General features: G+C 75.4%; 50 protein-coding genes and 1 pseudogene (1 of these 51 running past the window's edge). 33 read left to right on the top strand and 18 right to left on the bottom strand.

Translation table 11 applies throughout. The features are described from left to right. Positions 1–44: the 3' end of a DUF1918 domain-containing protein gene (locus LFA75_RS21920; RefSeq protein ID WP_225235702.1), read on the top strand. Its footprint begins 190 nt before the window's first position; only the last 44 of its 234 coding nucleotides appear in the window; its start codon lies off the left edge, out of view; its stop codon occupies positions 42–44. Positions 45–115: 71 nt separating this feature from the next. Here the strand turns inward: LFA75_RS21920 and LFA75_RS21915 are convergent, their stop codons facing one another. Further along, complete coding sequence (locus LFA75_RS21915) at positions 116–658, bottom strand: universal stress protein (RefSeq protein WP_225235701.1); 543 nt, start codon at positions 656–658, stop codon at positions 116–118. 300 nt (positions 659–958) lie between these two features. Between LFA75_RS21915 and LFA75_RS21910 the strand changes: the two genes are divergently transcribed. Further along, positions 959–2,512, top strand: a complete 1,554-nt coding sequence (locus LFA75_RS21910) for a P-type ATPase (RefSeq protein WP_455428486.1) — start codon at positions 959–961, stop codon at positions 2,510–2,512. A gap of 153 nt (positions 2,513–2,665) precedes the next feature. Beyond that, positions 2,666–4,432: a cation-translocating P-type ATPase gene (locus tag LFA75_RS21905; protein WP_225235699.1), complete on the top strand. Its 1,767-nt coding sequence runs from the start codon at positions 2,666–2,668 to the stop codon at positions 4,430–4,432. 54 nt (positions 4,433–4,486) lie between these two features. Here the strand turns inward: LFA75_RS21905 and LFA75_RS21900 are convergent, their stop codons facing one another. Further along, positions 4,487–6,115 (bottom strand): DUF4389 domain-containing protein, encoded by a 1,629-nt coding sequence (locus tag LFA75_RS21900; RefSeq protein ID WP_225235698.1) that lies wholly within the window; start codon positions 6,113–6,115, stop codon positions 4,487–4,489. 208 nt (positions 6,116–6,323) lie between these two features. Here LFA75_RS21900 and LFA75_RS21895 point away from each other — a divergent pair, with 208 nt between their 5' ends. The 3 genes from LFA75_RS21895 (at position 6,324) to LFA75_RS21885 (ending at position 9,290) form a co-directional block, all read left to right on the top strand. Next, on the top strand, positions 6,324–6,683 hold the full coding sequence (locus tag LFA75_RS21895; protein WP_225235697.1) for a hypothetical protein: 360 nt from the start codon (positions 6,324–6,326) through the stop codon (positions 6,681–6,683). 91 nt (positions 6,684–6,774) lie between these two features. Then, positions 6,775–7,695, top strand: a complete 921-nt coding sequence (locus LFA75_RS21890; protein WP_225235696.1) for an ABC transporter ATP-binding protein — start codon at positions 6,775–6,777, stop codon at positions 7,693–7,695. Beyond that, entirely contained in the window at positions 7,692–9,290 is a 1,599-nt protein-coding gene (locus tag LFA75_RS21885) for an ABC transporter permease (RefSeq protein ID WP_225235695.1), read from the top strand. Before LFA75_RS21890 ends, LFA75_RS21885 begins: the two co-directional genes overlap by 4 nt. Before the next feature lie 18 nt (positions 9,291–9,308). Here LFA75_RS21885 and LFA75_RS21880 read toward each other — a convergent pair whose 3' ends face one another. Together LFA75_RS21880 and LFA75_RS21875 are read right to left on the bottom strand one after the other, a co-directional pair. Further along, on the bottom strand, positions 9,309–9,623 hold the full coding sequence (locus LFA75_RS21880; protein WP_225235694.1) for a hypothetical protein: 315 nt from the start codon (positions 9,621–9,623) through the stop codon (positions 9,309–9,311). Between the two features lie 132 nt (positions 9,624–9,755). Continuing rightward, a complete protein-coding gene (locus tag LFA75_RS21875; RefSeq protein ID WP_225235693.1) occupies positions 9,756–10,784 on the bottom strand; it encodes a universal stress protein in 1,029 nt (342 codons plus the stop codon). Positions 10,785–10,929: 145 nt separating this feature from the next. On the opposite strand from LFA75_RS21875, the gene LFA75_RS21870 reads away from it, so the two are divergent. Beyond that, positions 10,930–12,675, top strand: a complete 1,746-nt coding sequence (locus LFA75_RS21870; protein ID WP_225235692.1) for a sensor histidine kinase — start codon at positions 10,930–10,932, stop codon at positions 12,673–12,675. 366 nt (positions 12,676–13,041) lie between these two features. Here LFA75_RS21870 and LFA75_RS21865 read toward each other — a convergent pair whose 3' ends face one another. From LFA75_RS21865 to LFA75_RS21850, 4 genes are all read right to left on the bottom strand, one after another. After that, positions 13,042–13,524: an Hsp20/alpha crystallin family protein gene (locus LFA75_RS21865; RefSeq protein ID WP_225235691.1), complete on the bottom strand. Its 483-nt coding sequence runs from the start codon at positions 13,522–13,524 to the stop codon at positions 13,042–13,044. Between the two features lie 206 nt (positions 13,525–13,730). Continuing rightward, a complete protein-coding gene (locus LFA75_RS21860) occupies positions 13,731–14,741 on the bottom strand; it encodes a zinc-dependent alcohol dehydrogenase (protein ID WP_225235690.1) in 1,011 nt (336 codons plus the stop codon). A 53-nt stretch (positions 14,742–14,794) separates the two neighbouring features. Continuing rightward, positions 14,795–15,025 carry an SHOCT domain-containing protein gene (locus LFA75_RS21855; RefSeq protein WP_225235689.1) on the bottom strand — a complete coding sequence of 77 codons (231 nt, stop codon included), beginning with the start codon at positions 15,023–15,025 and terminating at the stop codon, positions 14,795–14,797. A 228-nt stretch (positions 15,026–15,253) separates the two neighbouring features. Next, entirely contained in the window at positions 15,254–16,045 is a 792-nt protein-coding gene (locus tag LFA75_RS21850) for an ABC transporter transmembrane domain-containing protein (RefSeq protein ID WP_225235688.1), read from the bottom strand. A 231-nt stretch (positions 16,046–16,276) separates the two neighbouring features. On the opposite strand from LFA75_RS21850, the gene LFA75_RS21845 reads away from it, so the two are divergent. The 10 genes from LFA75_RS21845 (at position 16,277) to LFA75_RS21800 (ending at position 25,435) form a co-directional block, all read left to right on the top strand. Then, positions 16,277–16,930 carry a CBS domain-containing protein gene (locus LFA75_RS21845; protein WP_225235687.1) on the top strand — a complete coding sequence of 218 codons (654 nt, stop codon included), beginning with the start codon at positions 16,277–16,279 and terminating at the stop codon, positions 16,928–16,930. After that, on the top strand, positions 16,927–17,352 hold the full coding sequence (locus tag LFA75_RS21840) for a hypothetical protein (protein WP_225235686.1): 426 nt from the start codon (positions 16,927–16,929) through the stop codon (positions 17,350–17,352). The genes LFA75_RS21845 and LFA75_RS21840 overlap by 4 nt, the downstream gene beginning before the upstream one ends. Next, positions 17,349–17,810 carry a CBS domain-containing protein gene (locus LFA75_RS21835; protein ID WP_225235685.1) on the top strand — a complete coding sequence of 154 codons (462 nt, stop codon included), beginning with the start codon at positions 17,349–17,351 and terminating at the stop codon, positions 17,808–17,810. Before LFA75_RS21840 ends, LFA75_RS21835 begins: the two co-directional genes overlap by 4 nt. Positions 17,811–17,859: 49 nt before the next feature. Further along, the gene (locus tag LFA75_RS21830) at positions 17,860–18,813 is read left to right on the top strand and encodes a universal stress protein (protein WP_225235684.1); all 954 of its coding nucleotides are present in this window, start codon (positions 17,860–17,862) and stop codon (positions 18,811–18,813) included. Further along, entirely contained in the window at positions 18,810–19,148 is a 339-nt protein-coding gene (locus LFA75_RS21825) for a DUF4808 domain-containing protein (RefSeq protein WP_225235683.1), read from the top strand. The genes LFA75_RS21830 and LFA75_RS21825 overlap by 4 nt, the downstream gene beginning before the upstream one ends. Beyond that, positions 19,145–21,604, top strand: coding sequence for a phosphoketolase family protein (locus LFA75_RS21820; protein WP_225235682.1), 2,460 nt, complete (start codon positions 19,145–19,147; stop codon positions 21,602–21,604). The genes LFA75_RS21825 and LFA75_RS21820 overlap by 4 nt, the downstream gene beginning before the upstream one ends. Further along, positions 21,601–22,521, top strand: coding sequence for a universal stress protein (locus LFA75_RS21815; protein WP_225235681.1), 921 nt, complete (start codon positions 21,601–21,603; stop codon positions 22,519–22,521). The genes LFA75_RS21820 and LFA75_RS21815 overlap by 4 nt, the downstream gene beginning before the upstream one ends. Positions 22,522–22,562: 41 nt before the next feature. Further along, the gene (locus tag LFA75_RS21810) at positions 22,563–23,096 is read left to right on the top strand and encodes a flavodoxin domain-containing protein (protein WP_263639407.1); all 534 of its coding nucleotides are present in this window, start codon (positions 22,563–22,565) and stop codon (positions 23,094–23,096) included. 147 nt (positions 23,097–23,243) lie between these two features. Continuing rightward, positions 23,244–23,702 carry a pyridoxamine 5'-phosphate oxidase family protein gene (locus LFA75_RS21805; RefSeq protein WP_225235679.1) on the top strand — a complete coding sequence of 153 codons (459 nt, stop codon included), beginning with the start codon at positions 23,244–23,246 and terminating at the stop codon, positions 23,700–23,702. Next, positions 23,699–25,435: a sensor histidine kinase gene (locus tag LFA75_RS21800; protein WP_225235678.1), complete on the top strand. Its 1,737-nt coding sequence runs from the start codon at positions 23,699–23,701 to the stop codon at positions 25,433–25,435. Before LFA75_RS21805 ends, LFA75_RS21800 begins: the two co-directional genes overlap by 4 nt. A 17-nt stretch (positions 25,436–25,452) precedes the next feature. Here LFA75_RS21800 and LFA75_RS21795 read toward each other — a convergent pair whose 3' ends face one another. Next, positions 25,453–26,124 carry a response regulator gene (locus tag LFA75_RS21795; protein ID WP_225235677.1) on the bottom strand — a complete coding sequence of 224 codons (672 nt, stop codon included), beginning with the start codon at positions 26,122–26,124 and terminating at the stop codon, positions 25,453–25,455. A 236-nt stretch (positions 26,125–26,360) separates the two neighbouring features. On the opposite strand from LFA75_RS21795, the gene LFA75_RS21790 reads away from it, so the two are divergent. The 3 genes from LFA75_RS21790 (at position 26,361) to LFA75_RS21780 (ending at position 28,398) form a co-directional block, all read left to right on the top strand. Then, on the top strand, positions 26,361–26,768 hold the full coding sequence (locus LFA75_RS21790) for a hypothetical protein (RefSeq protein ID WP_225235676.1): 408 nt from the start codon (positions 26,361–26,363) through the stop codon (positions 26,766–26,768). Positions 26,769–26,965: 197 nt separating this feature from the next. Next, the gene (locus tag LFA75_RS21785) at positions 26,966–27,499 is read left to right on the top strand and encodes an Rv1733c family protein (RefSeq protein WP_225235675.1); all 534 of its coding nucleotides are present in this window, start codon (positions 26,966–26,968) and stop codon (positions 27,497–27,499) included. Next, a complete protein-coding gene (locus LFA75_RS21780) occupies positions 27,496–28,398 on the top strand; it encodes a universal stress protein (protein ID WP_225235674.1) in 903 nt (300 codons plus the stop codon). Before LFA75_RS21785 ends, LFA75_RS21780 begins: the two co-directional genes overlap by 4 nt. Before the next feature lie 37 nt (positions 28,399–28,435). Here LFA75_RS21780 and LFA75_RS21775 read toward each other — a convergent pair whose 3' ends face one another. Further along, positions 28,436–28,789, bottom strand: coding sequence for a universal stress protein (locus LFA75_RS21775; RefSeq protein WP_225235673.1), 354 nt, complete (start codon positions 28,787–28,789; stop codon positions 28,436–28,438). Positions 28,790–28,917: 128 nt separating this feature from the next. Between LFA75_RS21775 and LFA75_RS21770 the strand changes: the two genes are divergently transcribed. From LFA75_RS21770 to LFA75_RS21760, 3 genes are read left to right on the top strand one after another with little or no spacing between them, the layout of a single operon-like run. Continuing rightward, positions 28,918–30,060, top strand: a complete 1,143-nt coding sequence (locus LFA75_RS21770) for an Acg family FMN-binding oxidoreductase (RefSeq protein ID WP_225235672.1) — start codon at positions 28,918–28,920, stop codon at positions 30,058–30,060. Then, entirely contained in the window at positions 30,051–30,959 is a 909-nt protein-coding gene (locus tag LFA75_RS21765; RefSeq protein ID WP_318250053.1) for a universal stress protein, read from the top strand. Before LFA75_RS21770 ends, LFA75_RS21765 begins: the two co-directional genes overlap by 10 nt. A 5-nt stretch (positions 30,960–30,964) precedes the next feature. After that, complete coding sequence (locus LFA75_RS21760; RefSeq protein ID WP_225235670.1) at positions 30,965–31,894, top strand: hypothetical protein; 930 nt, start codon at positions 30,965–30,967, stop codon at positions 31,892–31,894. 14 nt (positions 31,895–31,908) lie between these two features. Here LFA75_RS21760 and LFA75_RS21755 read toward each other — a convergent pair whose 3' ends face one another. Next, the gene (locus LFA75_RS21755; RefSeq protein WP_225235669.1) at positions 31,909–32,925 is read right to left on the bottom strand and encodes a universal stress protein; all 1,017 of its coding nucleotides are present in this window, start codon (positions 32,923–32,925) and stop codon (positions 31,909–31,911) included. Positions 32,926–33,962: 1,037 nt separating this feature from the next. Here LFA75_RS21755 and mdo point away from each other — a divergent pair. The 3 genes from mdo (at position 33,963) to LFA75_RS21740 (ending at position 38,068) form a co-directional block, all read left to right on the top strand. Further along, complete coding sequence (mdo, locus tag LFA75_RS21750; RefSeq protein ID WP_225235668.1) at positions 33,963–35,255, top strand: NDMA-dependent methanol dehydrogenase; 1,293 nt, start codon at positions 33,963–33,965, stop codon at positions 35,253–35,255. Positions 35,256–35,425: 170 nt separating this feature from the next. Continuing rightward, positions 35,426–36,553, top strand: a complete 1,128-nt coding sequence (locus LFA75_RS21745) for an AAA family ATPase (RefSeq protein WP_455428485.1) — start codon at positions 35,426–35,428, stop codon at positions 36,551–36,553. 12 nt (positions 36,554–36,565) lie between these two features. Next, positions 36,566–38,068 carry a VWA domain-containing protein gene (locus LFA75_RS21740; RefSeq protein WP_225235666.1) on the top strand — a complete coding sequence of 501 codons (1,503 nt, stop codon included), beginning with the start codon at positions 36,566–36,568 and terminating at the stop codon, positions 38,066–38,068. Between the two features lie 33 nt (positions 38,069–38,101). Here the strand turns inward: LFA75_RS21740 and LFA75_RS21735 are convergent, their stop codons facing one another. The 5 genes and pseudogenes from LFA75_RS21735 to LFA75_RS21720 form a co-directional block, all read right to left on the bottom strand. Continuing rightward, positions 38,102–38,749: a MadR family response regulator transcription factor gene (locus tag LFA75_RS21735; RefSeq protein ID WP_225235665.1), complete on the bottom strand. Its 648-nt coding sequence runs from the start codon at positions 38,747–38,749 to the stop codon at positions 38,102–38,104. Continuing rightward, positions 38,742–40,106 carry a GAF domain-containing sensor histidine kinase gene (locus LFA75_RS21730; protein ID WP_225235664.1) on the bottom strand — a complete coding sequence of 455 codons (1,365 nt, stop codon included), beginning with the start codon at positions 40,104–40,106 and terminating at the stop codon, positions 38,742–38,744. Before LFA75_RS21730 ends, LFA75_RS21735 begins: the two co-directional genes overlap by 8 nt. Next, a complete protein-coding gene (locus LFA75_RS21725) occupies positions 40,103–41,314 on the bottom strand; it encodes an iron-containing alcohol dehydrogenase (protein WP_225235663.1) in 1,212 nt (403 codons plus the stop codon). Before LFA75_RS21725 ends, LFA75_RS21730 begins: the two co-directional genes overlap by 4 nt. Positions 41,315–42,024: 710 nt before the next feature. Further along, positions 42,025–42,105, bottom strand: a pseudogene (locus tag LFA75_RS24345) (Lsr2 family DNA-binding protein); the annotation flags it as partial. Between the two features lie 30 nt (positions 42,106–42,135). Then, positions 42,136–42,609, bottom strand: a complete 474-nt coding sequence (locus tag LFA75_RS21720) for a hypothetical protein (RefSeq protein WP_225235662.1) — start codon at positions 42,607–42,609, stop codon at positions 42,136–42,138. Between the two features lie 109 nt (positions 42,610–42,718). Between LFA75_RS21720 and LFA75_RS21715 the strand changes: the two genes are divergently transcribed. Further along, positions 42,719–43,435 (top strand): polyamine aminopropyltransferase, encoded by a 717-nt coding sequence (locus LFA75_RS21715; RefSeq protein ID WP_225235661.1) that lies wholly within the window; start codon positions 42,719–42,721, stop codon positions 43,433–43,435. Between the two features lie 125 nt (positions 43,436–43,560). Here the strand turns inward: LFA75_RS21715 and LFA75_RS21710 are convergent, their stop codons facing one another. Next, positions 43,561–44,406 (bottom strand): SDR family NAD(P)-dependent oxidoreductase, encoded by an 846-nt coding sequence (locus LFA75_RS21710; protein ID WP_225235660.1) that lies wholly within the window; start codon positions 44,404–44,406, stop codon positions 43,561–43,563. After that, positions 44,403–45,962 (bottom strand): flavin-containing monooxygenase, encoded by a 1,560-nt coding sequence (locus tag LFA75_RS21705; protein WP_225235659.1) that lies wholly within the window; start codon positions 45,960–45,962, stop codon positions 44,403–44,405. Before LFA75_RS21705 ends, LFA75_RS21710 begins: the two co-directional genes overlap by 4 nt. An 83-nt stretch (positions 45,963–46,045) precedes the next feature. On the opposite strand from LFA75_RS21705, the gene LFA75_RS21700 reads away from it, so the two are divergent. From LFA75_RS21700 to recD, 6 genes are all read left to right on the top strand, one after another. Further along, on the top strand, positions 46,046–47,269 hold the full coding sequence (locus LFA75_RS21700) for a PucR family transcriptional regulator (RefSeq protein ID WP_225235658.1): 1,224 nt from the start codon (positions 46,046–46,048) through the stop codon (positions 47,267–47,269). Positions 47,270–47,340: 71 nt separating this feature from the next. After that, on the top strand, positions 47,341–48,363 hold the full coding sequence (locus LFA75_RS21695; RefSeq protein ID WP_225235657.1) for an iron-siderophore ABC transporter substrate-binding protein: 1,023 nt from the start codon (positions 47,341–47,343) through the stop codon (positions 48,361–48,363). Between the two features lie 31 nt (positions 48,364–48,394). Continuing rightward, complete coding sequence (locus LFA75_RS21690) at positions 48,395–49,270, top strand: serine hydrolase domain-containing protein (protein ID WP_225235656.1); 876 nt, start codon at positions 48,395–48,397, stop codon at positions 49,268–49,270. A 44-nt stretch (positions 49,271–49,314) separates the two neighbouring features. Beyond that, positions 49,315–52,551 carry an exodeoxyribonuclease V subunit gamma gene (gene recC, locus LFA75_RS21685; RefSeq protein WP_225235655.1) on the top strand — a complete coding sequence of 1,079 codons (3,237 nt, stop codon included), beginning with the start codon at positions 49,315–49,317 and terminating at the stop codon, positions 52,549–52,551. Next, positions 52,548–55,841: a UvrD-helicase domain-containing protein gene (locus tag LFA75_RS21680; protein WP_225235654.1), complete on the top strand. Its 3,294-nt coding sequence runs from the start codon at positions 52,548–52,550 to the stop codon at positions 55,839–55,841. Before recC ends, LFA75_RS21680 begins: the two co-directional genes overlap by 4 nt. Further along, entirely contained in the window at positions 55,838–57,661 is a 1,824-nt protein-coding gene (gene recD, locus LFA75_RS21675; protein WP_225235653.1) for an exodeoxyribonuclease V subunit alpha, read from the top strand. The genes LFA75_RS21680 and recD overlap by 4 nt, the downstream gene beginning before the upstream one ends. Positions 57,662–57,671: the final 10 nt, after the last annotated feature.

Here is a 57,671-nt window from a genome sequence, read left to right as displayed (position 1 = left end):
CCAGCCCGGAGGATCGAGGAGGGACGAGGGCAGCGGAGCCGTGACCGCAGCCGCGGTCGTTCGTCGTCGCCTGCCGGGCCCCGGTGGCGGAGTGAGCAGCCACCACCGGGCCGGCTCAGCGACCGGCTGCCGACCGCGGGGCGGTGTGCACGACCGTGACCGGGCAGGGCGCATGCCGCACGCACTGGTCGCTCACCGAGCCGAGCAGCAGGCCCCGGAAGCCACCCCTGCCGCGGGACCCCACCACGAGCAGGTCGGCCTTCGCGGCCGACTCGATCAGCCGGGGCGCGGGCGCGCCGTGGACGGCGTGCAGGACGACCGACCCACCGGCGCGGATGCCGGCTGCCGCGACGTCGGCCGCGAGCTGCTCGCGCACCGCGCCCTCCCAGTCGTGCAGCGGCGGGACGTAGCCGGGTTCCCAGCTCGCCGGGCGCGGAGCGTTCGTCAACGACCAGGCGCGCACCACGTGCAGGTCGTAGCCCGCCCGGGTCGCCAGGGCCGCCGCCCACCGGAGGGCCTCGGTCGCGCAGGCAGACCCGTCGTGCCCGACCAGCACGCCGCTGGGCACGTCCGCCACCCGGTCGACCCGGTCCACGTAGGACTCCGCGTCCGACACGTCCTGCCTCGTCTCCTCCGGCACCAGCACTCCCCAGTCCATGCCCACCCGTGGGCCACCGACGACGGGACCAGGCTGCGGGACGGCGCCGGGTCCCCGGCAGGGTCCTCGGTCCCCCGCGGGCGGGACCTCGGCCGCACCCGGGGACCCCCGTCCCGCAACTCCTGCCAGAGGTCCCTGCCCAGCCGCCGATGGCCCGGGGACCCTCGGGGAGGACGACACCGAGGAGGCACAGTGGACCACGCCGTCCCGTCCCGCGACGCCGCGCCGTTGCTGACCGGGCTGGGCGATCCGGTCGACCCCGCGGAGACCGGGTGGGCCAGCGCGCGGCTGTCCGCGCTGATGGGGGCCGGCTTCCCGGTCCGCCCGGGCTTCGTCGTCACCGCGAGTGCCCGCGAGCGCGCACTGCGGGAGACCGGGGTCGACGGTGAGCTCGCCCACCTCTACCGGCGGGCCGTCACGGGTCTGCTGGACGGCGCGTGGGGGGACGGTGACGCGGGGCTCGCCGGCGCCTGCCACCGCGCCCGTTCCCTGGTCCTCCGGGCGGGCCTGCCCGACCGGCTGGCGGCCGACGTGCTCACGCGGTGGAGTGCCCACCCGGGCGACCCGGCGACCGACCTCACCTCGTTGTCGACCTGCGTGGTCGACGGGCGGGACCTGCCCACGGCGCGGGCGCTGGTCGACGGCACCGGCGGAGCTCGCGGGCCGGGCGTGACCGCGGCCCTGGTCGCCGGGTGGGGATCGGTCTTCGCGCCCTCGGTGGTGGCCGCCCGGACGGACGCCGGCCACACCGCCTCCCCCCGGGTGGCCGTGCTGGTCCAGCACGGGGCCCGCCCCGCGGTCACCGGGACGGTCACGACCGCGGACCCGGTGACGGGTCGGCCCGACCGCGTCGTCGTGGTCGCCCGGGCGGCCACGGTCGGCAGCGGGGTCCGTCGCTGGGTCTTCGACCCCACCGGCCGCCTGGAGTGGCCCGGCGACGCCTCCCCGGCGACCACGCCTCCCCTCCCGGAGCACCAGGTCCTGTCCGTGGTGGAACTCGGGCTGCACCTGCAGGCGCACGCGGACGCGCCGCAGTCGGTCCAGTGGAACCTGGACCCGGAGGGCCTGTGGGTGACCGACGCCCGGACCGTCCACCCGNCGACGACGCCGCCCTCCGCCGGCGCAGGCCTGCCAGCGAGGCGCGCCAGCCGGCCGGCCCCCCGGGGCACGCGGGCGGGGCACGGCTGGTACCGGGCCGCGGGGATGGGCGCCGCGGACGGGGGCCGCGGCTGGGGCAACCGGTTGCCCCAGCAGCGTCCCCCGTCCGCGGCGCGCATGCTCGTGGCCCAGTTCGTGCACTTCTTCGCGCTGCTGCTGTGGGGGGCCGCCGCGCTGGCCGTGCTCGGTGGGATGCCGCAGCTCGGGATGGCGATCGTCGTCGTCGTGCTGCTCAACGGCACCTTCGCCTTCGTCCAGGAGCACCGGGCCGACCGGGCGGCGCAGGCCCTGCGGGACCTCGTCCCGCACCGGGTCACCGTCGTCCGCGACGGGCGCCGGCAGGAGGTCGACGCCGTCGACCTGGTCGTCGGCGACCGGGTGCTGCTCGAGGCCGGTGACCGGCTGGCCGCCGACCTCGTGCTGGTGGAGGTGCACGGCCTGCGGCTGGACGAGGCGATGCTCACCGGGGAGAGCGAGCCGGTGGACAAGGCGGGCGGGGACACCGGCTCGGCGGGGTGCTTCGTCGTCGAGGGCGAGGGCTCGGCCGCCGTCACCGCCGTCGGCGGTGACACCCGGCTGGCCGGGATCGCCACGCTCACCGGCACGGTGCAGCGCGCGAGGTCGCCGCTGGGCCGGGAGCTGGACCGGGTGGTCCGGGCCATCACCGTCCTGGCGGTCGCCGTCGGGCTGGCGTGATTCGGCACCGGCCTCCTCCTGGGGCTCCCGGCCTCCGACGGGTTCCTGTTCGCCGTCGGCGTCACCGTCGCGCTGGTCCCCGAGGGGCTGCTCCCCACCGTCACGCTGTCCCTGGCCCGCGGCGCCCAGCTGCTGGCCCGTGAGCAGGCCCTGGTGCGCCGGCTCGAGTCGGTGGAGACGCTGGGTTCGACCACCGTCATCTGCACCGACAAGACCGGCACCCTCACCCAGAACCGCATGGCGGTGCTCGAGGTGTGGACACCGGCAGGTCGGGTGCAGGTGAGCGGCGTGGGCTACGAGCCGACCGGGCAGCTCACCGGTCCACCGGGCGCGCGGGAGGCCACCGCGGAGCTCGCCCGGGCGGCGGTGCGCTGCTCGACCGGGCGCATCCAGGAGGCCCCGGACGGGTGGACCGCCTCCGGCGACCCCATGGAGGCCGCCCTGGACGCCCTCGCCCGCCGCAGCGGCGCCCCGGCTCCGGACGACGTCCCGGCCACCCGCCGGTTCCCCTTCGACCCGCGTCGCCGCCGGATGTCGGTCCTGGTCGGCCACGAGCTGTACGTGAAGGGTGCCCCCGACTCGGTGCTCCCCCGCTGCACCGACCCGTCCGGCGCCGCTGCGGAGGCGACCCGGCTGGCCTCCGCCGGGCTGCGGGTGCTCGCCGTCGCCGTCCGCACCGTGGACCTGCCTGCGCGGGCGGGGGCCGACGAGGCCGAACGGGAGCTGCACCTGCTGGGCCTGGTCGGTCTGGAGGACCCACCGCGGGAAGGTGTGGACGCCGCGCTCGTGGAGTGCCGGCGGGCCGGCATCGCGGTCGCCATGGTCACCGGGGACGCCGGTGCCACCGCGACCGCGATCGCCCGCCAGGTGGGGCTGTGGCAGGAGGGCTCCAGCCGGGTCGTCACCGGCGCCGACCTGCCGGCCGACGCGACGGCCCTGGGTGCGCTGCTCGACCACGACGGGATCGTGGTGTGCCGGGTCGCGCCGGAGGACAAGCTGCGCATCGCCCGGGCACTGCAGGCACGCGGTCACGTGGTGGCCATGACCGGCGACGGGGTGAACGACGGGCCGGCGCTGCGGGCGGCCGACATCGGCGTGGCCATGGGGCGCAGCGGCACCGACGTCGCGCGCCAGGCAGCGGACCTGGTGCTGCTGGACGACCACTTCGCCACCGTCGTGGCGGCGGTGCGGCAGGGGCGCACGACGTTCGCCAACATCCGCCGCTTCCTGACCTACCACCTGACCGACAACGTGGCCGAGCTCGCGCCCTTCCTGGTCTTCAGCGTCACCGGGGGGGCGGTCCCCCTGGCCATCGGGGTGCTGCAGGTGCTCGGCCTGGACATCGCCACCGACCTGTTGCCGGCGCTGGCGCTGGGCGCGGAGCCCTCCTCCCCTCGGGTGCTGGAGGGTCCACCGCCCCGCCGCCGGCTCGTCGACCGGCACGTGCTCACCCGGGCGCTGGCCGTGCTGGGACCCGTGGAGGCGACCGTCGCGATGACCGCCTTCCTCACCGTGCTGGTGTCGGCGGGGTGGAGCTACGGCGAGACGGCATCCGGCACCGCGCTGGCGACCGCCTCGGGCGCAGCCTTCACGGCAATCGTCCTCGGCCAGTTCGGCACCGCCTTCGCCTGCCGCAGCAGCAGCCGGCCGGTCTGGCGGCTGGGCTGGCGCGGCAACCCGCTGCTGGTCGGTGCGTTGGGTGTCGAGGTGCTCGTGCTGGCCGCGGTGCTCACCGTGCCACCGGTCGCGGACCTGCTGGGCCATCGGCCGCCGTCCCTGGCCGGCCTGGCCGTGGCCGGGTGCGCGGTCCCCGCGGTGCTGGCCGTGGACGCGATCGGCAAGGCCGTGCGGGCCCGGCGGCCTGGCCGAGGCGTCGATGCCGTCGACCGGACCGGGCGGGCAGCACCGCCGCGCGGCTGAGCCGCAGGCACCCCCGACCCGACGGTCGGTGCGCGGTGTCGGCCCGCGGACAGCTCAGCGCTGCCCGCCGGAGGGGCTCAGCGGCCGGTCGACGGTCGGAGCCGGTGGAGCGCCGCCCGGGTCCGGGGCCGGGCCGGTCGGCGCGGCCGGGTGGCCGGCCGGCGGTGGCGTGGGGCGGCCCTGGGCGCGGTGCACCGCCAGCGCGATCAGCAGGACGCCGGCGACCAGCAGCACCGCACCGAGCGCGAGCAGCCCCGAGGCCAGCCAGACCAGGCCCGGTGCGGTCGCGGCCACGGCCAGCCGCACGGCGAGGCCCGCGCCCCGGTCGGTGGGCATCACGACGACCGTCCAGTCGCCGTCCTCCGGGGTCCACTCCAGCGTCTGCGTCCCGGCGCCCTCGGACGACGCCGTCCAGATGTCGAGCTCGCCGGGGGCGGTCCCCGGCGGTCCGCCGGGCAGGTCGTCCATCATCGCCGGGCCCATGCGGGACCCGGAGCCGGTGTCCCAGGCCCAGCCGCGCCCCTCGTCACCCACGTCGTCGACCCGGGTGCGTCCGACACCGCCCAGGTACCCGGCGACCGCGGCGGACGGCGCGACGCCGACGAACACCTCCTCCCCGTCGAGTGCGGTCACCTCGATGCGGACGTCGCCCAGGAAGTCGTCGACGACCCAGTCCGCACCGGCGGTGTCCAGGGGGACGTCGTCGCTGACCAGCGCGTAGCGGTCCGTCGCGGCCACGACGTCCGGGCTGGTCAACCAGTCGCCGTCCCGCTGGGTGCGGTCGGCCCACAGCAGCGCTCCGCCGCCGAGGAGCGGCCCGGTGGAGGCGAGCACCAGCAGCGCGCCGATCACCAGGGCCGCCACGCGCCCCCCGGTCCACCGGCTGCCCACCGGGTGCCGGCCGTCGCCGACCGACGGCGAGCCGACCGCCGGCGAGCTGGCCGGCGGGGTCGGCCCGTCCACAGCCGCCCCGCCCCCGACGGGTGCCGGTGGGCCGGTCAGGGGCCGCGAGCCCGGGTCGGTGCCGCCCATGTCCAGCCGGAACGGGGGGTACTCGTCGGTCAGCAGGGTGGCGTAGGCCACGACCCGCAGCACCCAGCGGTCCAGGCCCAGCACGAAGTCGAAGAGCTGCCCGGGATAGCGCCCGGTGAACAGCAGGATGACCCCCGTGACGACGACCAGCAGGCCCACCAGTCCGCCGAAGGCCCAGCCGTCGTCCCCGCCGCGGCTGGACCAGGAGCTCAACCAGAGGCCGCCACCGGCGAGGACGGCGACGACCAGGTACTGCGGCAGCGCCAGCAGCCACCACTTGACCAGCACCAGCCCACGGGACAGCCGCTCGGGGTACGGCACGTCCAGGTGCGCCGGGTAGTCCGGCACGTCGGCGAGGGTGAACGGCGGGTAGCGGTCGGTGCCCAGAGCCGCGTAGCCGTAGTAGTGGACCCGCCAGGTCCAGCGGAGCACCCCCACGGTGTAGTCGAACAGCGGCCGGGGGTACCGGCCGGTGACCAGGACGGCGACGAAGGCGACCACCGACACGACCCCGACGCCGATCCACAGGAACGCCAGCACGACGGCGTGCGGGATCAGCAGCAGCCACTTGACCAGCCAGAGCCACCGGGAGATCGGTGCGTCGAGCGTGGCGTCGACGCGGACCGGGTACGGCGTGTGCTTCTCGGTCACCGGGGACCCTCCTCGCTCTCCCGCCCGCACCGCAGGTCGATCCCGGGGTCCCGCCCAGCCGGTCCCGCGCCCGGCCTACGTCCCGATCGCCGAACGGTTTGCCGCCCGGCTGCGCGGGTCCGGGGTGCTGGTCGCCTGCCTGCCGCTGGGCCCGGACGTGCAGCCGTAGGACTTTGGTGCACGGGTGGTGGGCAGCGCGGTGCACGGCATGGCGTGGTTGCCGGAGGCGGTCGACTTCCTCCGGCGCGCGTTCGAGGTCCCTGCACGGCCCTGCTGGGCCTTCAGCGTCGGCGGCGTGGCCCCGGACGGGTTCCTGGGCCGCCGGATGGCCGCACAGGAGGTCCGCCGGGTGCAACGGAAGTTCGCCCCGGGCCTGGCGCTGCACGTCCACCCGCTGTTCGCCAGGGTCGTCGACACCCGGGAGGTGGGCCTGGCCGGTCGGGCCTTCTGGCGGGCGGTCGGCGGTAGTCCCGGCGACGCACGGGACTGGCCGGCGATCGACCGCTGGGCGGACCGGGTGGCCGCCCAGCTCGAGGTCGACCAGGTCGTGCCCCCGGGCGCAGCGTGACCTGCGGCGACGGGACCAGGGTCGCCGGTCCCGCGGATCAGCAGCGGGAGCACCTTCCCGCGGACCGCCCGGCCGGGCACGGTCCTCAGCTGTGACCGCGGTGATCTCGGTGTCGGACCTGGTCAAGACCTTCGGGCGCACCCGCGCCCTGGACGGGCTCGACCTCCAGGTGCGGGCCGGTGAGGTGCACGGGTTCCTCGGCCCGAACGGATCGGGCAAGTCGACCACCATCCGGGTGCTGCTGGGTCTGCTGCGGCCCACCTCCGGACGCGTCCGGCTGCTCGGGGGGGACCCCTGGCGGGACGCCGTCGCGCTGCACCGGCGGCTGGCCTACGTGCCCGGCGACGTCACGCTGTGGCCGACCCTCAGCGGTGGCGAGGTGATCGACCTGCTCAGCCGGCTGCGGGGCGGGATCGACCGGCGGCGCCGAGAGCAGCTGCTGGAACGCTTCGAGCTCGACCCGCGGAAGAAGGCGCGCACCTACTCCAAGGGCAATCGGCAGAAGGTCGCCCTGGTCGCGGCCCTGGCCTCCGACGTGGAGCTGCTCGTGCTCGACGAACCGACCTCCGGCCTCGACCCGCTCATGGAGGCCATCTTCCAGAGCTGCATCCGCGAGGCCCGGGCCGAGGGGCGCACCGTGCTGTTGTCCAGCCACCTCCTGGCCGAGGCCGAGGCGCTGTGCGACCGGGTGAGCATCATCCGGCTGGGGCGGACCGTGCAGAGCGGGACCCTCGCCGAGCTGCGCTCGCTGACCCGGACGTCGGTCACCGCCGAGACGGAGCGCGCCGTCACCGGGTTGACCGGCCTCCCCGGCGTGCACGGGCTGCAGGTCGCCGACCGGCGGGTGCGGTTCGACGTCGACCGCGACCAGCTCGACGGTGCCGTCCGACGACTGGTCGAGGCCGGCCTGCGCAGCCTGGTCAGCGCCCCGCCGACGCTGGAGGAGCTGTTCCTGCGGCAGTACGGTGACGTCCCGACCGAGGCCGTCCCGGCCGGCAGATGGTCGTCGTGAGCACCCCGACGCTGACCGGCACCCTGGCGCTGTTGGGGTTCGCGGTGCGCCGGGACCGGCTGCGCCTACCGGTGTGGCTGCTCGCCGGCGGCGCGCTGGTGGCCGTCCAGTCCACCTCCAACCAGACCATCTACCGGACTCCCGAGGCACTGGCGGCCTACCAGGCGTCGGCGGGGAGCAACGCGGCCAGCATCGCGTTCTCCGGGCCGCCGGTGGGCCTGGACACGGTGGCCGGCACGGTTGCCTTCGAGATCTCGACCCCGCTGGTGGTGCTCACCGTGCTGATGGCGATGTTCACCACCGCGCGGCACACCCGGGCCGACGAGGAGTCCGGCCGGACCGAGCTCGTCCGCTCGGCGCAGGTCGGGCGGCACGCGCCGGTGACGGCGGCCACCCTGCTGTCGGTGCTGGCCTGCACGGGGATGGGGGCGTCGGTCGCGGCAGGGGCGGCGCTGACCGGTCTGCCGGAGCAGGGTTCAGTGCTGCTGGGCACCGCCACCGCCGGCGTCGGCTGGGTGTTCACCGGGGTCACCGCCGTCTGTGCGCAGCTGACCGCGGGGACCAGGGGTGTGCACGGGCTGGTCGGTGGCGCGCTCGGGCTGTCCCTCGTGGTGCGGGCGATCGGCGACATCACCCACGACGGGCTGTCCTGGGCATCGCCCGTCGGCTGGGCCCAGGCCACCCACCCGTGGTCGGCGGACCGGTGGTGGCCGCTGCTGCTGCCCGTGGTCGGGACGCCGGTGCTGATGCTGGCCGCCCGGCACCTGCTGGACCGCCGCGACCTGGGGTCGGGGCTTCTGCAACCCCGACCCGGGGCGGCCACGGCACCGCGGTCGCTGTCCAGCCCGCTGGGCCTGGCCTGGCGGCTGCACCGCGGCGCCCTGCTGGCGTGGGCGGCGGGGATCGTCCTGCTCGGCCTGGTCTACGGAGGCCTGGCCGAGTCCGTCGAGACGCTGATCGGTGACAACCCGGATGCACAGGTGTTCTTCCCCGCGGGCTCGACCGCCGGCCTGGTCAACGCCTACCTCGGGGTCACCCTGCAGGTCACCGCGCTGATGGTGGCCGGCTACACCGTCTCGGCCACGATCGGGGCGCGCACCGAGGAGGCCGCCGGCCGGGCCGAGCCGGTGCTGGCCGCCGGTGTCGGCCGGCTCCGCTGGCTGGGCAGCCACCTGACGGTGGCCCTGGTGGGGGCCACGGCCCTGCTCGCGCTGGACGGGTTGGCCACCGGCGTCAGCCGCGCGGTGGTCACCGGTGACGCAACGGACCTGCTCCGGCTCACCGGGGCGGCGCTGGGCTACGCACCGGCGGTGTGGGTGGTGGCCGGGCTGGCGGGGGCGCTCCTCGGCGCTGTCCCCGCCGCCGCGGTGCCCGCCGCATGGATCGTCGTCGGGGGCGTCGCGGGCATCACCCTGTTCGCCGAGTCCTTCGACTGGCCGGGATGGGTGACCGTCCTGTCCCCCGTGGCCCGGACGCCGGCGGTGCCGGCCGAGAAGTGGGCGGCGCTGCCGCTGCTCACCCTGTCTGCGCTGGCCGTCGCGCTGCTGGCGGCCGGTCTCGGCTCGTTCCGACGCCGGGACCTCGTGCCCGGTTGAGGTGCGGGGGATCCGCGCTCAGCGAGCTCTGCCGAAGGGCCACCAGCGTCGGCGCCGGGCCGGGGGCGGGGTCGACGACGCCGGGTCCACCGGTGCCGGGCTGTGGGGCGGCGTCGAGGCGTGCGCGGCCGACCCGGACCCGCCGCGCTGCGCCTCGCGGGCCCGCGACTCGGCGAGGTAGTGCTGAACGGCGCCGGCGGAACCGCTGTGGCCGCGGGCCGCGGCGTCGTGCCGGGCCTCCCACTCCGCGGCCACCTTCTCCGCCGGTGACATGGCGAGCGGGTCGGGGCGTGGGCGCTGCCGCGACGTCCCGGCGTCCTGAGGTGTGGTCATGGTGGTTCTCCTCCCAGCGGGTCTGATCCCTGCCCCTCCACGATCGGCGGGCGGCTCGGCCGCGGCGAGAGCGGTACGGCTCGGCCCTCGGGGACCAAGGCCCCCTGCTCCTCCTGGGCGACGGTCGGGCGGTCAGTTCGCGGCGCCGGCCAGGGTGGACGACGTCCCTTCCTGGGCGGCGCCCGGCGCCGGGTGCACGACCATCACCGGGCAGGGCGCGTGCACCACGCTGTGCAGGGACACCGAGCCGAGCAGCATGCCCGACAGCGCGTTCCGGCTGCGGCTGCCCACGACCAGCAGCTCGGCGCCGGCGGCCTGCTGCACGAGCGCCTCCCCCGCCGTCCCCCGGACGGTCACCACGGTCACCGGGACCGTCGGCTGCTCTCCCAGCACCTCGGCGACCGCTGCCTCGGCGTGTCGTCGGGCGGCGTCCTGGACCTCCTCGAGCGACTCGGCGAGCACGACGTACAGCTCGCTCCAGTAGTTCGGCAGGTCGTACGCGGCCACCACCTCGAGCTCCGCGCCCCGCTCGGCAGCCGCCTCAGCTGCCCTGGCCAGCGCGGTCCGGGACGGCACCGACCCGTCCACCCCGACGACCACACGGGCCGGGCCGGTCGTCGTCGAGGGGTGGACGACGACGACCGGGCACGCGGCATGGGTGGAGCAGTGCAGCGCCACCGAGCCGAGGAGGGTGCTGCGGATGCCGCCACGGCCCCGGCTGCCGACGACGAGCAGGTCGGCGCCCTCGGCCACGCGGACCAGGTGCTCGGCCGGCGCCCCGGCCACCACGGTGACCTCCGCCGGGACGTCGCCGGTGCCCGGGACTGCGGCCACGCCGGGCTCCCGGCGGACCGCCTCGACGAGTTCCCGCGTCCGCGCCCCGGTGTCCGAGCGCAGCGAGTCGACCCGGCCGCGGTCGAGCAGGTAGGGGTCGGTCCAGTAGAAGTCCACCGGGAAGGCGGACACGACCTCGAGTGACGCACCGGCGCGGGCCGCCGCGACGAGTGCCCACCCGAGGGCGTCCCGGGAGCCGGCTGACCCGTCGACGCCGACCACCACCCGGGGGTGCCCGCTCCTGGTCCCCGCGCGGCCCTGCCGGTCGTTCGGCTCGGTCTCGTCGTCCACCACGGCCTCCTCGGTGTCGTCCCCGGGTGCGTGCACCGGGCTGGTGCCAGCGTCTTCACCCGTGAGCCCACCCAGGACGGGCGCACGTCCTGGACGGGCGGGACGAAGGTCCCCGTCCGTGGTCCACCCGGTCTCGTCCGGAGCCTGTTCACCCGCTACCGGGGCTGCGATGCTCTCGGGCATGGTCGAACCAGCCGGCGCCCCGCCCGCGGCGGGCGGTGAGCACCCCCCGTCCCCGCTCGCCGGCATGCGGCTGACCGAGCTGCTGGGAGAGGTCCAGGAGCGCCTGTCCGCAGTCGCCCGCACCCAGGAGCGCGTGCAGGATCTGCTGGACGCCTTCCTCAGCGTCACCACCGGCCTCGACCTGGACACCACGCTGCGGCAGATCGTCGAGGCCTCGACGAGGCTGGTCGACGCGCGGTACGGCGCCCTCGGGGTGCTCGACCCGACAGGCGGGCTGGGGGCGTTCATCACCGTCGGTCTCGACGACGACGTGCAGGCGACGATGGGTCACCTGCCCGAGGGGAAGGGCGTACTGGGTCAGCTGATCACCGACCCGCACCCCCTGCGCATCGCGGAGCTGAGCTCGCACCCCGCGTCGGTCGGCTTCCCCCCGGGGCATCCACCGATGCACACCTTCCTCGGGGTGCCGGTGCTGGTCCGGGGCACGGTCTTCGGAAACCTGTACATGACCGAGAAGCGCGGTGGCGGCCAGTTCACCGCCGAGGACACCGCCGTGCTGGTCGCCCTCGCCGGGGCGGCCGGGATCGCGATCGACAACGCCCGGCTCTTCGAGCAGGGCGAGCTCCGGCGCCGGTGGACCGACGCCGTGGGCGATGTCCGCGGAGCACTGCTCAACGGCATGTCACCGGACGAGGCGCTCCACCTCGTCGTGGACCGGGTGGCCGACCTGGCCGCTGCCGACGGCGTGTGGCTGTTCACCGGACCGGACTCCGGCGACGGCGCCTACGAGGTCCGGGCGCAGGCAGGGGACGGGCTCGTCGACAGCACCGGCCGGCGCCTGCACCCTGACGACGCGCCGGCTCTGGGGGCAGTGCACGCCGCCGGGGAGATGGTTGCCCTCGACATGGGCGGCATCCCCTACGACGGGCCGAACAGGCACGTGCCGTGGGGTTCCACGCTCGGGGTCCCGTTGCGCAGCATCGACGCGCGGGCCGCGGTCCTGGTCGTCGCCCGCCGGGGTGGCGGGGCACCCTTCGACCCAGCGGTGGGCCCTCTGGTCTGCGAGTTCGCCGACCAGGTCGCGCTGGCGCTGGACATGGCGACCCGCGCGCAGGTCGCCCGGAGGCTCGATGTCTACGAAGACCGCGACCGGATCGCCCGGGACCTGCACGACCACGTCATCCAACGGCTGTTCGCCGCAGGCCTCAGCCTGCAGGCCACCACGAACCGGGTCCACGACGTCGCGATCCACCAGCGGTTGCGGCAGGTGGTGGGCCAGCTCGACGAGACGGTCAGGGACATCCGCACCACGATCTTCGACCTGCACACCACCGACGGCGCCGACCACGGCGAGAGCCTCCGACGCCAGGTGCTGGACGTCGTCACCGAGACCGCGGGCGAGGAGCTGGACTGCACGGTGCGCATGTCCGGCGCGGTCGACAACCTGGTCACCGGTGACCTGGCCGGGGAGGTCACCGCCGTGGTCCGCGAGGGCGTGAGCAATGCCGCCCGGCACTCCGGCGCCCGGCACGTCACGGTCACCGTGGACGTCACCGACCGGGTGGTCCTCGAGGTGCGGGACGACGGCCGCGGCGTCGACCCGACCGTCGCCCGCAGCGGGCTGCGGAACCTGGCCGAGCGCGCCGAGCGTCGGGGCGGCTCGTGCACGGTGCGGCCGGTGGCCGACGGATGGGGGACGCTGCTGCGCTGGGAGGTCCCGCTGCCGGTGTCGCCGAACGGGTGACGGGGTGGACGACCACCAGGACGGTGGTGGCCGGCGGCCCGAGCCGGTGCCCGGCACCCGTCGGCCCACGAGGCGACGGGCGGGATCCACCCCGCTGCACGAGACCCGACCCGGGAGACGGGGGGCTCCCGGGCCGGGCCGATGACCCGGTCCCGGCCGACCACGCACATCGACCACAGGGTTCTCGGTACGGCCCACGGTGTCCGTCCTGGACGGTTGCCGCCAGGGTCCGAGGTCCTCCCGCCCGTTCCCCACCGGAGTTGCACCTCGTGCCACTCCGGTGAGGACGGCGGAGTCCCACCCACGTGGGAGGGCTCGACGCCCCGCGGACGACCGGCCTCCGCCGGTCCGGTCCGCGGTGGGAACTCAGGTGCGGCTCACCGGGACCCGGGTCTCGGCGGGTGCCGTGGGCTGCTCGGCGACGGGCACACGCACCTCCAGGATCCCGTCGCGGTAGCTCGCCGACACGTCCCCCTCCGTGGTGCCCTCGGGGAGCGGGAGGGTACGGGTCAGGTGACCACGCCGGAGTTCGTGCCGGATGCACCCGTCCTCGCGGTGCTCCTCCTCGGACTCCCGCCGGGCGTCGATCCGCAGCATCCCGCCGGCGACGACCACATCGACGTCCCGCTCGGGGTCGATGCCGGGTAGCTCGGCCCGGACCACGAGCGTCGAGCCGTCGCGGTGCTCGTCCACGCGGATGAGGTCCTGCCCGGCCGGACGGTCTGCCAGTGGCCGCAGCAGCACCTCGCGGGACAGCGGCAGTGCACGGAGCCAGTCGTCGAGCACCCGGTCCAGGGTCGTGAACGGGGGCAGGGCCGGGGCGGCCCGTCGTTCCTGCAGCGAGGTCATCGTTCCTCCAGGTGGGTGTTCCGGGCGAGCTCGTCCCGCCCCCGACCACCTTCCGAGCCCTGGCGGACCCGCGGGAGGGGCGCAGGTCCCCTCTGCCCCCGCCCGGACGTCCTGCCGCCGTCCCGGTGGCTGGCCGGAGGGCGGTCCGTCCGCGAACCGGCCCCTGTGCACCTCGAGCGCGCAGACCCCCTGCAGGCGACCTCGCGTCAGAACCCGAACACGACGCGGGCCGGGACGGTGCTGGCCAGCACCTCGGCCATGGCGTCGTTGACCTCGTCGAGCTTGCGCTCCACCGAGATCACCCGGGTCCGGCCCGCCGCGTGCAGGGCGAACACGTCGGCCAGGTCGTTGCGGGTGCCGACGATGGAGCCGAGGACGTGCTTGCCCGAGAGCACCATGTCGAAGATCGGCAGCGACAGGTTCCCCCCGGCCGGCAACGCCACGCAGACCAGCCGCCCGCCGCGCCGCAGCGAACGGTAGGCCTGGTCGAACGAGGTCGGCGAGGCCGCGAGCGCGATGGCCACGTCTACCCCACCGCGGGCCTGGATGGCCTGCACGGGGTCGGCGGTCGAGGCGTCCACCGTGTGGTCGGCGCCCAGCTCCCGGGCCATCACCAGCTTCTCCTCGGTGATGTCCACCGCGGTGACGAAGGCGCCGGCGATCCGGGCGTACTGCACCGCCAGGTGCCCCAGCCCGCCGATCCCGAACACCGCCACGGAGTCGGCGGGAGCCACCCCGGCGACCTTCACCGCCTTGTAGGTGGTGACCCCGGCACAGGTCAGCGGGGCGGCGTCCAGGCTCGTGACGCCGTCCGGGACACGGACGGCGAAGTCGGCGGCCACGGTCGCGCACTCGGCGAACGCGCCGTCCCGGCCGTAGCCGGAGTTGGTCTGCGACTCGCACAGGGTCTCCCACCCCGCGACGCAGGACCGGCAGTGCCCGCAGGCCGACCCGAGCCAGGCGATCGCCACCCGGTCCCCGAGCGACCGGGAGGTCACCCCGGGCCCGAGGGCGGTGACGATGCCGACGCCTTCGTGGCCGGGCACGAACGGTGGGCTGGGCTGCACCGGCCAGTCGCCGCGGGCGGCATGGATGTCGGTGTGGCAGAGCCCGCTGGCCTCCATCCGGACCAGTACCTCGCCGGAGCCGGGCTCGGGAACGGGACGGTCCTGGATCTGCAGGGGTGCGCCGAGGCGCGGGACGACGGCAGCCTTCATGACAACTCCTCGTGGTCGGTGCTGGTGGGTGCTGGTCGAGAGCTCTCGGGAGGTCACCGGCTGTCCGCCAGGGCGTCGAGGCGACGCTGGTACTCGTCCTCGTCGACCACGCCGCGGGCCAGCTGCCCGTCGAGCAGCTCCCGGGCGGCCCCCCGCCGGGGCGTGGTCGGCGGAGGACCGCCGGCGGCCCGGCCGGACCGCACCCCCACGACGACGATCGTGGTCACGACGAGCACGACGAGCAGGGCCAGCAGCAGCGTGGGCACGCCCGTGCCACCGGTCATCGGTCCCCAGGCCGTCGACCCGCCCCACCCCGTCGTCACGGTCGGGCACCTGTCGTCGGTCCTCGTGCGACGGACACGTCGACTCCCCTCCGGCCGTGGGCCCGGCTCCGGTCCGAGCGTGCGGCGCAGGGGGAACCCGCCGCTGCGGTCCGGGGACCTTCCCCCGTCGTCGTCGGACCCGAGCAGGAGGGACCTCCGTCCCCGTGCGGGCGCCGAACGCGTCGTGGATCATGCTGCGACCCGTGGCAGGTCCAGCTCCAGCACGAGACCGGACAGGGACGCCGTCCGCAGGGTGCGCACGGTGGCTCGCCGGTGGGCCCGTGACCGGGCCTCCACCACGGCCACCTCGTCCTGGTCGCGGCCGAGGGCGCGCAGCGTGGGGAGTCCGGCGACCAGGTCGAGCAGCTGGGCGCCGAGCCGGGTCAGGGTGTGCAGCCGGGCGTCGGCCTCGTCACGGGCGACCAGCCCGACCAGGACGAGGAAGACCGTGAGCAGCACCAGCACCACCAGCAGGATCAGCGCGGTGGGCGGGTCGACGACGGCGACCACGACGAGCACGGCCACGGGGAGGACCGCGGCCTCGATGCGGGCGGGCAGGTGGACGGCGAGGTCCTCCTCCGGCCGGTCCAGGCCATCGGTGGCCAGCAGAGCGACCTCCGACGGGTCGAGAGCTCCGGGCCCGGCCGTCGTCGTGCGGTCGACCAGGCCCGCCCGCAGCTCGCCGACGGCCCGGCGGGCCGAGCGGTGCGCCCACCACTCGCGCAGCCACCCGGCCCCGGCCCGCAGCAGCACCGCGGCCACCAGGACTCCGAGCTGCTGCCGCTCACCGGTCAGCGCCCGGGAGAGGGCGCCCGCCGCGAGGATCGCGGCGGTCGCCGCACCCGCGCCGAGCGCGGCGGTCCCGAGGAGGTGCCCCCGGACCCGCGGGACGAGGTCGGCGGCGCGCCGACCCAGCAGGCCGGCGCGCACGCCTGCGCCAGCGGCACGCAGTCGGTGTCCGGCCCCGCTCAGGGTGTCCACGGTCAGGACCCTAGGAACGGCCCGGTGGCCCGGCCTCCGGCCGAGGTCCTGGCCGCGCTGACCCCAGGTCCCCCCGCCGGGGGACCTAGGTCCTGCGCGGCGCGCCGGGTCCTTCGCCCCGGGGCGCAGCGGCGAAGGCCCCTGGGCCGCCGGCCGGCCCGGGCACAGGCTCGGTGACGGGCCCGTCCGGGCTCCCCGAGCCCGGGAGGACACGTGCAGGTGCGAGAGCTGATGAGCGCCCCGGCCGTCACGGTGGGGCCGGCCACGCCGGCCACCTACGCCGCGGAGGTGCTGGCGTCCCGCGGGTTCGCCGCGCTCCCCGTCGTGGACACCGGGGACCGGCTGCTCGGCGTGGTGGCCGAGGTCGATCTGGTGCGCGACCGCATCCGACCCGACCCCCGGCTGCACGCCCGCCGGGACGTCCGGGACCGGGACCACCGACCGGCCGCGCTGGTCGCCGGGATCATGACCGCCCCGGCGACCGCCGTGGACGTCGCCGACGACGTCGCCGACGCCGCACGCCTGCTGCTGGAGCGCTCGCACCGCAGCCTGCCCGTCCTCCAGCACGGTCGGGTGGTCGGGGTGCTGAGCCGCCGCGACCTCCTCGGCATGCTGCTGCGCCGGGACGAGGAGGTGCGCCTGGACCTGCTGGGCGTCATCGAGCAGTACACCGGTGAACCCGGGAGGTTCGAGGTGGGGGTCTCCGACGGGTGCGCTGCGCTGGTGCGCCGCGCGGGCGCGCCCTCCCCCGACCCGGCGCAGGAGGCCTCGGCGCTGACCACGCTGGCCCGCACGGTGCCCGGGGTGGTGGACGTGCGCGTGCGTGATGCACCGGTCGGCGCGCCGCACCACGAACCGGCCGGCACTGCCGGGGGACCCCGGTGACCCGGCATGCCGCCCCGGCCACCACCCAGCTGCGGGCGGGCCCCGGCGCCGTCGTCCTGCCCTGCGCCCTCATGGGGCTGACCGCGGCCACCGGCGCCGTGGGACTCGCCAGCGATGGGCTCGACCTCGGCGCGCGGGTGCGGGACCGCCTGCCGTGGGACAGCCCCGTGCTGGCGGGGGCCGCCCTGTTCGTGCTGGTCGGTCTGCCCATGTTCGTCGCCGCCTGGGCCGGGGCGCGTCGCCGTCCGGCCACCGGCGACCTCACGACGCTCGCCGGTGCGCTGCTGGTCGGGTGGATCGTGGGACAGGTCGCCGTCCTCGCCACCTTCTCCTGGTTCCAGCCGCTGTGCCTGCTCTACGGTGCCGTGCTCGTCGTCCTCGGCCGCCTGGTGGACCGGAGCCGGGACCGAGGACCGCGGTGACCGGCACGGCTGGCGACCTGCGGGTGCGTGATGTGATGACCCGGTCGGTGCGGACCGTCTCCGTCGACGACCCGGTCAGCACCGCGGCGGCGGTGCTGCGCCGCTGGGGTGTCGGCGCACTGCCCGTGCTGGATGCCGACGGCCGGGTCGTCGGCATCGTCGCCGAGCTGGACCTGCTGCGGGCCGGGCCCGGAGCGGGGACATCGGTGGGTGCGGTCATGCGGACCCCGGTCCGGTGCCTGTCCCCCGGCGCCCGCCTCGCCGGCGTCGCGGACGCCCTCGTCCAGGACGGGCTGCGGAGCATGCCCGTGGTGCTGGGTGGCGAACTGGTCGGCATCGTCAGCGCTGCCGACCTCCTGATCACCACCACCCAGGAGGACCGAAGGCCCGACCCGGCCCGACCGGAGGCCCTGGGGGACGGAGACCGGGCGGCCCAGGCTGCACCCCAGGGCCGATAGGCAGGCCCAGCCCAGGAGCCGGGCGGCGCCCGGAGGACAGGAGCCCAGCATGGACAACATCGCCCCACCGGTGGTCGTCGCCGTGGACCACTCCCCCCAAGCCGTCCCGGCTTCCCGGGCGGCAGCCCGGGAAGCCGCCCGGCTGGGGCGGGGACTGCGGATGGTCCACGTCGAGCACCCGGTACGGCCGGGGTGGTTCACCAGCTCCCGGGCCGCGCACGATGTCCATGAGCTCCACCGGCGCGCCGCCGAGGACCTGCTGCAGCGCGCCACGAGGGCCGTCGGCGACCTGCTGCCGGCCTCTTCGGTGCAGACCGCGGTGCGCTCGGGCCACGTCGCGGAGGTGCTGGTCGAGGAGAGCGTGGGGGCGTCCTCGCTCGTGCTTGGCGGCCGGTCGGGCGACCGGATCGCCGGTCCCGGCGCGACCGCTGCCCGGGTGGTGGCCCACGCTGCCTGCCCCGTGCTCGTCCTGCCCGACGAGGACACCGCGGTCCTCGTCGAGGGCCGGTCGGTCGTGGTCGGGGTGGCCGGGCGCCCCGGCGAGGCGGCCGTGCTGCGCGCCGCCTTCGAGCAGGCCGACGCCCGGGGCGGCGACCTGGTCGTGGTCCACAGCTGGGTCGAGCCCGCCCTCGAACCCACCTACCGGGCGATCGGCCCGCTGATCGACTGGGCGAGCGTGCGGGACGAGGAGCAGCGTCTCCTGTCCGAGGCCCTCGCCGGCCAGGCCGGCACCTGGCCCGACGTCACCGTCAGGCCCGCTCTGGTCAGGGCCCGGCAGGTGCCCGCTCTCCGGTCGATGGCCAGCACGGCCGAGCTCCTCGTGGTGGGGCACCGCCACCGGGGACCGGTCACCGGGCTGGGGTCCACCACCCGCGGGCTGCTGCACCACGCTCCCTGCCCGGTGCTGGTCGTGCCGCTGCCCGCGGTCGGACGGGGGGACGGGCCACGAGCCCCGGAGGACCACCCGGGTGCCTCCGTGACCATGCACACCGCTGGCCGGTGAACCGCGCCCGGGGACGGTGGAGGGACCTCGAGCCCGCCACCCGGACCACGCTGCTGGTCGTGGGCGGCACCCAGCTCTCCCTGGCCGTGTCGGCGTGGACAGACCTGCGGCGCTGCCCGCCGGACCAGGTGCGCGGGGCCAAGCTCCCCTGGGTCCTGGTCATCGCGATCAGCTGGGTCGGCCCGCTGGCCTGGTTCCGCTGGGGCCGACGGCGCACCGGCCGGCCGGTGCGAGGGCGGTACGGCTCGGGGATGCGGGACCAAGGCCCCCGACCGGAGCTGCTCGGCGGCGCCACGATCGGAGCCACCCGCCGATCCCAGGAGCCCCGACCATGACCGTGACCGCCCTCGGTGCCCGCACGGACGGCGCGGTGCCGCCGGAGCCCGAGCGCTACAGCGATCTCGACCTGGAGCTCGACCTGAGGTGGTGGGGTGCGGCCAACCTGCTCACCGCGGCCCAGATCTACCTGCTGGACAACCCGCTGCTGCACCGCGCGCTGCGTCCCGACGACGTCAAGCCGCGCCTGCTGGGGCACTGGGGCACCAGCCCCGGTCTGACGATGCTGCACACGCTGCTCAACCGGCTGATCCGGCGCACCGGCAGCCAGGTGCTGGTGGTGACCGGCCCGGGCCACGGAGGCCCGGCGTTGCTGGCCTGCTCCTGGCTGGACGGGCACTACAGCCAGGTGCACCCGGAGGTGACCCCGGACCTGGCCGGTCTCGGCCGCCTCGTCCGCCAGTTCTCCACCCCGGGCGGGGTGGGCAGCCACGCCGGGGTGCACGTGCCGGGCAGCATCCACGAGGGTGGTGAGCTGGGCTACGCGCTGGCGCACGCGGCCGGCGCCGCCTTCGACGACCCTGATCTGCTGACGGTCTGCGTGGTCGGCGACGGCGAGGCGGAGACCGGCCCGCTCGCGGCGTCCTGGCGGCTACCGGCGTTCCTGGACCCGGTCCGGGACGGTGCGGTGCTCCCGGTGCTGCACCTCAACGGGTACAAGATCTCCGGTCCCACCGTGCTGGGCCGGTCCTCCGACGCCGATGTGTGCGCGTTCCTCGCCAGCCAGGGCTGGGCACCGGTGGTGGTCGCCGGCGACGACCCGCACCAGGTGTTCCGCCAGCTGGAGCACGCCCTCACCCAGGCCCACGCCACCATCACCGACCTGCAGCGACGGGCACGGTCAGGTGAGGACGTGCGGCCGGCGCGCTGGCCGGCGGTCGTGCTGCGCACCCCGAAGGGCTGGACCGGTCCCCGGCTGGTGGACGGCGTCCTGGTGGAGGGCACCTGGCGCGCCCACCAGGTCCCGCTGACCCACGTCCGCGACGACGCGGGGCACCTGGCCCAGCTGCAGTCCTGGCTGTGGTCCTACCGACCCGACCTGTGCTTCGACGCCGGGGGCCGCCTGGTGCCCGAGCTGGCCGCCCTGACCCCGGAGGCCGACCTGCGCATCTCGGCCAGCTCGCGGGCGGGTGGTCCGGGATTCCGCGTCCGCCCCCTGCCCCTGCCCGACCTCGCCCAGCACGCCCTGGACCTCCCCGCACCCGGGGTGGTCCGGCACGGGTCGACCCTGCCGCTCGGCGGCCTGCTGCGCGACCTCCTCGCGGCCACCGGTCGGCCCGACGGCGGCGGTGACTTCCGCCTGTTCTGCCCCGACGAGACCACCAGCAACCGGCTGGGCGCGGTGTTCGAGGTGACCGACCGGTGCACCCAGCTACCGGTGCTCCCCCACGACGTCCACGTCGCCCCGCAGGGCCGGGTGCTCGAGGTGCTCAGCGAGCACCTCTGCGAGGGGTGGTTGGAGGGCTACACCCTGACCGGCCGGCACGGCCTGTTCGCGACCTACGAGGCCTTCGCGATGGTCGCGGCGTCGATGGTCGTCCAGCACGCCAAGTGGCTGCAGCTGGCCGCCGGCCAGCCCGACCGCACCCCGGTGCCCTCGCTCACGGTGCTGCTGACCAGCACGTGCTGGCGCAACGACCACAACGGCTTCTCCCACCAGGGCCCCGGCCTGGTCGACACCGTCGCCCCGCTGGCGCCCGAGGTGACCAGGATCTGGTTCCCGCCCGACGCGAACACGGCGCTGGTGGTCGCCGAGCAGTGCCTGGCCGGTCGGGGGCAGGTCAACCTGGTGGTGGTCGACAAGCAGGAGCACCTGCAGTACCTCGACCTGGGGCAGGCCCGCGCCCTCGTCCTCGCCGGGGCGGCCGTGTGGGAGTGGGCGGGCAGCGAGGACCCGGACCGCCGACCGGACGACGACCCCGACGTCGTGCTGGCGGCAGCGGGGGACGTGCCCGTGCTGGAGGTGCTTGCCGCCGCAGAGCTGCTCCGCACCCACGTGCCGCACCTGCAGGTACGGGTGGTGGCGGTCGTCGACCTCCTCGGTCTGCTCCCACCCGGTGATCACCCGGCGGCGCTGCCCACCGACCGGTTCACCGAGCTGTTCACCGACACCGTGCACGTGGTGTTCGCCTTCCACGGCCATCCGCGCACCGTGCACCCGCTGCTGCACGGCCGACCCGACGCCGACCGGTTCCACGTCCGCGGGTTCACCGAGCACGGGAGCACCACCACACCCTTCGACATGGTCGTGCTCAACCGCATGAGCCGTTACCACCTGGTGCTGGAGGCCCTCCGCCGTGCCCGCCGCGTGCCGGACGGCGCCGACCGGCTCACCGCGCTCTGCCGGGACCAGCTCGACCGGCACCGCACCCACGTCGTCGAGGCGCTCGACGACCTGCCCGAGGTCCGCGACTGGACCTGGGGATCCCCTCCCCCGCCCGAGGAGCACCCATGACCACCCACACCCCGTCCGTCGTCGTCGGGGTGGACGGCTCCGAGCACGCCGAGCTGGCCGCCCACGTCGCCGCCGCCGAGGCGGTCCGCCGCCAGCGGCCGCTGCGCCTGGTCCGGGCCTTCACCTGGACCGACCAGCTCATGCCCGGGCTGCCCGACACCCTCGCTGCCCGGGCCGCCGCCCGGCGCAGCGCGAACGCTGCCCTGGACCGGCTGCGCCGCGAGCTGACGGCGAGCATCCCGGGGTGGACCGTGGGGGCCACGTTGGTCGAGGGCCGCCCGGAGACCGCGCTCTGCCGGGCCGTCGAGGCAGATGACCTCCTGGTGGTCGGCGCCAGCGGGACCACCTGGGGCTCCACCGGTGTCCTCGGGACCGTGGCCGAGACCGTGGCGGCCGCTGCGCCCTGCGCGGTCCTGGTGCACCGCCCGCTGCCCGCACTCCACGCCGACCGGCACGAGGTCCTCGCCGGGGTGGACGGCGGCCCCGGCACCGCGGCGGTGCTGGCCGCGGCGGCCCAGGAGGCAGAGGCGAACTCGGTGTCCCTGGCCGTCGTGCACGCGTGGCGGCAGCTCACCGAGGACGCGCCGGCGTCGTTGAGGTGGCGGTTGGACCGCGACGCCACCGAGCGGACCGAGCGGGACGCCGTCGAACCGGCGGTGGCCGAGCTGCGCCGCCGCCGTCCCCGCCTGGAGATCGACGTCACCGTGGCCCCGGGACGGGCCGGACGGGTGCTGGTGCAGTTCGCCGAGACGGCCCGGATGCTGGTCGTGGGGCGCCGCTGCCTGGCCGACGGTGGACCGGGGGCCACCGTGCACTCGGTGCTGCACCAGGCCGACGTGCCCGTCCTCGTCGTCCCGGTCGCCTCGGTCGCGGCGCACGCCGCTGTCCGACCGCAGGCGATCGCGACCACGTCGTGACCGGCGCTCCTGGTCGACCCGGTCCCGGACCCCGGGTCCTGGTGACGGTGGCGAGCAAGCACGGGTCGACCGCCGAGCTCGCCGAGCGGCTGGCGGTCGACCTGCAGGAGAGCGTGGCCGGTCGGCGGTGCCGCCTGACCGCCGCCTGCCGGCGGGTCGAGCAGGATCCCGACCCCGCCCAGTTCGACGCCGTGGTGCTGGGCAGCAGCGTCTACGCCGGACGCTGGGCCGAGCCGGCCCGGCGCTGGGCCAACCAGCACCTGGTCACCCTGCGCAGGCGTCCCGTGTGGTTGCTCAGCAGCGGCCCGATCGGCGAGCACCCGTTCCCGCCCGACGAGGCGCACGACATCGGTCCGCTCGCCGACGAGCTGCTCGCCCGGGGACAGCGGACGCTGCCCGGTCGGCTCGACCCGGCCCGGCTGGGCTTCGGTGAACGGGCGGTCGTCACCGCCATGCGCGCACCGCACGGGGACTTCCGCGACTGGACGGCGCTGCGCAGCTGGGCGGAGGAGATCGCCTCCCAGCTCGAGCTCAGCCCCGCCGGCGCCGCCCAGGTCGGCACCGCCCCACGCTGAGCACCACGCTGAATGCCGCACCCGAGCTGCACCGGGCCGAAATACCTGCAGGTGCGTGACCAACGCCCGGTGTGCGCGCGGCCGCGGCCGGACAGGGTGGGGACGTTGCGGGCCGGGAGGACCGGCACCGGACCGGGCGGAGGCAGGATGGACGGCACAGCGGAGCGGCGCATCGAGGAACTGGACGAGGCAACCTGCCGTGCACTGCTGCGGACGGCGGCCATCGGCCGCATCGCGTTCACCGAGGGCGCGCTGCCGGCGGTGCAACCCGTGGCCTTCGTCGTGGACGGCGCGGAGATCGTCATCCCGACCAGGCGCGGGAGCAAGGTCACCGCGGCGAGCCGGCACACGGTGGTCGCCTTCGAGGTCGACGACGTCGACCTCGCCGAACGCACCGGGTGGAACGTCACCGTGGTCGGCCCCTCACGGGTGATCGAGGACCCCGACGAGATCCACCGCCTCGATGCGTACGGCGTGCGGCCCTGGGCGCCCGGTGGGGCAGGCCACTGCTACGTCGGCATCACGGTGGGGCTGCTGAGGGGACGCCGGGTCCACCGCGACGGGCAGCCCCAGGGGCCCCGCTGCGTACCCGCCGGGTTCTGGTGAGGGCGGCACAGCCCGGCGCCGGGCCGGGCGAGGGCTGCGCCCAGTGCGAGGCACTGGCCGGGATGGGGTTGAACGATCTGCTCGAGGAGGCGCAGGACCGGCTGGCCTCGGTCGCCCGCACCCAGGAACGGGTGCCCGAGCTGCTCGCTGCGTTCCTCAGCGTGTCCAGCGGGCTCGACCTGGACGGGACGCTGCACCGCGTGGTGCTGGCTGCCGCCCACCTGGTGGGCGCCCGGTACGGGGCGCTGGGGGTGCTCGCCCCGGGCGGTGGGCTGGGGACCTTCCTCACCGTCGGGGTCACCGCGGAGCAACGGGCGGCGATGGGCCGCCCCCCGCACGGTGACGGCATCCTGGGCCAGCTCATCACCGCCCCCCGCCCCCTGCGGATCGACGACCTCGCCGAGCACCCGTCCAGCGTCGGCCTGCCACCTGGGCACCCGCCCATGCGCGCGTTCCTGGGGGTACCGATCACCGTGCGGGACGTCGTGTTCGGCAACCTCTACCTGACCGAGAAGCGGGGTGGCGGCCCGTTCACCGACGAGGACGAGAGAGTGCTCGTCGCCCTCGCGGCCGCTGCCGGCACCGCCATCGACAACGCGCACCAGCACCGGGACAGGGCTGAGCTGTCGCGGTGGCAGGCAGCCGTCGGTGACGTGCGGGCTGCGCTGCTCGACGGGCAGCCTCCCGAGGTCGCCCTGGCGCTGGTCGTCGAGCGGGTGGCGAGCCTGACCGAGGCCGACGGCGCCTGGCTGCTGCTCGGGCCGGATGCCGCCGGTGGCTGGGAGGTCCAGGCGCAGAGCGGCGTGGGTCTGGTGGACCTGAGCGGGGAACGGCTGTGGCCCGCGGACTCACCGCCGCTGCAGGCCGTCGTCGACACCGGGGCCGTCGTCATCGTGGACCTGGCCGGTCGCTCGTCCACCGGACCGGACGGGCACGTCGCATGGGGCCCGGCGCTGGGCGTGCCCCTGCCCGGACCCCCAGGTCGCGGCGCGGTCGTCGTCGCTGCCCGCCGCGCCGGACGGGCCACCTTCGACCCCGGTTGCGGGCAACTCGTGCGCGCCTTCGCCGACCAGGTCGCCCTGGCCCTGGACACGGCCGCTCGTCAGCGGGTGGCGCGTCGGCTGGACGTGGTGGCCGACCGGGAACGGATAGCTCGGGACCTGCACGACCACGTCATCCAGCGGCTGTTCGCCGCCGGCCTGAGCCTGCAGGCAGCGCTCCCCCGGGTGGCCGACGACCAGGTCCGGGTGCGGCTGAGCAGGGTGGTCGAGCAGCTCGACGAGACGGTGCGGGACATCCGCACGACCATCTACGACCTGCACGACAGCCGTGCCGTCGACCCCTCGGCCGGTCTGCGCCGCCGGCTCCGGGAGGTGGTGACCGAGACGGCCGGGGACGTCCTGCGCACGGCGGTCCGCACCTCGGGTGCGGTGGACTCCCTCGTGACCGGGCCGTTGGCCGCCGACGTGCTGGCCGTGGTCCGCGAGGGTGTCAGCAACTCGGCCCGCCATGCCGCGGCCCGCCACGTCACGGTCACGGTGGAGGTCACCGAGGAGGTGGTCGTCGAGGTCCGGGACGACGGGCGGGGCATCGATCCGGCGGTGGCCCGCAGCGGGCTGCGCAACGCCGCGGACCGCGCCGAGCGGCGAGGCGGGTCGTGCGTCGCCGTCCCGCTGCCCGACGGCGGTACGGCACTGCGCTGGCGGGTCCCCCTGCCGGTGCCGACCGGTTGACCGGCCGGCAGCAGCAGTCAGCGGCGTGGTGGGGCAGCGCGCAGCTCGGTGGCCAGGATGGCCACCTGGGTGCGCCGCTCGAGGCCCAGCTTGGCCAGCAGGTGCGACACGTAGTTCTTGATGGTCTTCTCGGCCAGGAACATCCGTTGACCGATCTGGCGGTTGGTCAGGCCCTCGCCGATCAGCTCCAGCACGGTGCGCTCCTGGTCGCTGAGCAACGCCATCGGCCCGGCGGGCTCGGCTGCCCGCCGCATCCGGTCGAGCACGGCAGCCGTGGCCGTGGGGTCCAGCAGCGATCCGCCGGCACCGACGGTGCGCACCCCCGCGACGAGGTCCTGACCGAGGATCTGCTTGAGCAGGTACCCCGAGGCCCCCGCCATGATCGCGTCGAACAGCGCCTCGTCGTCGCTGTAGCTGGTGAGCATGACCACCTTGAGGTCCGGCATCCGGGAGCGCAGCTCGCGGCACACGGTCACCCCGTCGCCGTCGGGTAGCCGCACGTCCAGGACGGCGACGTCGGGACGCAACGCCGGCACCCTGGCCAACGCCTCGGAGGCGTTCTTGGCCTCACCCACGACGACGATCCCCGGGTCGCTCTCCAGTGCGTCGGCCACACCGCGCCGGACGATCTCGTGGTCGTCGAGCAGGAAGACGCGCAGCTGCTCCGGTCGGTCCGTGTCGGTCGTCATCGGTCCCCCGTCCTCCCCGTCCCCGGCGGCCGGTCCGTCGCCTGCCCCGACCCTAGACACCCGGAGATGCCCAGGACCCGGGACGAAGGTCCCGCACGTCCGGCCCGACCAGGGTCCCAAGTCCCTGGTGTGGTGTGCCGGCGTCGGCCAGCGTCGGCACCTCGTCAGCGGGTCGACCGGAGGTGGACGTGGAGGGAGCGACGCCGACCGGGGGCCGCCCCGGTGACGACCGCAGGGTGGACTGCGCCGACCCCGTGCCCGAGCTGCGCGTGGTGCACCACGTCCACCGGGTGCCGGGCGGGGCGATCAGTGCGGTGTGCGCCGGGGCGGCCGCGGCCGCGTGGTCACCGCGACCGGTTGCCGGGGTCCTGGAGGACCTGTGCCGCGGGACCGCCCGCTACGTCGTGTCCTGGTTGGGCGACGCCCGGCCGGTCGTCGCACTGCCGCGGCCCGAGGGCGGGCGGTACCTGCACAGCACGAACCCGGCCGGGCACGGGAATGCCCTGGACTCGCTCCCGTCCTGCCCCGTCCACGCCTCCGGCGCCGGAGGTCCCGGGCAACCCGAGCCCGGTGCCGCGGAGCTCGCTGCCTGCCGGGCCCGGCACCCCTCGAGCTGGCCGCCCCGCCTGCTCCCCCCGGTCTGAGGCCGCGGCCGGTCCGGTCCGCTCGGCGGGACCGAGGTCCCGTCGAGCCGGGACCCTGGCCCGTCCCCGAGGAGGGGCCACCGACGTCACGGTGGGCTGGGTCGCCGGACAGGCGGCCGGGGAGGAGCAGGATGAGCAACGGACGAGTGCTCTGCCTGGGCCACGCCGTGCGGCGGTTCAGCCTGGGCTCAGGGTCGATGAGACGCACCACGGACCGTCTCCACGTCGGGTTGCGGCTGTGGTTGACCGCCGTCCTCGTGATGTCCCCGGCCATCGGGTTGTCGGCCGGGACGGCGGCCCGCGAGGTGTTGTCCCAGCAGGCCGCTGCCGACACCGCGCGCCTGCACCAGGTGGAGGCCGTGCTGGCGGTCGACGTCCACCGGACCGCGGGCACCACGTCCGGTGAACCGGTGTGGGTCGCAGCCAGCTGGACCTCCCCGGCAGGCCTCCCGGTCCAGGGCAGGGTGCCCGCGTCGGCGGGGGACGACGCCGGCGACAGGATCATGATCTGGACGACCGCGACCGGTGAGCGGCGGCACGCCCCGCTGAGCCCCTCCGACGTCGCCCTGCAGTCGGCGGCCATCGGCACCGTGACGGCACTCGGGGTCGTGGTCACCGCAGTCCTCGCCCACCTCGGTGGGGTGGCGCTGCTCGACCGGTCGCGGGCCCGTCGCTGGGCGGCGGGCTGGGCGGCGGTGGAACCCTCGTGGCGCAAGCAGCTGCTGCGGTGAACGGGCCCCGGGTCGTCGTCGGGGTGGATGGGTCCCGCGCATCCAGGCCGGTCGTCGCGGTCGCAGCCCGGGCCGCCCGGGACCGCGGGTGCGGACTGCTCATCGTGCACGTGTCGCCCTGGGCCGGCGCCGGTGTCCAGGGCCGGGACGGCCACGGCGCCGCCTGCGCCCTGCGGTCGTCGACCGAGCTCGCCCTGCGGACGGCGGCGCAGGACGCGGCGCAGGACTCTGCGCAGGACACCGCGCCGGTCGGGGGGCCACTCGACGTGCAGTGGCGGCTGGCCGACGGGAGCACCGCACCGGCGTTGCTGGCCGCCGCCGCGCACACCGACCTGCTGGTGGTGGGCAGTCGGGCCCGCAACCTGGCCGAACGGGTCCTCCTGGGGTCGGTGACCACTGCACTGCTGGAGAGCTCACCGGTGCCGCTGCTGCTCGTCCCGACCGCGTCCCGCACCGTGGTCATCGGTCCGCCGGGCCCCGTCGTCCTGGCCCTGGACGGCCGTGCGGAGTCCGGGCCCACCGTCCGCCTGGCCTTCGCCGAGGCCGCACGCCGACGGGCCGAGCTGGTGGCCGTCCACGTCTGGGACGCACCGTCGCCGGCCTCGGCGTGGGAGCACCCGGACGGCCCGCTCAGCCTCACCGACGCCCGTGACGACGAGGTCCGGCTCTGGGGCGAGAGCCTGGCCGGCTGCCGGGAGGACTTCCCCGACGTCGTCGTACGGGGAGTCGTGCGCCACGGCCCCGTCCTGCCGACGCTGCTGGGTGCAGCCACCGCCGCACAGCTGCTGGTGCTGGGCCGCCGCGGTGGACGCCGGACACCGCACCGGGACACCGGGTCCGTCCTCGCCCACCGCGCCGACTGCCCGACCCTGGTGCTCCCCCTCGGCGGACCGGGGTGACCTGTCGCCGGCACCGGACCCGAGGAGCATCCCCGGGTCACCCGCCGTGGGAGACCTCGTGGGATCCCAGGACCAGCAGGTCCGCCTCCTCGGCGAGCGCGGCGAGCACGCCGTCGGGGTCACCGTCCAGCAAGCGCACCCAGGTACGTCCGCGCACCCCGGTGTCCTGGACCGCTGCCCGCACCGTGGCCACCAGGTCCCGCTCGCACTCCGCGCGCGCCGCAGCAGCGCCCCCGGCCCAGACCCGGACAGCCATGACCTTGGCATCGCGCTCCGCGGCCTCGCGCAGGGCCCACCGCAGCGCGGCCCGGCTGTTCGGTGATCCGGAGACCCCGCAGACCAGCCACGCATCGGCACCCGGCCAGCTCCCGTCCACCTGTCCCAGCTCCACCGGACCACCGTGGGTCGGCGGAACCCGGACCGGCCAGGGACCCAGGTCCCCCGGGATGTGGCCCACGGCCCCTGCCGCACGCGGCGGCAGCTACGGGACGGTCGGGGAACCCGACCCCTGGAGGCACCGTGACCACCGGACCCGACCTGCCCCGACCCGTCGACCCGACCCGGATGGCCGACATCGAGGCCGCTGCCGACGCCGCGCTGCTGGCCCCGTCGGTGCACAACACCCAGCCCTGGCTCCTGGTGCTGCACCCGGACCGCATCGACGTCCGTGCTGACCGCAGCCGCCGACTGCCCGTCCTGGACCCGGCCGGCCGTGAGCTCATGCTCAGCGTGGGCGCCGCCGTCCTCAACACCCGGGTCGAGCTGGCCGCCCGCGGCCGGGCGGTCGAGGTGGACCGTTCCGCACGGACCACCGACCCCGACCTGGCCGCCGTCGTCCACCTGGTCGACGGTCCCCCGGACAGCGCCCTGGCCGCGCTCGCCCCGCAGGTCCGGGCCCGGCGCACCAACCGCCGGGGCTACACCGACGACCCGGTCCCCCCGGACGTGCTCGACCGGGTGCTCGTCGCGGCCGCCGCCGAGGACACCGTCGCGGTGCCGGTGCTGACCGAGGACCAGCACCGGCTCGTCGCCCGTCTCGCCCAGGACGCCGATGCGGAGCAGAACGCCGACCCCGCCTACCGGCACGAGCTGCGGATCTGGACCAACCGCGACACCCGCAGCGGGGACGGCGTGCCGTCCACCACGGTGCCGCGGGTGGACGGCAGCGCCCAGGACGACGTCCCCGTCCGGGACTTCGACACCCGAGGCCTGGGTGCCCTGCCGGCCGCGACGCGGGCGGGGAGGACCGGCGCCCTGGTGGTGCTGGCCAGCCATGCCGACGACGAACGGGCCTGGGTGCGGGCCGGCGAGGCGATGGAGCGGGTGCTGCTGGAGCTCACCGCAGACGGCTGGGCGGCCGGTCCGCTCAGCCAGGTCACCGAGGTCCCCCGCACCCGCGCATCGCTGGGCCGCGAGCTGTGCTGGGGGGTGCACCCGCAGCTGCTGCTGCGGATCGGCCGGGCGGTGCCCACCGCGGCCAGCCCCCGACGAGCCCGTCACGAGGTGGTCAGCGGCAGCACCCGACCTGCTCCCGGACCACCCCCCGTCCCCTGCCCGGGCCCCACCGGCTGGCCCGCGGCCCGCGGTGCACGGGCCGCCCGGGACCTGCCCGGTCATCACCTGCCGGTGTCCGACGGACGCGGGGGGACGACGTGGGTGTGAGCCCTCCGCCGTCGGTCGTCGTGGGGGTCGACAGCGGCCCCGCGTCGACGGCGGCCGCCCGCGAGGGTGCAGCACAGGCCCGACGTCGACTGCTGCCGCTCCACCTCGTGGCAGGAGCACCGTCGATCCTCACCGTGATCCCCTCCGGGGGCGCCGGGGGGATCACGGCGGCGCTCGAGGTGGGTGCTCGGGCGCTGCAGCAGCGGCTCGCGGTGCTGCAGGACGAGCTGACCGTCGCGTGCCCGGCCCTGCGGGTCACGGCCGAGTACACGACCGGCAGCGCCGAGCAGGTCCTCGCCCGGCGCGCGGGCCCGGAGGGCCGGATCGTCGTCGGGGGCAGCTCGACCGGCAGCCGCCCCACCCTGGGCCGGGTCGCCGGCCGGTTGGTCCGCGACGCGCCCTGCCCCGTCCTGGTGCACCGCGCCGGCGGCGACCCCACCGGGCCGGTCGTCGTCGGCGTGGACTGCCGGCCGGGCACGGCCGAGCTGATCGGTGCCGCGGTCGACGAGGCATGCGTGCGGGGCTCCTCGCTCGTGGTGCTGCACGCCTGGCGGGTGCACGGGACCGGGCCCAGCTCCGCTGCTCCACCGGAGCACTCGGTGGCCCAGGCCGAGGCCGACCTGCTCGAACGGCTGGTCGCCGACGTCCGCACCGGGCACCCCGCAGTACCGGTCGAGCTGGTCCTGCGACCCGGGACGGCCGCGGACAGGTTGCTGGAGGCAGCGGAGTCCGCTGCCGTGCTCGTGCTCGGCCGGCACGGACTGCGCCCCCGCGTCCCGGCCCGCCGCACGTCGGGCTGGGTGCTGGACCGGGTGGGATGCCCGGTGCTGGTGGTCCCGGTCGGTGCGGACGTCCGCCGACCGCGCGGAGTGGTCCGGGCCCGGACGTCCGCACGGTGATCGGCATGCCCGGCATCGCCCCGCCGGCCTCCTCCCCCCGGCGGCTGCCGCGGCGGACGTCGAACGCCCTGCGGCGCGGCGTGGACCGCGCCCGCTGGTCCCCGTCGGCAGAGGACACCCAACCGTGGTGGTGGGTCCTCCTCCCGGACCGGCTGGAACTGCGGCTGGACCGCTCCCGCTGCGTCGACCACGACCCCACCGGTCTCGTCGCGCTGGCCGGCGCGGGCGCCGCGCTGTGCACCGCCGAGGTCGGCGCCGCAGCCGTGGGTGTCGCCGTCGACGTGCAGGTGCTGCCCGACCCCGCGGACGAGGCGCTGGTCGCCGTCCTCCGACCAGGGGGGCAGGTCCCCGATCCGCGCCTGGCGGCGCTCGACCCGGTGGTCGAGCTGCGGCACACCTGCCGGGAGGGACTGGTGTCCGAGGACCTCCCCTGGGACCTGGCCGCGGACCTCACCGGCGCGGCCGCTGCCCACGGCGTCCAGCTGATGGTGCTCCCGCAGGAACTGGCCAACCGCTCGACGCAGTGGGCCGGCGACGCCGCCGCGCTGTGCCCGGCTCTGCACGGCACCCGCCGGACCGGTGCGGCCGAGCTGGCGCGGGCACCCGCGCGGATCGCGCTGGTCACCGCTGGGGACACCGCCTCCGACCGTGTGCAGGCCGGCCGGGCCCTGCAGAGGGTGCTGCTGGAGGCCACCCGCCACGGCCGCACGGGCGGCCCGGTCACCGGACCGGTCGAGGTGCCGGCCGTCCGGGCGCGGGCGGAGCAGGAGCTGTGCCCCGGCCGACGGCTGCAGGCCTTGGTGCGGGTCGGCAGAGGCACCCCCGGCCCGCTGCCGGGGCCCCGCCGTCCGATGGTCGACGTCCTGCACGACCACACCGAGACGTGGGAGGTGCCGCCGCTGCACCGCGACCCGGACGCCGGCCTCGCCCGCTGACCGTGCGCCCCGGGTCAGCCGGTGGCCGCGGCGGCCGCGATCGGGGCCGAGTCCGTCGCCCGGACGGACGTCGGGTGCACGACCAGCACGGGGCCCGGTGCCCGGGCAGCACAGGCCAGCGCGATCGAGCCGAGCAGCAGCCCGCGCAGTTCACCGCGACCGCGGCTCCCGACCACGAGCAGCACGGCGTCCAGGTCGGTCGCCTCGCGCACCAGCACCTGGGCGGGTGGCCCCTCGACCACCAGGGTCCGCACGACGGGGACCGGACCGACCGTCACGGCCTGGTGCTCGCACAGCGCATCGGCGACGAGGTCATCGACGCCGCGCTGCACCTGCCAGCGCACCTCGTCCCGTCCTGGGGCGCCCACGGTGGACAGGTCCACCCAATGGTCGACCATCTCGAACGCGGCCAGTGCGACGACCTCCGCCCCGCGGCGAGCCGCCTCGGCCAGGGCCGCGACGAGCGCCGCCCGCGACCCTTCAGACCCGTCCACGCCGACGACCACCGGACCCGGTCGACCGACCTGCGTACCTGCCCGGACGACCTGGACCGGGCAGTGCGCGTGCGCCACGCACTGCAGCGCCACCGACCCCAGCAGCACGTCCCGCGCGACTCCACGCCCATGCGTGCCCACCACCAACAACGAGGCACCGGCCGAGGCCTCGACGAGCCTCGTGACCGCCGGCCCCACCGCGACGTCGAGCATGGTGACCACGCGGTCCGCGCCCGCCACGGAGGCGACGGCCGGGTCGTCGCGCACCTCGGTCAGCATCTGGCGCACCCGCGCCTCCAGGTCGTCCCTCAGCCTGTCCAGCGGCAGGGCGATCGGCCAGCCACCCCACCACATCGCCTGCAGCGAGAAGGTCGACACGATCCGCAGCTCCCCTCCCCGGCGTGCCGCCGCGCCGAGGGCGTGGACCAGGGCGGCTCGGGAATCGACCGAGCCGTCCACTCCCACCACGACGGGCGGGGACGAGGGATCGGCCGAGGTATTGCTCGGGCCGGAGGGGACGTCGGTCAGGTCGGGCATGGCACACCTCCGTGGTCAGCCCGGACCGGTCGCCGGGCCTGTCCACCGTGGTGCCGCTCTCGACCGGCCGGGAGGGGCGGAGGTCCCGATCCAGCGGCCGGTCGTCGGTGATCCGACGTCCGACCCGGCTGGAGGAAGACGGGCTGCTCGCCGCACCCGCCACGGCCCCCAGCGCCCCGCCGGGAGGGCCGCAGCACGAGCAGCAAAGGAGACCCCATGCCACTCCGAGCGTCAGGGCTTCCGCTCGACACCGGGGAGTCGGCCGTCCAACCGGTGTCCTCGGACGGTCTTCCAAGGTGCCCAGAAGTACGAATCCGACCTCTCCGACTGAGCGACCGATCAACCAGAATGGGGCCCGAAGGGGTATCCCCACCGCAGCCCTCTTGAGCCTCCCGTGATACTGATCTTGATACTGCAGCCCGGGAACCTGGGTGCATCTGCATGCATCTGGAGGCCGATGCAGCAGACACCGGAGGCGCTGAACGCGCAGCTCAGAGCCCTGCAATGCCCCTAGATGCTCAGGCCGAGTTCGGAGTTCAAGTCCCCCCTCGGACGCAGTGCAGCCCCGGTGTTCCTGCAGGTCAGGAGGTCGGGGCTTTCTGTTGGTCAAGCTCAGATCGACTCGTGACACTCATGTGGTGATCCACCGGCTCACCGGCGATCACCAGTGACCACGACCAGCTGCTCCCCGCCTGCGAGGGCTTGCTGGTGGGCTCGGACGAGGACCCGGAGCCCTTCCCCCCGGTTTGCCCGCAACCTGGGCACCAATAGGCCGCGGGGGCCGCGACCGGCGGGCTGGACCGGGCGTTCCGGGTGCACCACGACGCCGCCCACCCGTCCTCGATCACCCTCCCCCGCCTGGGGTGACCGGGCGCGGTCCGAGGCCGACCTGACCGATCGGGCAGGTCTGCCTGACCGGTCGGGCCGACGTCGATCTCCGACCGGTCGGACACCGGCCCAGACTCTGCCCATCGTGTGACCCGCGCCATAGGTTCGGCCCCGACTCCGGCACCGCTGCTGACGAGGAAGGTCCACTCATGCAGGTCGAAGAACTGCTCAAGCCGTTCCCCATCAAGGAGTTCCACCCGTTCCCGCGGGCGATGCTCGGCCCTGGCGCCCACGAGCTCATCGGGCCCGAGGCCCTCAAGCTGGGCTTCAAGAAGACCTTGATCATGACCTCGGGTCTGCGGGGCACGAACATCGTGGAGAAGATCTCCGAGTCCATGAAGTGGCACGGCCTCGACGTCGTCATCTACGACAAGGTCGAGTCCAACCCCAAGGACTACAACGTCATGGACGCGGTGAAGCTGTACCAGGAGAACGCCTGCGACAGCTTCGTGTCCATCGGCGGCGGCTCCAGCCACGACGCCTGCAAGGGCGCCCGCATCTCGGTGGCCCACGACGGCCGCAGCGTGAACGAGTTCGAGGGCTTCAACCAGTCCGAGAACCCCAAGAACCCGCCGCACATCGCGGTGTCGACCACCGCCGGCACCGGGTCGGAGACCTCCTGGGCCTACGTCATCACCGACACCACGACCGACCCGGACAACCCGCACAAGTACGTCGCCTTCGACGACACCTCGGTGGCCACGCTGGCCATCGACGACCCGGTCATGTACTACGACTGCCCCGTCGACTACACCGCCCAGTGCGGCTTCGACGTCCTCGCGCACGCCTCGGAGCCCTACGTCAGCCGGCTGAACTTCCCGCCGTCGATGGGCAACGCGCTGTACGCGGTGAAGCTCACCGCGGAGAACCTGCGGGCCGCGGTCTGGAACGGCCAGGACCTCAAGGGCCGCGAGGGCATGATGCACGCCCAGTACATCGCCGCGCAGGCCTTCAACTCCGGCGGGCTGGGCATCATCCACTCGATCAGCCACGCCGTGAGCGCCTTCTACGACACCCACCACGGTCTCAACAACGCGATCGCCCTGCCCCGGGTGTGGGCGTTCAACATGCCCACCCAGTACAAGCGGTTCGCCGAGATGGGTGCCGCCATGGGGGTGGACCCCTACGGGATGACCGACGTGCAGGCCGCCGACGCGGCCCTGGCCGCGGCGATCCGACTGCTGCGCGACGTCGGCATCACCGAGAAGTTCACCGACGTCACCGCCGACAGCTACTCCAAGAACCGGCTGGGCACCGGCCCCACCGCCTTCTACGAGAACGCCAAGGTGATCACCGGCGACGACGCCGATGTCGACCGGATCACCAACCACGTCCTCGGCGACGCCTGCACCCCGGGCAACCCGAAGGAGTGCACGTTCGAGACCGTCCGCCCGGTCGTCGAGCACTGCATGAACGGCGACCTGGACGACCTCCTCACCTGATCGACCCCGTCCAGGCCCATCCCGTCGGGGTGCCGGCCGCGAGTTGCTCCGCGGCCGGCACCCCGACGGGATGGGCCTGGACGGGGTCGATCAGNGTCGACGACGTCGCCCGCGCCTTCGCCGAGCACGGCTACGTCACCGACCGCCGACTGGCGACCACGACGTTCGTGATGAGCCGGCTGGGCAAGCCGCTGCTGCTGGAGGGACCGGCCGGGGTCGGCAAGACCGAGCTCGCCAAGACCCTCGCCCGCGCCACCGGCCGCAGGCTGCTGCGGTTGCAGTGCTACGAGGGCCAGGACGAGACCAAGGCGCTCTACGAGTGGGACTACGGCAAGCAGCTGCTCTACACCCAGATCCTGCGGGACAAGGCGGCCGAGCTGCTCACCGACACCACCTCGATGGCCGAGGCCGTGGACCGGGTGGCCGAGCAGGACAGCGCCTTCTTCTCCGAGCGGTTCCTCGCCGCCCGCCCGCTGCTGGAGGCCGTCCGCTCCCCCGAGCCCGTCGTGCTGCTCATCGACGAGGTCGACCGGGCCGACGAGGCCCTGGAGGCGGTGCTGCTGGAGATGCTCGCCGAGTACCAGGTCTCCGTCCCCGAGATCGGCACCTTCGTCGCCGAGCACGCCCCCTACGTGATCCTGACCAGCAACAACACCCGGGACCTGTCCGCTGCGCTGAAGCGGCGCTGCCTGCACCTGTTCCTGGAGTACCCCGACGCCGAGCGCGAGCTGGAGATCCTGCGCTCGAAGAAGACCGGTCTGGACGACGCTGCCGCCAGCCAGCTCGTCGACATCGTGCGCGGGCTGCGCGGGCTGGACCTCCGGAAGTCCCCGTCGATCTCGGAGACGATCGACTGGGCGCGCGTCCTGGCCGTCCTGGGCGTCACCGACCTGGACGCGGCGATCCTCGCCGACACCGTCTCGGTGGTCGCCAAGTACGAGCGCGACGTCGAGCGCTCCCGGGCGGCCCTCCCCCGGCTGGTGGACCCCAACGCCACGGTCCCCCACCCGCACGACCACGACCACGGGCATGACCACGGGCACGTCCACGACCACGGGCCGGGCACCCACCGGCACGACGAGGACACCGGAGGCAAGCAGGTCCGTGCTGCCAAGGACGTGCCCGGCCGCCACGACGAGGAGTACTACGGCCAGCGGAGCAGCGGATCCGGGGAGGGCACCGCCGGCGGTGCGCGGGAGATCCCGGCGACCACCCGGTCGGTGACCGCAGCCCAGGGCGCCCGCTCCTTCGCCAACCGCGGCGGGCCCAAGAACTCCGCCCGCCGCCGTCCGGTCTGAGCGGGCCGGCCGATGGAGGGCGCACTGCACCGGTTCATCCGGCTGCTCCGGTTGCGCGGCATGCGGATCTCGACCGCCGAGGCCGTCGACGCCTTCGCCGCAGCCGCGGCGGTCCGGGTCGGTGACCGGGACGCCCTCCGGGCGGCGCTGGGGGCCGCGCTGCTCAAGGACCGGCGGGACATCGACGTCTTCACCGACACCTACACGAAGTTCTTCGGGCTGGTCGCGGTCACCCCGGAGGACCCCGAGCACGGGCACGCCCACGACGAGCTGGTCGACGAGGGCGAGCTGACGAAGATGACCTGGTCCCAGGAGCCCGGGGCCGAACCCGAGCAGGGTCACAGCCACGGCAAGCCGATGGACATCCGGGAGTTCTTCAGGCCCGAGGACCTCACCCAGCAGTACAACCTGCACCAGGAGGCCAACAAGGTCGACCTGGCCAGCCTGACCCAGCAGATCGTGCTGTCCAGCGAGCCGGTCGGGAACCCCGACGGCCAGGAGAACGTCCAGGTCGAGGTCGGCCGCCTGCACGACCCGGGGCTCCCCGGCGACCTGGTGCGCGCCGGTGGCACCCAGCTCGACGTGGAGCTGTCGGTGGCCCAGCAGCAGGCCCTGCGGGACTGGCTGGCCAACCCCGTCGACGACCTGGACCCCGAGGTCGCCGAGGCGCTGCGCCGGCAGCTGGCCGGGATGATCGACGACCTGCCCGAGCTGCTGCAGGCGCACCTGCAGAAGCTGGCGGAGATGACCGACCTGGCCATCGAGGAACGTGAGCTGCGCAGCGCCCCGGTGCAGCGGGTCACCGAGGCCGAGCGGGCCCGCATCGAGGAGTCCCTGCGGCGGCTGGCCACCTCCCTGCACGGCGGGCTGACCCACAAGAAGCAGCGCTCCAGCCGGGGGCGGATCAACGTCAGCCGCACCATGCGGTCCAACATGAGGTACGACGGCATCCCCTTCCGCCCGGTCACCACCCGGCTGGCCGAGGACAAGCCCCGGCTCGTCGTCGTCGCCGACGTCTCGCTGTCGGTGCGGACCACCGCGCGCTTCACCCTGCACGTGGTCCACGCCCTGCAGGACCTCTTCGCCCAGGTCCGCACCTTCGCCTTCGTCGACGACGTCGTGGAGATCACCGACCTCTTCGACGAGCACCCCCTCGAGCACGCACTGGGTCTGGTGTTCGGCGGCGACGTCATCGACGTGGACGCCACCAGCGACTACGGCACCGTGTTCGCGAAGCTGGCCGCCGACCACTCCGGCGCGTTCACCCGGCGCAGCACGCTGCTGGTCCTGGGCGACGGCCGGGGCAACGGCAATGCCCCCCGGGTCGACGTCTTCGGGGACCTGGCCCGCCGGGTGCGGGAGACGATCTGGCTGACCCCCGAGCCGCGGTACTCCTGGGCGCTGGGTGGCTGCGACCTACCTGCCTACGCCGACCACTGCGACCGGGTGGAGGTCATCAGGGACATGTCCGCCCTGGAGGGGTTCGCCACCGACGTCACCACCCGGGTCGTCTGAGACAGCGGGACCCGGACCGGCGCCGCAGCCGGCTCAGATGAGGCCGAGCTTGGAGCCGGCGTAGACGGCCTCGGCGCGCCGGGAGACCGACAGCTTGCGCATCAGGTTCCCGACGTGGAACTTGGCCGTGGTGGCCGAGATGTACAGCTCCCGGCCGATGGCCGCGTTCGACAGGCCCCGGGCCAGCAGCGTCAGCACCGCCTGCTCCCGGCTGGTCAGGCCCGGGCCCGGCGACGGCGCGGTGCCCCCGGCCAGGGACCGGACCACCATGGCGGCGCTGTGGCTGTCGAAGGCCGACTCACCGCCACGCACGGCCCGGATCGCGGCGACCAGGGCCACGGCGTCGACGTCCTTGAGCACGTAGCCCCGCGCCCCGGCCTGGATGGCGCTGAGCACCAGCTGCTCGTCCAGGAAGGTCGTCACGACCAGCACGCCCGGGGCCGCCGGCTGCCGGGTCAGCTCACCGCACAGCGCCAGCCCTGCCGTGTCGGACCCGGCCGACAGCTTGAGGTCCAGCAGCACGATGTGCGGGCGTTCGAGGGCGACCAGGTCCAGCGCCTGGGCCGCGGTGGCGGCCTCCCCGACCACCTGGATGTCGCTCTCCCGCTCGAGGATCGACCGCAGGCCCTGCCGGACGATCGCGTGGTCGTCGACGACGACCAACCGGATGGGCTCAGCCATCCTGCTGCCCCGGGGGCGCTGCACGCCGCGGGATCCCGGGGCCGGCCGGGTCCGCGGGCAACCTGACCTCGACGCGGACGCCGCCCATCCGGGCGCGGGTGAACCGCAGCACGGCACCCACCTCCTGCGCCCGGGACGCCATGTTGCCCAGGCCCCGGTGCGCACCCTCGCGGGCGCCGGCCCGCAACGAGCGGCGCAGCAGCTCGGGGTCCCCGGTGCCGTCGTCGGAGACCGACAGCCGCACGCCGTCCACGCGGTAGGCCAACCGGACCGTGCACCGGGAGGCACCCGCGTGCCGGGTCACGTTGAACAGGCACTCCGCGGCGATCTTCACCAGTGCTTCCTCGGCCTGGGCCGGCACGGGGGCGGGCCGGCCCTCGACCCGGACCGCGACGGTCAGGCCGGGGACCCGGTGCTGCTCGGGCAACCTGCCCAGCAGCTCGGGCAGCCTGGACGACGCCTCGTCCAGGTGGTCGCTGGACAGGGTGTGGATGGCGGCCCGCAGTCGCTCCACGGCTTCCCGGGTCAGCGCCTTGGCGTGGCCGAGGCGCTGGTGGACCTCGCCGTGGTGCTCGACCTCGGGGCGGCACCACTCGATGGCCATCCCGGCCGACAGCACGTGCTGGGCGACGCTGTCGTGCAGCTCCCGCGCGATCCGGTGACGCTCGAGGTCCACGGCCTCGCGCCGGGCGGCGTCGTCGAGTCGTCGCTCGGCGGCGGCCAGCTCGCGGTGCCGGTCGGCCAGGTCCCGGGCCCGCTGCTCGGCCTCGGCGTAGAGCTCCTCGGTGTGCTGGCGCAGCGCCTCGGAGCCGGCCAGCAGGGAGTCGCTGAGCAGCGCGACGGCGGACTGGTTGGCCACGATCCGCAGGATGGACAGGTCCCCCGCGGTGACCGCCGGCGACGGTCCGACCCAGGCCACCAGCGCCCCGGCCTGCTCGCCGTCGATGACCAACGGCACGACCACCGCGCCGTCGTCGTCGCGGCCAGGTTCGACCCTGGGGTGGGCCAGCGCGGCCGCGACCGAGCGGCGCACCCCTCCGGGCAGGTCGTCCAGGGTCCGCACCGGAGCCCCGGCCGGGCCGCGGGCGACCAGCCGCGGAGAGGCCAGGGGCAGCGCGTCCTCGGCGAGCACGAGCACCACCCAGGCGGCGGCCAGGTGCTCGGCGGTCGCGTCGACCACGGCCTGGCACAGCGCACCGGCTCCGCGGCCGGTGGCCGACAGCACCTGGGCGATGTGGTCCAGGGACCCCAGTGCGCGGGTCAGGCTGTCGGCGCTGTGCCGGTACTCGGCGTACCAGGTGGGTTTGGACGACCGCAGCCCGGTCAGCTCGTCCAGCCCGGGCGCGACGGCGCTCACATCGCGGCCCGGAAGAGGTCGGCCACCTCGGCCTGGCTGGCGTCGCGGGGGTTGGTCGACAGGCACGCGTCGGCCAGCGCGGTCACCGACAAGGTCTCCACGTCGCTGAGCCGGACACCCAGCTGGGCCAGCCCGGACGGGCAGCCGAGGTCGGCGGCGAGGTCGGTGACCGCGTCGGCGGCGGCCTCGGCGGCCGCCGAGGCGGTCATGCCCGTGGTGTCGATGCCGAGGGCACGGGCAACGGCGGCGAACCGGTCCGGGGCGGTGCGGGCGTTGAACCGGATGACGTGCGGGAGCAGGACCCCGTTCACCACGCCGTGCGGCAGGTCCAGCAGGCCCCCGACCTGGTGGCTCATCGCGTGGGTCGCACCCAGGATGGCGTTGGTGAACGCCAGCCCGGCCTCCAGGCTGGCCTGGGCCATGGCGGTGCGGGCGGCCGTGTCGTCGCGGTGGGTGAGGGTCCGTCGCAGGGAGCCGGCGATGAGCTCGACGGCGTGCAGGGCGTGCACGTCGGTCAACGGCCCGGAGGCCCGGGACACGTAGGCCTCGACCGCGTGGGTGAGGGCGTCCAGCCCGGTCGCGGCGGCCAGGTCGTCCGGCATCGTGGTGAGCAGGCGGGGGTCGGTGAGGGAGATGTCGGGCACCAGTGCCCGGCCGATGAGGGTGGCCTTGACCCGTCGGGCGGTGTCGGTGATGACCGCGAACTGGGACACGTCGGCGCCGGTGCCGGCCGTGGTCGGGCACATCACGGTCGGCGGGATGGCCGCGGTGACCCGGTCGACGCCCTCGTAGTCCAGGATCCGCCCCCCGTTGCTGGCGACCACGGCGATGGCCTTGGCGGCGTCGATCACCGAGCCGCCGCCCAGGCCGATGATGACGTCGCAGCCGCCGTGCAGGTAGGCCTCGACCCCCTCGGCCACCTCGTGATCCTTGGGGTTGGGGGTCATGTCCTGCCACCCGGTGGCCGTGAGACCGACACCGGCCAGGTGCTCGGTCAGCTCCCGTGCCCAGCCGGCCCGGGCCACGCCCTCGTCGGTCACCACGAAGGGCCGCCGTGCACCCAGCCGGCGGGCCGCGAACCCCGCCTCGGACAAGGCACCCCACCCGAAGACCACCTCGGGCACCAGGTACTTCGTGAACGCGCCCCGTGCCGACGCCGGCACCCCGCGCCCACCGACTGGTCCCCGGGCCCGCTCGGCATCGACCACCCCGGGAGCACCGCTCGCCGGGGACGCGGCTGGATCGACCACGATGCCGTGCACCCGTCACCTCCAGGCCGACGTCTGCGGAGCCCGACCGTAGCTGCCCGGACCGCCCCCGTGGTGATCGGCGTCACGATGGTGCAACGGTCCCGGTGACGCGCGGACCTCGCGGCTGTGCGTCGACGCCGACGGCGCGCGGACGACGCTCGAGCAGCTGTCGGCCCTCGTGGAGCGGTTCACCCCGGCCGACGCCGCCCTCGACGCTCGGGCGCTGTTCCGGCGTCCTCACCGCGACCTGGACGTCGGCGACCCGCCCGACGTGCCGCGGCCCGCACGGGACGGTTCGAGCTGGTCGACCACGAGAAGGCCGTCTGCTCGGAGCCCGCCATCGACATCGTCACCGGTCGCGGCATCGATGCCGCCGGTCGCTCGGTGCTCGTCCGGACGGACCCGCACGTCAGCACCGTGCTGCCGCCGGACGCGGTGGGCTGAGCTGCTGGCCGGTTGCCTCCGAGCTGCGACGGACGTCGAAGCCGCGCGCCTCCCTCACGAGGCACCATCAGGAGGGGCGGTTCGGGCTTCGCGGTGCCCGATCCCCGACCGGCCACAGACCGACCCCTGCGGTTCGCGAGCCGGGGTGTTGCTGCGACCGGCTCGTCAGGGACTCCCACAGGATCAGGGGGTGCGCCTGTTCGTCTGGGATGCGGAGTGGGCGCTCAGGCATGTTGCTGCAGGTAGGCGCGGAACACGTCTGCGGACAACCGCCCCCGATCGCTGACTTCCCATCCCTGGGTTCGAGCCCAGGTATCCCGCCGGTATCCCGCTGGTCAGCCCCTGCGGCCGGGCCCTTCAGCTCGTGCCGTGGCCCTGCCCGACAGCCACAGGCGGTCCAGGCGCCCGGTCGAACGGACGAGGTCGGCCAGGGCCTTCTCCAGCTCGGCCTTCTTCGGCTTCTCGGCCAGCAGGGTCTGCACGTCCTCGATCGAGCACCGCAGCTGGAACAGCCGGTCCTGCAAGCCATCCATCTCGGACTCGGTGACCAGGACGGTGCCCGGCGGCAGGTCCAGCTCCGCCGTGGTCGACCGGTGCTCGTAGGCGCTCTGCCGGCAGGACTGCCCGCAGTACAGCCTGGGCCGGCCGGCCGTGGTGTGCGGCGGGAGGACGGTGCGGCACCAGCCGCAGCGCCGTTCCTGCCCACCGACCCGGACCTGCTGCCGGGCGCGCTGGTCCCGGGCGCGAGCACCCCGCGCCCCGGACAGGTCCTCGGGTCCCATCCCGGGCACCGTCAGCTGGTCGGCCATCGCCTGGAACGTAGTCAGCGCGCGGCGGCCCCGCGGCGCCGGGTGGCGGTGAGGGTCAGGCCGCCAGCCGCGACCAGCAGCACCGACGTCCACGGAGGACAGTGCCCCCATGAGCGTGCGGTTCGAGGAGCTGGCCTGGAGTCCCACGCCGATCGGCGAGGTCTCCCTCCGGCGCCGCCGTGACCCGGCGACCGGGATCGACGTCTACGAGGTCAAGCTCGGCGACGAGTACCTGATGTCGTCGATGTTCACGGTGGCCGAGATCGAGGTGGCCCGGCTCGCGCTGGCCCGCGTCGACGGTCCGGCGCTCGACGTGGCGGTGGGCGGGCTGGGTCTGGGCTTCACCGCCCAGGCGGTGCTGGCCGACCAGCGGGTGCGGGAGCTGCTGGTCGTGGACCTGCTCGAGCCGGTCATCAGCTGGCACCAGCGCGGCCTGGTCCCGGTCGGGCCGGTGCTGACCGCCGATCCGCGCTGCCGGCTGGTGCACGGCGACTTCTTCGCGATGGCCGACGGCGCCGGCTTCGACCCAGACCGGCCTGGCCGCACCTACGACGCGGTGGTCGTCGACATCGACCACTCCCCCCGGCACGTGCTGGCCGACGACAACGCCTCCTTCTACGGTGCAGCCGGCGTCCAGTGGCTGGCCGCGCACCTGCGACCGGGCGGCGTCTTCTCGCTGTGGTCGAACGATCCCCCCGACGAGGCGTACCTGGCCGTCCTGTCGGGCGCCTTCGTCGACGTCGTCGCCGAGGTCGTCAGCTTCGCCAACCCGCTGCAGGACCGCCCGGCCACCAACACCGTCTACCTGGCCACCAACGCGACCTGACGCCCCGGGCCGACACCCGACCACCGGGCCTGGCGAGCGTCCGGCACGACCGCGGACGGCGCCGCTGACCCCGACGGCACGGTGCCGGCCCACCTGGAGCCGGGAGCCCCCTGCGGGTGACCGGGTCAGGGCTTGGCGTACCGCCCTGCGGCCCGGGCGACCAGCGCCGGGTAGCGCCCCGGCAGCAGCCGGACCAGCAGGTCCACGGCCTTGGCGTCCCGCCCGACCAGCATCCGCGACCGGTTGGCCTCCACGCCGTCCACGACGATGCGTGCTGCCTGCTCGGGCGGCATGCGCAGCAGCTTGTCGTTGTAGGCCCGGCGGGTGGCCTCCTCGGCCGGCGTGACCACAGCGCCCTGGGCCTGCGCGTGGTCGAACGCGGCGTTCGCGATGTTGGTCTTGACCCCGCCGGGGTGGACGACGGAGACCTGCACCGGGTGGCCACCGGTGATCATCTCGACCCGGAGGCTCTCGGTGAACCCGCGGACGGCGAACTTGCTGGCCGCGTAGGCGCTCATCCCGCCCTGCCCCATGAACCCGTTCAGGCTGGACAGGTTGACCACGTGGCCGTCGCCGGAGGCGATCAGGTGCGGCAGGAACGCCTTGGTGCCGTGGATGACGTCGAACAGGTTGATCCCCAGCACCCGGTCGTAGTCGACGAGGTCGTTGTCCAGCACGGCGCCGGACCCGGCCACCCCGGCGTTGTTGTACAGCTGGTGGACCACGCCGTGCTGCGCGACCACCTCGGCAGCGTAGGCCGCGACGGCGTCGCGGTCGGCGACGTCCAGCCGGGCGGTGTGCGCCTGCCCGCCGAGGGCCCGGACGCGCTCCGCGGTCTCCGCCAGCCCGGTCTCGGCGACGTCGGACAGGGCCAACCGGGCACCCCGCCCGGCAAGCTCGAGGGCCAGGGCGCGGCCGATGCCCGACCCCGCGCCGGTGACGACGGCGACCTTGCCGCGGACGTTGCTCATCGTGTCTCCTCCGTCGAGGTGGGGCCTGCACCACGGCCGGTGGAGGCGGTGACCAGGTCGTGCAGCGCGGCCGAGGACGTCAGCCGCAGCTCGGGGTCGGTGACGTCGGCGTCCCGCAGCAGCGCGACGTCGTCGGCGTAGTCCATCGACGTCAGCCACGGCTTGCGGTCGCCCTGGCGCGGGAGACCACCGATCGCGCGCTGCACGTAGCCCGCGCCGAAGTCCAGGAACGACCGGGTGGGCATGTCCGGGTCGGCCGGCACCGGGACGGCGGTGTCCTGGCCGGTGGCCTCCATGTGGGCCAGCAACCGGGTGAAGTGCTCGCAGAGCAGCCCGACCTTCAGCGTCCAGGAGGAGTTGGTGTAGCCGATCGCGTAGGCGAAGTTCGGCACCCCGGACAGCATCATGCCCTTGAACGCGAGGGTGTCGGACAGGTCCACCGGCTCGCCGTCGACGGTGATCGCGATGCCGCCGAAGACCAGCACGTTCAACCCGGTGGCGGTGACGACGACGTCGGCGTCCAGGTGCCGCCCGGACTCCAGCGCGATGCCCGTCGGGTCCACGGTGGCGATGCGGTCGGTGACCATCTCGACGTCCCCGGCGCGGATGGCGCGGAACAGGTCCCCGTTCGGGACGGCGCACAGCCGCTGGTCCCACGGGTCGTAGGGCGGGTTGAAGTGCGTGTCGACGTCGTAGCCCTCGGGCAGCTGCTTGACGTTGATCGAGCGGATCACCTTGCGGGCCCTGGCCGGGAACCGCTGGCAGAACGTGTAGATCAGGCGCTGCTGGGCGATGTTCTTGCGCCGGGTGAGGGCGTAGCCACGCTCGTCGCCGAACCAGCGCCTCAGCTTGGCACCCAGCGCGTCCTCCCGCGGCACCGGCAGCACGTAGGTGGGGGTGCGCTGCAGGATCGTCACGGAGGCTGCGTCGGCGGCGATCGAGGGCGCGATGGTGACGGCGGTGGCGCCGCTGCCGATGACGACCACCCGCTTGCCGGTGACGTCGAGGTCGGCCGGCCAGTGCTGGGGGTGCACGACCTGCCCGGCGAAGTCCACGAGGCCCGGCAGGTCGGGGGTGTAGCCGGCGTCGTAGCGGTAGTAGCCGCCGGCGCAGAAGACCCAGCCGGCGGTGAGCTGGTGGACCTCGCCGGTGTCGGTGTGCTCGACGTCGACGGTCCAGCGGGCATCCGCGCTGGACCAGGCGACGGCGACGACCTTGCGGCGGTACCGGATGTGCGCGTCCAGGCCGTTCTCGGTCGCCGTCTCCCGCAGGTAGGCCAGGATCTTCGGGGCGTCGGCGATGGACTGCCGGTCCCGCCACGGCTTGAACTCGTAGCCGAACGTCGACAGGTCCGAGTCCGAGCGGATGCCGGGGTACCGGAACAGGTCCCAGGTGCCCCCGGAGGCGTCCCGGGCCTCGAGGATCGCGAACGTCGTCCCGGGGCGCTCGGTGGTCAGGTACCGGCCGGCGCCGATCCCGGACAGGCCGGCGCCCAGGACCAGGACGTCGAGGTGCTCGAGGGGTGTGCCGGTCGCGTCGTCGCCGTCGGTGCTCACCGGTCCATCCTGCGGTGCCGCGCGACGCCGGGCACAGCGCAGCACGCACCACATCGGCGCCGGGGATGGTGCACGCTGCTGCGGTGACCACCCGGGAGACGTTGTCCGGACCGGCCCGCGAGCTGATGCGCCGGGCCGCCGAGCAGCTGCTGGACCCGGCGGCGACCTGGGCGGAGGACCTGCACGCCGCGGCCCTGTCCGGGGAGCTCATGCGCCCGATCACCGAGGACCCGGTGCTGGCCGCGGGCACCCGGCGGGCGAACCTGTCCAACCTCCGGCACTGGGCGGCCGCCACCGTCGCCGACCCGGGCGGCCGCGTGCCGCCCAACACCGGGGCCGAGATGCTGGAGACCAGCCGGGACATGGTGCGCCGCGGTCTGGACGCCCGCGGGCTGGATGCGTTCCGGCGCGGGCAGGACGTGGCCTGGCGCCGCTGGATGGACGTCTGCTTCGGCCTCACCGACGACCCGCAGCTGCTGCGCGAGGTGCTCGAGGTCTCCGCGGTGTCGGTGACCGCGTTCGTCGAGGACACCCTGGCCGCGGTGATGGCCCAGATGGCCCGCGAGCACGTCGAGCTCACCCACGGCGCCTCGGCCGACCGGCGGGCCACGGTCACGCTGCTGCTGGAGGGCGCGCCGATCCCGCTCGCCCGGGCCGAGGCACGGTTGGGCTACGGCCTGTCCGGGGCGCACACCGCGGCGGTGGTCTGGGCGGTCGGCGCCGACGCCCGACCCGCGCAGGTCGAGGCCGTCGCCGAGGCCGTCGCGCGGGCGGCGGGCGTTACCCGACGACTCACCGTCGTGGCCAGCGCCGCGTCCTCGTGGCTGTGGCTGCCGACCGACGTACTCCCCCGGGCCACCGACCTGGCCCCGGCGCTGGCGGCCGCCCCCGGCGTCCAGGTCGCCCTGGGCCGGCCGGGCCGCGGGGTCGAGGGCTTCCGGCGCAGCCATCTGGACGCCGCCACGACGCAGCGGATGCTGGCCCGGCCGGGCGTGGGGCAGCAGCTGGCCTCCTACGACGACGTCCAGCTCGCCGCCCTGCTCACCGGGGAGGGGGCGCAGGTCGAGGAATTCCTCACCGACACCCTGGGCGGGCTGCTGCACGCCGACGAGGACACCCAGGCCACCGTGCTGACCTACGTCCGCTCGCTGGGCAGCACGACCGCCACCGCCCACGCCCTGTTCACCCACCGCAACACCGTGCTGCGGCGGCTGTCCCGGGCCGACGAGCTGCTGCCCCGTCCCCTCGCCGAGCACGCGGTGGCCGTCGCGGCCGCGTTGGACCTGCTGCGCTGGCGCCGCCCCTGACCGGTGCGGGGGTGATCGCCGGCACATGGATAGTCTCCCAGAGTCAGGTAAGCCTTACCTCAGGAGATCCCGTGTCACCTTCGCCCCAGCGCGCCCTCGTGCTCGCCGCCGCCTCTGCCCTGGTGCTCGCCGGCTGCGGCGCCTCCGACGAGCCGGCCGCGACCGCGGGCTCGGACTCCTCGTCCGCGTCGTCCTTCCCGTTGACCATCGAGCACGCGCTCGGCGAGACCGTGATCGAGGAGGAGCCGACCCGGGTGGTCACCTGGGGCTTCAGCGACGCGGACGCCGTCCTGGCCCTCGGCGTGGTCCCGGTGGCCATGCCCACCGTCACCTACGGCGCGAACGCCGACGGGGTGCTGCCCTGGATCCAGGACGCCGTCGACGAAGCGGTGGCCGGTGGCGCCGAGCCGCCCGTGCTGCTGCCCGACAGCGCCGAGGTCCCCTTCGAGGCGATCGCCGCAGCAGCGCCGGACGTCATCCTGGCCACCTACTCCGGCCTCACGCAGGAGGAGTACGACACCCTCGCCGACATCGCCCCGACGGTCGCCTACGCCGACCAGCCGTGGACGACGCCGTGGCGCGACGTCGTCACCGGCGTGGGTGCGGCCCTGGGACGCGAGGAGCAGGCGGCCGAGCTGGTGGCCGACACCGACCAGCTGATCGCCGACGCCGCCGCCGCCCACCCCGAGCTGGCCGGCGCCACCGTGGCCGCCGTCTCGGACTTCGGCGGCACGTTCTACGTCTACGAGGGCGCCGACCCGCGGGTCGAGTTCCTCACCGACCTGGGCCTGCAGGTCGCCCCCAGCGTCGGGGAGCTGTCCACCGGCCAGTCCAGCTTCTACTACGAGCTCAGCTACGAGGCGCTGTCCGACCTGAGCAGCGACGTCCTGCTCACCTACTCCGAGGACCAGGCCGCGCTCGACACCTTCCTGTCCTCGCCCCAGGCCCAGACCATGGCCCAGGTCGTGGAGGGCCGGGTCGCTCCCGTGGTCGGGGCCGACAAGGTGTCCGCGGTCTCCCCGCCGACCGTCCTGTCCCTGACCTACAGCCTGGACGACACCGTCGCGGCGCTGTCCGCCGCGCTGGCTGCGTGACTTCCCCGGTGGCGGGCCACAGGTCCCGGCGGTGACCGACGCCCAGGACGTCCTGGACCAGCTGGTCCAGGACGTCCGGGACGACGGGTTCGGCGCCCACGCGGTGCACGTCCGCACCCGGACCGGCACGGCCGCGCACGCGTGGAGCCCCGACGTCCGCCGGGACGTGCACTCGATCGCCAAGGGCGTGTGCGTCCTGGCGGTCGGGATGGCGTGCGACGAGGGCCTGTTCGACGTCGACGCCCCCGTCGGCGACTTCCTGCCCGACGTGGCGCTGGGGTCAGGCGTCGACGCGGTGACCACCAGGCACCTGCTGACCATGACCAGCGGCATCGACCTGCCGTGGTCGGCGACCCTGCTGACGGACTGGCCCGACCTCGCCCGCGAGTTCCTCGGCCGGCCGACCGCCGGACGGGTCTTCCAGTACTCCAACGCCAGCACCTACACCTCCGTGCGCGCGCTGGCGGCGGTCGTCGGCGACGTCCACACCTGGCTGCAGCCGCGGCTCTTCGGGCCCCTGGGCATCCACGACGCCACCTGGGAACGCTGCCCCCTCGGCCACGTCGCCGGTGGCGGCGGCCTGCACCTGACCACCGCCGAGCTCGCCCGGGTCGGCCAGCTGATCGCCGACGGCGGCACCTGGGGTGGACGCACCCTGGTCTCGCGGCGGTGGACCGATGCGATGCACTCGGACTGGGTCCACCGGGACGCCGGCCCCGGGTACACCCGCTACGCCCTCGCCGGGTGGGGCGGACCCGGCGCCGCCTGGCGGCTGCACGGGGCCCACGGCCAGCTCCTGGTCTTCCACGACCGGGACGTCGTGACCGTCACCGCCGACGACCACGCCGGCGCCGACCGGATGGCCGCCCGCGCCGCCGCCGCCCTGGAGCGCCTGGGCAGCAGCTGAGCGGGCACCGCAGTTCTGTCGGTGGCCTCCGGTAGACAGACCACGTGCTGCATCTCCACCGTGCCGAGCGGACCTCGCAGCTCGCCGCGTCCCTCGCCGGCGTGCTGTCGACGCCGCTGGACGACCCGTTCGCCGAGGAGGTCGTGGCGGTGCCGGCCAAGGGCGTGGAGCGCTGGCTGGCCCAGCGGCTGTCCACCCTCCTGGGCACCGGGGGCCGGCAGGACGGCATCTGCTCCGGCGTCCGCTTCCCGTCGGCCGCGCGGCTGGTCGACGAGGCGGTCGCCGGCGCCTCCGGCACCGACCCCCGGGAGGACGCCTGGGCGCACCCCGTCTGGCCGTTGCTGCAGGTCGTGGACGGCGCGCTCGGCGAGCCGTGGCTGGCGGTGCTGGCCCGCCACCTGGGCCACGGCACCACCGGGGACGACGCCCGGCACGGCCGCCGCTGGGCGGCCGCCGCGCACCTGGCCGACCTGTACCGCTCCTACGCCGACCACCGGCCGACGATGCTCACCGACTGGGCAGCCGGCCGGGACACCGACGGCGAGCAGCCGTTGGCCGAGGACCTGCGGTGGCAGGCCGAGCTGTACCGCCGGCTGCGCGGCGAGCTGGGCCCCGGTCCCGCCGAGCGGCTCGCCGAGGCGTGCGCGGTCCTGCGCGGCGACCCGCGGTGCGTGGACCTCCCCGCGCGGGTCAACCTGTTCGGCCCCACCCGGCTGTCCACGCGGTCCCTCGCGGTCCTCGACGCGCTGGCCGAGCACCGCGACGTGCACCTGTGGCTGCCGCACCCCAGCCCGGCCCTCTGGTCCGAGCTGTCCGGCCGCTCCGCCACCCACCGCCGCAGCGACGACACCGCCACCGTGCCCACCCACCCGCTGCTGCGCAGCCTGGCCCGCGACGTCCGGGAGCTGCAGCTGCGGCTGCCCGCGCACACCGACCAGCACCACCCCGAGCCGGCCGGCGCCCCGGGCACGATGCTGGGCCGCCTGCAGGACGACCTCCGCGCCGACCGCCCGCCGGTCGCCTCCGGCGCCGTCGACGACTCCCTCCGGGTGCACGCCTGCCACGGCCCGGCCCGCCAGGTCGAGGTGCTCCGGGAGGTGCTGCTGCGGCTGTTCCAGGACGACCCGACCCTGGAGCCCCGCGACGTGCTCGTGCTCTGCCCCGACGTCGAGACCTTCGCCCCGCTGGTGTCGGCGACCTTCGGCCTGGGGCCGGACCTGCCGCACCCCGGGAACGCCCTGCGCGTGCGGCTGGCCGACCGCAGCCTGCGGGCCACCAACCCGCTGCTGGACACCGTCGCCGTCATGCTCCAGCTCGCGCACGGCCGGGTGACCGCCAGCCAGGTCCTCGACCTGGCCGCCAGCCCCGGGGTCCGGCGGCTGTTCGCCTTCACCGACGAGGACCTCGAGCGGGTCCGCGACTGGGTGGCCCGCTCCGGCGTCCGCTGGGGCCTGGACACCGGCACCCGCGCCGGGTACGGCCTGGGCGGGGTCCCGCAGAACACCTGGCAGGCCGGGCTGGACCGGGTGCTGCTGGGCGTCACGACGTCGGAGGACCAGCCGGTCTGGCTGGACCGGGCCCTCCCCCTCGACGACGTCGACAGCAGCGACGTGGACCTGACCGGCCGCCTGGCCGAGCTGGTCGACCGCCTGGACCAGGTGCTCGACTCCCTCAGCGGCGAGCACCCCGTGGCGCACTGGCTGAGCTCCCTGCTGGAGGCGCTGGAGCTGCTCACCGCCACCGACCCGGCCGACGCCTGGCAGCTGTCGCAGGCCCGCCGGGAGCTGGCCGAGGCCTTCGAGGGCGGGCACGGCCTGCTGCGCACCGCCGACGTGCGCGCCCTCCTGGCCGGCCGGCTCGCCGGTCGCCCCACCCGGGCCAACTTCCGGACCGGGAACCTCACCGTCTGCACGTTGGTGCCGATGCGGTCGGTGCCGCACCGGGTGGTCGTGCTGCTCGGCATGGACGACGGCGTGTTCCCGCGGGCCGGCGGCATCGACGGCGACGACGTGCTGGCCCGCGACCCCCGGATCGGCGAGCGGGACGTGCGCAGCGAGGACCGCCAGCTGCTGCTGGACGCGCTCTGCTCGGCGCAGGAGCGGGTGCTGGTGTTCTGCACCGGTGCCGACCCGGTGAGCGGCGCCGCCCGCCCACCGGCGGTCCCGGTCGGCGAGCTGCTCGACGTGCTCGGCGTGATGACCGGCGGCGACCGGGAGGAGCTGGTCGTCCGGCACCCGCTCCAGCCCTTCGACCCGCGCTCGTTCACCGGGCCGGTCCCGGCCAGCTTCGACCCCGTCGGCCTGGCCGGCGCTCGCCGGGCCGTGCGCGTCCGGGAGCCCGAACCACCCCGCACGCCCCTGCCCCCGCGGACAGGTCCGGTCGCGTTGGCCGACCTGGTGTCCTTCGTCGAGCACCCGGTCCGCGCCTACCTGCGGCAGCGTCTGCAGATCACCCTGCCCGGCGAGGACGACGAGGTCGACGACGCCCTCGCCGCCTCGCTCGACGCCCTCCAGGAGTGGGCCGTCGGCGACCGGCTGCTGCGGGCCGGGCTGGCCGGTCTGCCCGCGGCCGACGCCGAGCACAGCGAGTGGCTGCGCGGCACCCTCCCCCCGGGTGCGCTGGGCACCGCGGTGCTGACCAAGGTCGGCGGTCAGGTCGCCCCCGTGGTCCGGGCTGCCGGTCCGCTGCTGCAGGTGCCTGCCCGCACCGTCGACGTCCGGCTGTCGGTGGGCGGCCGCGAGCTGGCCGGCACCGTGAACGGCGTCCGCGACGGCGCCGTGGTGTCGGTGACCTACTCGAACCTGGCCGCCAAGCACCGCGCCCGGGCCTGGGTCCACGCCCTGGCGCTGGCCGCCGTCGAGGGCACCGGGCGGGCGGTGACCGTCGGCCGACGGCGGGCGGGGGTGCGGACCTCGCAGCTGACCGCACCGGCCGACCCCGTCGCCGTGCTCGCGGACCTGCTGGACCTCTACGACCTGGGCACCTGCGAGCCGCTGCCGCTGAGCCCCAAGGTGTCCGAGGGCTACGCCGCGCGCCGGGCCGTGGGCGAGGACGTCGATGCCGCGCTCGACGGCGTCGCCCGGGACTGGGACGGCGGGCAGTTCCCCGGGGAGGCCGCCGACCGCCACCACGTGCACGTGTGGGGCGACGCCGTCCCGTTCACCACCTGGAGCGCGGCACCGCCCGGCCCCGACGAGCGATGGCCCGGCGAGACGACCCGGTTCGGCGTCCTGGCCCGCCGCTTCTGGACCCCCCTGCTCAGCGCCGAGGTGATGTCGTGAGCACCGCCCCGTCCCCGTCCGCGGGGTTCGACGTCTGCGGCGACCTGCCCGCCGGGACGACCGTGCTGGAGGCCAGTGCCGGCACCGGCAAGACCTTCACCATCGCCGCGCTGACCACCAGGTTCGTCGCCGAGGGCCACGCCGACCTGTCCGAGATCATGTTGGTCACCTTCGGCAACGCGGCCTCCCGCGAGCTGCGCGACCGGGTCCGCGAACGCATGGTCTCCGCCGAGGCCGGTCTCCGGGACCCCGCCGCCGCACGTGCGTCCGAGGACTCCGTGCTCAGGCTGCTCGCGCCCGGCCCCGCCGCCGAGGTCGCCCACCGCCGGGACCGGCTGGTGCGGGCCCTGGCCGGGTTCGACGCGGCCACCATCGCCACCACGCACTCGTTCTGCTCCCAGATGCTCGCCGGGCTCGGCATCGTCGCCGACGCGGACCCCTCGGCCACGTTCACCGAGGACATCGACGACCTGGTGCAGGAGGTCGCGGGCGACCTGTACGTCCGCGGTTTCGCCCCGGCCGGCCAGGGCGCACCGCCGTTCGTCGACCACGCGAAGTTCCTCGAGCTGGGGCGCAGCGCGGTCGGCAGCGACCGGCAGGCCCGGCTGGAACCCGCCGCCGACACCGGCGTCCCCGGCCGGCGACGGGCCGCCGCGCAGGCCGTGCGCGACGAGGTGGAGCGGCGCAAACGGCGGCTGGGCCTGGTCGACTACGACGACTGGCTGACCCTGCTGCGCGACGCCCTCGCCGATCCCGACCACGGGCCGGTCGCCTGCCGACGGGTGCGCGACCGCTACCGCGTGGTCATGGTCGACGAGTTCCAGGACACCGACCCCGTGCAGTGGGAGGTGCTCTCCCGCGCCTTCCACGGGCACACCACGCTGGTCCTCATCGGTGACCCGAAGCAGGCGGTCTACGGCTTCCGCGGCGGGGACGTGACCACCTACCTCACCGCGGCCGGGGTAGCGGACCGCCAGGAGACCCTCGACGTGAACTGGCGCAGCGACCAGCGCCTGGTGAGCGCCCTGGACCGGGTGCTGGGCGGGGTGGCGCTGGGCGACCCGCGGATCGTCGTCCGGCCGGTCGGCTCGGCGCACCCGGACGACCGGCTCACCGACGCCGGTGCCCCCCTGCGGCTGCGCCGCCTGCTGCGCCGGGGCCACGGGCCCACCTTCACGGGCGGGCTGCCCAAGCTCGACCGGCTGCGGACCGCGGTCGCCGCCGACGTCGCCGCCGACGTGGTCGGCATGCTCTCCGGCCCGGCCCGGCTGGAGGGGCGGCCGGTGGCGCCCGGTGACGTGGCGGTGCTCGTGCGCACCAACAAGCAGGGCCACCTGGTGCGGGAGGCCCTCGGGGCCGTCGGGGTGCCCGCGGTGATGGCCGGCGGCGGCAGCGTCTTCGGCACGGCCGCGGCCCGGGCCTGGCTGGTGCTGCTGGAGGCCCTCGAGCAGCCGCACCGCGCCGGCCGGGTGCGGGCCGCCGCGCTGACGGTGTTCCTGCCCGTCGACGAGGCCACCCTCGACGCCCGCGGCGACGCGCTCACCGACGAGCTCGGCCCCCGGCTGCGCCGCTGGGCCGACCTGCTCGCCGACCGGGGTGTGGCCGCGTTCGCCGAGGTGCTCACCGCCGAGCAGGGCCTGCCCGCCCGGGTGCTGGCCCGCCCGGACGGCGAGCGCGTGCTGACCGACCTCCGGCACGTCGGCCAGGTGCTGCACGCTGCAGCGCTGCGGGAGTCCCTCGGCCTGACCGCGCTGGTGGAGTGGCTGCGCCGGCGGATCGCCCGGGCCGACGTCGAGGGCACCGAGGAGCGCAGCCGCCGGCTGGAGTCCGACGCCGCCGCGGTGCAGGTGATGACCGTGCACGTCAGCAAGGGTCTGGAGTTCCCGGTCGTCTACGTCCCGTTCGGCTGGGACCGCTGGGTGCCCCGCTCGCCCGACGTGCTGCGGCTGCACGACGCCGCCGGCGCCCGGGTGCTGCACGTCGGCGGCCCGGCGTCGGCCGACCACGCGTCCGCGCGGGCACAGCACGACGACGAGGAGTTCGGCGAGGACCTCCGGCTGCTCTACGTCGCGCTCACCCGGGCGGCTTGCCAGGTCGTCGCGCACTGGGCACCCAGCGCGAACACCGGGTCCGCCCCGCTGCACCGCCTGCTGCTGGGGGGCGCGCCCGCCGGCGTCCAGCCCGCCACCACCGTCCCGGTGCCCCCCGACGACGTCGTCGCCTCGCGGCTGGACGCCCTCGCCCGGGAGTCCGCCGGTCTGGTGAGCGTCGCCGAGGTGGGCCGTGCGAGCTCGGAGGTCTGGTCGTCGGGCCCTGACCACACCGCCGAGCTGTCGGTCAGCACCTTCACCCGCACGCTGGACGAGGAGTGGCGGCGCACCTCCTACAGCTCGCTGACCCGGGACGCGCACGACGCCGCCCACGAGTCGCAGCTGGCCAGCGAGCCCGAGGTCACCGGCACCGACGACGAGCGCGACGACACCGCAGCGCTCCCGGTGGTCACCGCCCCCGACGGCCTGCCCTCCCCGCTGGGCGCGCTGCCCGGCGGGGCCGCCTTCGGCACGCTGGTGCACGCGGTGCTCGAGCAGCCCGACCACGTCGACCTCGAGCAGCGCTGCGCCGAGGCGGTGGCCCGGTTCCTGGTCCCGGGCGTCGCCGCCGGCCCGCTGGCCGAGGCGCTGCGCCCGGTGCTGGACACCCCGCTGGACGACGCCGGCACCGCCCTGGCCACCGTGCCCGCCGCCGACCGGCTGGCCGAGCTGGACTTCGAGCTGCCGCTGGCCGGCGGCGACCACGCCGTCCCGCACGCCACGCTGGCCGACGTGGTCGAGCTGCTGCGCCGGTACGACCTCGGCCCGGTCCAGGGCTACGCGGAGCTGCTGGCCACCCTGGAGCCGCAGTCGCTGCGCGGGTTCCTGACCGGCAGCATCGACGCCGTGCTCCGGCTGACCGGCCCGGACGGGCCGACGTACACGGTGGTGGACTACAAGACCAACCGGCTCGGCCCCGAACCGCTGACCACCGGGCACTACCGGGAGTCGGCGATGGCCGCGGAGATGCAGTCGACGCACTACGTCCTGCAGGCGTTGCTGTACTCCGCGGCGCTGCACCGCTTCCTGCGCTGGCGGCAGCGGGACTACGACCCCGCCCGCCACCTGGGCCCGGTGCTGTACCTCTTCGTCCGGGGCATGGCCGGGCCGCAGGCCGAGCCGGGCGCCGGCGTGTTCACCTGGCAGCCGCCGACCGCCCTCGTGACCGACCTGTCCGATCTGCTGGCAGGCCGGCCGTGATCCCGGTCCGCGCCACCGGCCTGCTGCACACGTTCGCCGAGGCGGGCGTGCTCGCCGCCGCCGACGTCCACGTCGCCCTGCGCCTGGCCCGCCTCGGCGGCGAGGCCGACGAGACCGTGCTGCTGGCCGCCGCGCTCGCCGTCCGCGGCGTGCGCACCGGATCGGTCTGCGTCGAGCTGGCCACGGTCGCCGACACCGTCGCGCCCGCCGACGACCTCGACGGCGCTCTCGACGGCGATCCCGCCGACGGCGAGCTGGACGGGGTCGGCACGGCCGTCGAGGTGACCGAGCTGCCGTGGCCCGCCGACTGGTCGGCCGTCGGGCGGAGCCCCGTCGTCGCCGTCGGCGTCGACGCGGCCTGGCGCCCGCTGCGGTGGGTCGACGGGCTGCTCTACCTGGACCGGTACTGGCAGCAGGAGCAGCTGGTCCGCCACGAGCTCGACGCGCGGGCAGCCCAGCCACCACCGGCCGTGGACCTGGCGCCGCTGGGCACGCTGTTCGCCGAGCCGGGCTCGGACCGGCAGCGGCTGGCCGCCGCGGTCGCCGCCGGCCGGTGGGTCAGCGTGATCACCGGCGGCCCGGGCACCGGCAAGACCCACACGGTGGCGCGGCTGCTCAAGCTGCTGGTGGACCAGCCCGGCCCTCCCCCGCGGATCGCCCTGGCCGCACCGACGGGCAAGGCCGCGGCCAGGCTGCAGGAGTCCGTCCGGGCCCAGGCCGCCGCCATCGGGCTCCCGGTCGACCTGACGGCCTCCACCCTGCACCGGCTGCTGGGCTGGCGACCGGACAGCCGCAGCCGGTTCCGGCACGACGCCGCCGACCGGCTCCCCTTCGACGTGGTCGTGGTCGACGAGTCCTCGATGGTGCCGCTGACGCTCATGGCCCGGTTGCTGGAGGCGGTACGGCCCAGCGCCCGCCTGGTTCTGGTCGGGGACCCCGACCAGCTCACCCCGGTGGAGGCCGGTGCCGTGCTCAGCGACCTGGTGCACCGCCCGCCGGCCGCCGTGCCGCCGGTGCCCGGGCTCCTGGACTCCAACGTCGACGACCTGGACGACGACGAGCGGCGCCAGCTGGCCAACGGCGTCGTCCGGCTGCGGGACTCGCACCGCTTCGGGGCGGGCATCGGTGCCCTGGCCGAGGCCATCCGCACCGGGGACGCCGACGAGACGGTCCGCCTGCTGGCCGCCGGCGGTGCCCTGGGTCGCGGTGAGGACACCGACGAGCTGGAGGCCGTGGTCCGCAGCAGCGGGGCCGAGATGTTCGCCGCGGCCGCTGACGGGGACCGGGTCACCGCGCTCGGCCTGCTCGGCGGGCACCGCCTGCTGTGCGCGCACCGCCAGGGCCCGTTCGGGGTCGCGGCGTGGAACGAGCAGCTCAGCCGCTGGACCCGGCCGGCCGGTGGCCCGGCATCCGGCGGCTGGTACCCCGGGCAGCCGCTGCTGATCACCGCCAACGACTACGACAACCAGCTCTTCAACGGCGACACCGGCGTCGTGGTGGTCGGCGAGGACGGGCTCGCCGCGGCGTTCGCGCGCGGCCCCTCCACCGAGGCGATCCCGCTGTCCCGGCTCTCGTCGGTCACGACCGCCCACGCGCTGACCGTGCACCGCAGCCAGGGCAGCCAGTACGAGGCGGTGACGGTGCTGCTGCCGCCGCCGTCCTCGCCGCTGCTGACCCGCGAGCTGCTCTACACAGCCGTGACGCGGGCCGTCCACCGCGTGCGCGTGGTGGGGAGCGAGGAGTCGGTGCGGGCAGCGGTCGGGCGGCAGGTCGTCCGGGCCAGCGGCCTGCGCCGACCGGTGGGCGCAGGCCCCGGGTGAGCGAGACCCG

It is taken from the genome of Klenkia terrae (assembly GCF_900491935.1).
GTDB lineage: Bacteria > Actinomycetota > Actinomycetes > Mycobacteriales > Geodermatophilaceae > Klenkia > Klenkia terrae.
Note: the sequence above shows the minus strand (reverse complement) of the source record. Positions and strands in the feature narration are given on the sequence as shown.

Coding starts and splice junctions, on each gene's coding strand:
- LFA75_RS21915 (WP_225235701.1), bottom strand. CDS start 658: ATGGACTGGGGAGTGCTGGTGCCGGAGGAGACGAGGCAGGACGTGTCG.
- LFA75_RS21895 (WP_225235697.1), top strand. CDS start 6,324: ATGGCGTGGTTGCCGGAGGCGGTCGACTTCCTCCGGCGCGCGTTCGAG.
- LFA75_RS21880 (WP_225235694.1), bottom strand. CDS start 9,623: ATGACCACACCTCAGGACGCCGGGACGTCGCGGCAGCGCCCACGCCCC.
- LFA75_RS21870 (WP_225235692.1), top strand. CDS start 10,930: ATGGTCGAACCAGCCGGCGCCCCGCCCGCGGCGGGCGGTGAGCACCCC.
- LFA75_RS21865 (WP_225235691.1), bottom strand. CDS start 13,524: ATGACCTCGCTGCAGGAACGACGGGCCGCCCCGGCCCTGCCCCCGTTC.
- LFA75_RS21860 (WP_225235690.1), bottom strand. CDS start 14,741: ATGAAGGCTGCCGTCGTCCCGCGCCTCGGCGCACCCCTGCAGATCCAG.
- LFA75_RS21855 (WP_225235689.1), bottom strand. CDS start 15,025: ATGACCGGTGGCACGGGCGTGCCCACGCTGCTGCTGGCCCTGCTCGTC.
- LFA75_RS21845 (WP_225235687.1), top strand. CDS start 16,277: ATGAGCGCCCCGGCCGTCACGGTGGGGCCGGCCACGCCGGCCACCTAC.
- LFA75_RS21830 (WP_225235684.1), top strand. CDS start 17,860: ATGGACAACATCGCCCCACCGGTGGTCGTCGCCGTGGACCACTCCCCC.
- LFA75_RS21820 (WP_225235682.1), top strand. CDS start 19,145: ATGACCGTGACCGCCCTCGGTGCCCGCACGGACGGCGCGGTGCCGCCG.
- LFA75_RS21815 (WP_225235681.1), top strand. CDS start 21,601: ATGACCACCCACACCCCGTCCGTCGTCGTCGGGGTGGACGGCTCCGAG.
- LFA75_RS21805 (WP_225235679.1), top strand. CDS start 23,244: ATGGACGGCACAGCGGAGCGGCGCATCGAGGAACTGGACGAGGCAACC.
- LFA75_RS21795 (WP_225235677.1), bottom strand. CDS start 26,124: ATGACGACCGACACGGACCGACCGGAGCAGCTGCGCGTCTTCCTGCTC.
- LFA75_RS21785 (WP_225235675.1), top strand. CDS start 26,966: ATGAGACGCACCACGGACCGTCTCCACGTCGGGTTGCGGCTGTGGTTG.
- LFA75_RS21760 (WP_225235670.1), top strand. CDS start 30,965: ATGCCCGGCATCGCCCCGCCGGCCTCCTCCCCCCGGCGGCTGCCGCGG.
- LFA75_RS21755 (WP_225235669.1), bottom strand. CDS start 32,925: ATGCCCGACCTGACCGACGTCCCCTCCGGCCCGAGCAATACCTCGGCC.
- mdo (WP_225235668.1), top strand. CDS start 33,963: ATGCAGGTCGAAGAACTGCTCAAGCCGTTCCCCATCAAGGAGTTCCAC.
- LFA75_RS21745 (WP_455428485.1), top strand. CDS start 35,426: ATGAGCCGGCTGGGCAAGCCGCTGCTGCTGGAGGGACCGGCCGGGGTC.
- LFA75_RS21740 (WP_225235666.1), top strand. CDS start 36,566: ATGGAGGGCGCACTGCACCGGTTCATCCGGCTGCTCCGGTTGCGCGGC.
- LFA75_RS21735 (WP_225235665.1), bottom strand. CDS start 38,749: ATGGCTGAGCCCATCCGGTTGGTCGTCGTCGACGACCACGCGATCGTC.
- LFA75_RS21720 (WP_225235662.1), bottom strand. CDS start 42,609: ATGGCCGACCAGCTGACGGTGCCCGGGATGGGACCCGAGGACCTGTCC.
- LFA75_RS21715 (WP_225235661.1), top strand. CDS start 42,719: ATGAGCGTGCGGTTCGAGGAGCTGGCCTGGAGTCCCACGCCGATCGGC.
- LFA75_RS21710 (WP_225235660.1), bottom strand. CDS start 44,406: ATGAGCAACGTCCGCGGCAAGGTCGCCGTCGTCACCGGCGCGGGGTCG.